The sequence below is a fragment of the Leptolyngbya sp. GB1-A1 genome, assembly GCF_039962475.1.
Classification (GTDB): domain Bacteria; phylum Cyanobacteriota; class Cyanobacteriia; order Elainellales; family Elainellaceae; genus Leptolyngbya_A.
In genome coordinates this window covers 1-55,906 of the sequence record NZ_JAMPLI010000030.1, presented here as the reverse complement: position 1 = coordinate 55,906, position 55,906 = coordinate 1, and the positions used below count along the sequence as shown (strand labels likewise).

Sequence of the window (55,906 nt, the reverse complement as noted above, 5' to 3'; positions counted from 1 at the left end):
TGATCACCTTATGCTAACCGCAGCAGGATTATGGAACTTCTACCTGACTGCGGCATAGGAAGAACTTGAAAGGTCGCATTGGCTAGCTCTGTTCTTATTTCCCGACAACTCTAATAAATTGCCAACAAAATCATCGCCGTTGCCGCCTCGCAGTTCATCATTGCCCTCGCTGTCGAGCAGTTGGTCGTTGCCGCTGCCGCCAAAATAAAAATCATCGCCTGCATCCAACCCAACTCGATAGGGGCTGTATTTGGTAGTACCAGCCCAGCACATCGTTACCCTGCCCGCCAAAGAGCCAATCTGTACCGTTGCCTCCGCTCAGACGATTGTTGCCATTTCCCCATCCATGAAATCGTCGCCTGCGTCCTGCCCAAGGATGCCGATGCTCGCTTCCATATAATCCCCAAGGACATCATTGCCATTTTCGCCCAGCAGAAAATCATGACCGTCGCCACCACTCAACCGATCGTTTCCCTCACCACCGATCAGAAAATTTTGGCTGGGATCACCATTCAGGTGATTATCTCCTTCACCGCTAATTAAAACATCTTTGCGCTCACTGCCCTCCCAAGAAGAACTACGCTCTGCGCGATTCTCTGCTTGATTAAAAACATCATTGTCTACGAGAAAGACTAGCCTGGGATCATAAATAAACTTAAACAACACGTCATTTTCTAGTAATTCGTAGGAGGCAATCCGATTGACAAGATTTGAATCGCGGTCAGAAATATTATTTAATTTTTTATCAATAATTTGGTTTTTCATTGGAGTATTTTGAGTAACTTAATAGCAAACAAAATAAGACAAAGTTAACATTTGCTTTAATCATAAAAGTTGTTTGATCCACGAAATAAAGCTGTAAAAATAAGTTATTAAAACTGGCCGAATTCAACTTGCCTGACTGCTCTGTGGGGCGATCGCTTTTTGCAGAAGTCCTACGTTAAGAACCCGCCACTTTTGCTGCCGCCAGAATTGACAGCACCCAGCAAGGAGATTAACTAGAAATATGACCAGAGACAATCTTATGCAGCAGCAGTCTTGCTTAGCGTTTACTGCGCTGGGGTTTAATGCAGAACTTTCCAGAAGACATCACTGAAGAGAATGACGAAGCAAAGTTTATTGATCCGCTAGCATTGCCGATTCTATCAGTGGCTCTCTAGGGAAGTTTCTCTGGAAAAATTTAGGAGCTGTTTCTACTTCAAAAGAGATAGTTTGAAAATTATTTTTGTATTCGAGTAAAGTCGGCATCAATCAATGTTGAGGCTGATGAGACGATTTATTCATTCATAGATTACGTTATTTCAGCTAATTTCACTAAAACAAACTAACTTTATTGATAGCTACGCTTGCTAAATTTATACTTAGTTAAATTTATACCTAACTTAATAAAAGCCCTATCTAAAGTAGCTCACAATAGAATTTCTGTAAAACTGTCTCTTGGCAGGTGATGCTTGCTACTGAAATCTTAGACAATGGGACAGCAATACTTGACTATTTCAGGCAAAAAGCCAAGATAAGGAGCCAAAGGAACTGGAATAAAAGAACTGGAACAACGAAGACATCGAAAACATCGGTTAAATGAGCTAAATCGGAGCTAGGCTGGGCAAATCGCTATGGGTAAAGCCGATCGCAGAACAGAGGCAGAACTGGTTATGCCCAAGGTTAGACGACATTAGATGACAAAGTTACAAAGCGGCTGGCATTAAATCGAACACAGTTACCCTATTGCCTGGGTGTCACTCGATTGCCTCCGCTCTAAACCAGAACTTCAAATTCAAGTCCAATCTCCAAAGTTTCAGAGAACTTCCAGTGAAATCACTGGTTAGTCCCGTTCTTCTCCTTGTATATTTCTCAGTATTATTAACTAGTTCGCAGTCGTTCACTGCAAGACGTACAAACGAACAGTCATGGTTTTATCTGACGCTTTCAAAGATCTTTCCCACGAGCAGTTAATGCTTGCTGATGCCTGCGATTTGCTGAATCCGCAAGGGGTTCATCCCTCCGTGGATAGCATTGCAAAGCGTTGTCTGGACATTCTGGGTGCGCTGGTGGGATTAGGAATTACCGGGGCTGTTCTCATCCCGCTGGTCGTGGCAATGCAGATTGATAGCCCTGGCCCAATCTTTTATAGCCAGGTGCGTTGTGGGCTACACGGTCGTCCGTTTCGGATCTGGAAATTCCGCTCAATGGTGGTGGGAGCCGATCGCCTGAAGCATTTGGTCAACAACGAAGCCAAAGGCAATATCTTTAAAAACCGCAATGATCCCCGCGTTACGCGAGTTGGGCGATTTATTCGGCGCACTAGTCTGGACGAATTTCCTCAGTTCTGGAACGTACTGAAGGGCGAGATGAGCCTCGTTGGAACTCGACCCCCTACCGTTGACGAGGTGATGAAGTATGAACCACACCACTTTCAGCGATTGCTGGTGAAGCCGGGAATTACGGGCGAGTGGCAGGCAAACGGTCGCTCTCAGGTCGAAAACTTTGAAGAAATTGTGGAGATGGACATTGCCTATCAGCAAAAATGGTCTTTCCTCTATGATGTTAAGCTGATCTTCAAAACCATCCAGGCCGTCTTTAAGAAAGAAGGAGCGTATTGAGTAGACCGGCCTGGAGCGGGATGACTGCTCAGAAAAATGTGCTCATTCCGTCGCCCCGGTTAATCTGGGTTGTAGAAATGCCAGCGGCAACGGGAATCATCAGGCGGCTGAGAATTCGATCGTCTTCCAGGCGATACAGCTTACACTCGCCACCGAGCTGCTGCATTAAAGTCTGGCAAACGTAGAGGTGTAGTCCGGGTGGCTGATCGAGTGTCGAGGGAGCTAGCAAATCTGCCATTCTGCCTGCATCGAGTTCTTGGAGCAATCGCTGTTCGACCACGCCATGATCGGTAATCGACAGTTCGAGCCAGCGATCTTCCACCTGACGACACCAAACATCGAGCCGTCCACCCAGGGGCGATCGGTGACAGGCAGCACTTAGCATTTCATAAAGCACAAACTCGATTTTTGGGATATCGCCGCCGATGCTCAAACTCGCTTCGTTGTGAACCTGTGACCAGAGCTGACGCTGTTTAATAATCACATCAACTCGCTCTAGCGATCGTTTGAGTAGGCTTGCCAGCGGGATCGACTCATATTCTTGATGGAGCTGCCAGCGTTCATGTTTCAGAACGGGTGTGAGCGAGGTTAGTGTATTTCCAAGATGGCGCAAGGTTTGCTGATATCGCATTGAGGCAGTAGCATCCTTCTGGTTGCCTAATTCGTTGAGCCGCCGCAGGGCAATATTTAAGATGCGATAAACCTCGTCTAGCCGCCGCATTTTGTACCAGTTGATTTGGGAAAGCCGCTGACGCTGATTCACCAGGGTTTGGGTCAGGATCAGGTAACGGCGACACCAGGCAAACTGAGTCATCAGGGTTCCCAGGGCGGCCAGCTGGCTTCCTGCCAAATTAGGGGAAGTTTTCTCTCTGCCAATCAAGACGATCGCTGTAGGTTCGTGATCAGGAGCCGTTCGCAGCGTCAGCACCAGCAGTTGACCGATTTCTGGGCCGTTGAGCCAATGGCGGGTTTCGGGCGTGACTTCTTCGATCGTCAGGGGCAGGAGCCCGTCGGCCTGGAGGGCAGTCTGAACCAGCATATCGGTATAGATGGGGATCGGCAGCTCGGTAGCAACTCTGAACCCCGGCTTAGCAACAACTGCGGTAGAGATCTGAGCGACAGTGCGTCCGGGCTGCCAGCTAATGAGTGCCGTGAGCGGAGCCTGGAGCAACTGAGCAATGTTCTGCATCGCAGACTGTTCTAGAACGTCCAGTTCGGTTGCCTGCTGCATAGTGGTCAAGCCCCACTGCACCACCTGAACGTTTTTCTGAAGCTGCTCGGTCTGATGCTGAAGCTGAAACTGATGTAGCAGTAGCCCGATTTGCTGACTGACGACGCGGAGCAATTCCCGATCGGCACGGCTCCAGCTTCGGGGCGCTTCATGAGCCACTACTAATAGCCCTTCGATTGGCTTTCCGATCGCGCTACTACAGATCAGGAGCGATCGAACCTCCAAATCGAGAAATGGTTTTCGCCAGGTCATCAGCTTCAGGTCGTCTTCCAAATTTTCAATGCCGATCGCTTCGGTCGAGCGTTCTAGCATTTGCCAATCAACCGGATTTAGTGGAACCAGCGGAGCAACCAGCGGACGACGGTTTTTCGGCTGATGCTGAAAACAAATGTCAAACTGCTCCTGATCCCCGTTGTACAGCAAGACCAAAAATCGTTCTACGTTAAGCCGTTGGCATACCTGCTCAGCGCAGCGTTTTAGACTGTTGCGCCAGTCATCTTCGCTGTACAGGGCGCGGGAAACTTCAGCCGTCAATATTTGATCCTGTTTCACCTGCTGGATCGCGACTTCCATTTCTTCAAGCGGAGCGGTCAGGGCAATGAGCTGCGCCGCCCCCCGCATAAAGCTCTTGTCTTCCTCGGACCAGATTCTTGCCTCTGTGCCTTCGATCGCCAGAAAACCGCGTAGTTCTCCCTGAAACAAGATTGGAGCCGCAATCAGCGATCGAGTCTGGAGCTGCTGCATCAGTCGTCCGGTTGTATCAGCTTTAAAGGAACTGTTTGCCTCGCCAATACATACGAGCTGGTCAGCAGTGAGCGTCTGGTAGAGGCTGCCGATGTCCTGCACCAAAATTTTAGTTTCGGCTTCGCCTGGAGAAATTGCCCGGTTGCCTGTGCGTCGCCAGAAATAGCGGTGTTCCCGCTCGTACCAGTAAATATTGGTTCGGTATGAAGCAGATCCACCCTTGAGAGAATCGGGCACGATAAAGCGATGGGTTTCAGCCACGATCGCCTCGAGTCGCTTGGCCAGGGTAGGCAGCGATCCCAGCTTTGAAAGCAGCAGCAAGAGCGGTTCATCGGGGCGCTTGGTTTGCTGCCGCTGTGCCTCGGTTTCAATTTGAAACAGGGCTTCTGCGAATCCGCCGAGCACCATGCTTAAGCGGGCTTTTTCTTCGATGTGCGGAGATGTGCCCCACAGCAGTGCCCCCAGCATCACCACACCAAAACATTGCCCCTGATGCCGAATTGGAAAAATTGCGGTTCCTTGAATCCCCATTTTTTGAGCAACGGTACGCCACCCGCCTGCCCTGGATTCTTCTCGCAGATCGGGAACGGCGATCGGTCGCTGCTGCATAATGACCTGTTCGAGCAAGTCGCCCGGATTCAGGCTCACTTTCTGCTTTAGCAGCAATGAATCTCCTTTAGGTAGGCTGCCTCCCTTTCCAATCAGCTGCTGCTCCGCCCGGTCGTACAACCCGATCCAGACTAGACCGTAATCAAACTCTGCCTGAAAGTAGTCCAACCCAATTTTGACCAAGCCATCGATCGTTTTTTCCTCACGTAGTGCTTGCAGCGTTCGTCCCAGGGCAACGAGCTGTTTTTCATAGCTTGATGGCTCTTTCGGCAACCCCATTACTTCCTAACTCCGGTCGATGCAGGCGGCGCATAATTAACCTGGCTCAGTACAAATTCCACCGGGAAGTAGAATAACCAATGGGCAAATCCATTGAACACTTCCCACAATCGCTAGAGTTCCCTAAAAATTGGCTTTGCAATCTGGCGATCGAATTCGGTGCAATGGTCAGGTTGACGAGTAATCTGGAGAAAGAGACACCTGTTTCATTTCCCCACTCTCACAACATACACGCTTGAACGCTTCAGACTTTCATCCAGACCTTTATCAAGCCTTGCTGCGACCGCTCCTGTTTTCAGGAATGATCGGCGATCCAGAGCAGCTTCACCATCGGGCAATTGATTTATTGCAGTGGCTCGATCGCGATCGCGGTCTTGTCCAACCTCGACTGCGGCATTTTTTGCGCCAAACCTGCTGTTTCGAGAATGCAATGCTTCAACAAACGCTGTGGGGGCTAAATTTTGCGAACCCGATCGGTCTAGCAGCAGGCTTCGACAAAGACGGAGTTGCATCCGGCATCTGGTCGGTACTGGGGTTTGGCTTTGCGGAACTGGGAACCGTCACCGGTCATCCTCAGCCGGGAAATTCGCAGCCGCGCCTGTTTCGGCTACCGTACGATCAAGCAATTCTCAACCGCATGGGCTTCAACAATCAGGGGGCAGCGGCTCTAGCAGAACGGCTGCAATCAAGACAGGGTGCGGCTCGGTGTTCCTCGATCCCGTTGGGGATCAACCTGGGTAAATCAAAGGCGACCCCACTGGAAGAAGCGGCGGCTGATTATGGGGCAAGTTTTCGCCTCCTGCAAAATCTGGGAGACTATTTCGTGATCAATGTCTCTTCGCCCAACACCCCCGGACTTCGATCGCTTCAGGCAACTGAGCAGCTCGAGCCCATTCTGTCTGCACTGCAAGCTGAAAACCAATCTCAAAAACCTTTGCTGATCAAGATCGCGCCTGATCTGGAATGGGAAGCGATCGAGTCCGTGCTGGCTCTGGCACAGCAGCATCAATTAGCGGGAATCATCGCCACCAATACCACCATCCGTCGGGATCAGCTTCGAACCGAACGCCTGAGCGCAACCGGAAAACTGCTAACCGATGAGGCAGGCGGCATTAGCGGTAAACCTGTGCGCGATCGATCGACCGAAATCATCCGATTTATCTATCGTCAAACCCAGGGCAGCCTGCCTATTATCGGGGTGGGTGGCGTGTTCAGTGCAGCGGATGCCTGGGAAAAAATTACGGCAGGGGCGAGTCTGGTGCAGGTTTACACAGGCTGGGTGTATGAGGGACCGTGGATGGTAAAGCGAATTTTGACAGGGCTGGCTGAAAAACTGCAAACTGAAGGCATTGCTTCACTGAAAGAGGCGATCGGCGTTGCCGCTGAGGGTCAGTCTGTTCATTCTTCTGTTTCGTTCTTGATGTCAGAGAATGTTTAACCGTTATGATTCTTGGTCGAACCGCTCGCCTAGACCATGTTTTGCGAGCGCAGATCAGTGAGATACAGAGTCCGCTACGCCCCCTAAATTCCCCAACGAAGAACTTTGAGTGAATCAGAAGTTTCCTGGGATTGAGGGGTTAGAAGCTGCAACAATTTTTAAGAGATGCCCAGTCCTCTCATTCTGGAGGGAGCCAAGCCTGCTCAGAGTTTAAAATTCCCCTAAGTTGGAACCCAGACAGGAAAACAGCGGGGGCAGTGCAGGATCTCTGCAACTTTATCAAGCCATTTTTAACTCGATATTTCTACCCTTCTACTTTTTTCGTTATGCAGGTTGAATTCCGCGAATGCAATTTCTTTGATCTCTGGCTCTGGCTGGAGTTTGAGTCCGTTCCTTCCCTAATGGAGCAGCAATACGTTGAGGAAGTGTTCAACTCCTGGTTTTTGCTGGGCAAGTTGGGCGGCTTCAATGCCGAAAACCTCCAGGTACAAGAGGCAGGCAGCGATATTAGCTATCTGACCTATGACCCAGAGGCTGCGGATACAAGCTTTATGGCACTTATGCACAACATGAGCGAAGTCGAGTACGAGGGAACCTGGGGACGTTGCTGGTTTGACCTCGGCACAAGCGATGCCCTTGCGCTCGACGTTTTGATCAATGCGCTGGGGCAGCTCAGCAAAGATTATGTCGTGATTAAGCGACTCCTCATTGGCGGTGAAAACGAGGATTGGCAAATTCCCGGCAATCGCAGACCCTCCTTTGTCGAGGATACTGACGCCTAGACAAATCAATCTAATCAATTCAAGGAAATTTAGAATTCGTCGTCGGAGTAGCTTCCTCCTTCTCCGGCTTCGTTCTCCCGCTTAGAGCCAAGCAGCTCTAGCCGATCGACGCGGACGATGGGCTTCGAGCGATCGGCTCCAGTGCTACGGTCTTGCCAGTAGTCAAACTTTAGTGAACCAGAAACACCAATCAGGCTGCCTTTGCGAACATAGTTGGCAGCCGTCTCAGCAGGCTTGCCCCAAATCTCAATCTCAAACCAATCTGGCTCATCGCTATTGCGGCTCAGTCGTTTGACTGCCAGCGTGAACCGACAAACAACGCTGCCCGACTCAAAGTACTTCACTTCGGGGTCGCGCCCTGCCCGTCCTACCAGCGTTACGGTGTTTAAGCTCATCTTGCCCTCTCTTTAACTCTTAGCAATATTCTCAGCAGTATTTCTAGCCGTTGTCGTGCGGGTCTTATGCTGGTCTCGTGCTGGTTTTGCCCATGTCGATCGCAATCGATCAGGTTTGAACCGAATCAAGTTTTAGACCAACTTCTGAGCAACGGATTCAACCTAGTCTAGCGACTACAGACTGTGCTGACTAAAAGCACTCACTGAAAGTGGTACTTGCTAGAACCAAATTTAGTATGAATATGAATCAAAACGGCACAGCTCAGGGCGGTATGACTTTGGCTTTTAGTATCTCTGTACTAATTGTACTCCCTTGGGGCGGGTATAGGCAAGATCAAAAACAGCTCCTGGGAACAGGGCTTGGCTAGTGCAGCGGTAGGAGGAACACAAGATTGAACTGCCTTTTTAGCAAGCTTTCACTGTAGGGGTAGGTAATACAGGCATCGCTCAAACAGTATTTATCTCAACAATAATAATTAGTGACGATCGTTCGCCCGCAAAAGCGATCTAAAATTAATTTCTCGCTCGCGTATCCTTAGAGTATTAGTCTAAAGAGTACTGATCTAACTCGCTTCCAGAACCATTTGCAGAATCTACCTTTTTGGGAACGAGCTAGAAATGCGATCGTCATCAAAGATGATTGACTAGACTCTGTAATCAAAACGTAATAGAATCCTCCATGTAATTTGGTCAGACCGTCAACCCAGACCAAAGCCTCTGCACTAAACTTGGGAGCTTAGAGAATTAGTGGGTTTCTTCAATCGCTTCTCATTCTCGCGTGATATGGGTATCGACCTCGGTACTGCCAACACGCTTGTCTATGTCTCTGGTAAGGGCATTGTTCTGCAAGAGCCTTCGGTAGTCGCGATCGACTCGGAGCAAAAGCTGCCGCTGGCAGTCGGTGAAGATGCCAAGAAAATGTTGGGACGTACGCCTGGAAACGTGATTGCCCTCCGCCCGCTACGCGATGGGGTAATCGCCGACTTTGACACGGCTGAGCTGATGCTCAAACACTTCATTCGTCGGGTTCACGAAGGTCGCACCTTGGTTTCGCCCCGCATTGTGATTGGCATTCCCAGCGGCGTGACAGGCGTTGAACGACGAGCAGTCATGGAAGCGGCTTCCCAGGCTGGCGCAAGAGACGTTTATCTGATTGATGAACCCGTGGCGGCGGCGATTGGGGCAGGACTGCCTGTGCAAGAACCGACCGGAAACATGATTATCGACATTGGCGGCGGTACGACCGAGGTTGCGGTGCTCAGCTTGCAGGGCACGGTGCTGAGCGAATCTGTTCGGGTGGCGGGAGATGAACTCAGCGACTCGATTACCCAGTACATGAAAAAGGTGCATAACCTGGTAATCGGGGAACGGACTGCCGAGGAAATTAAAATCATGATCGGTTCTGCCTACCCAATGGATGACGATGATGATTCTTTGATGGAAGTGCGCGGTCTGCATTTGCTGTCGGGCTTGCCCCGAACAGTGACGGTGAAGGGACCAGAAATCCGCGAATCAATGGCTGAGCCTTTGTCGGTCATCATTGAGGCAGTCAAGCGGACGCTGGAGCGCACCCCTCCCGAATTAGCAGCCGACATTATCGATCGCGGCATTATGTTGGCAGGCGGTGGAGCACTGCTGCGTGGACTCGATACCCTGATCAGCCACGAGACGGGAATTGTCGTTCACGTTGCGGCAGATCCCCTGAGCTGTGTGGTGTTAGGAACCGGGCGCGTTTTGGAAAACTTTAAGCAGCTAGAGCGCGTCTTTAGCGGTCGTTCACGCAATTTCTAAATGTACGCAATTCGTCGCTGGTGGGACAAAAACGGAGTCAGAGTAGGCATCCTGTTACTGGCGGTTGGGGGAGTTTGGGTAATTCGTCAAACCCAGGGTTCACTGCTATTTGAACTTTATCGCGGTCTGTCGTTACCGTTTGCTCCTCAGGCAGCTCCGGCGGATCCAATTGCAGATGCCCGCGCCAGGGAGCTACAGCAAAAAATTATTGAACTCCAGAGCCAAAATCAGCAGTTGCAAGAGCTGCTGGGCTATGTGCAAAAGCGCAGTGGTGCGGGAATTGTTGCTCCGGTCATTGGGCGCAGTGCTGACCATTGGTGGCAGCAAATTATTGTTGGACGAGGCGGTCGTGACGGGGTAGCAGCGGGTGCCGTTGTTTCGGGCGAGGGTGGCGTGATTGGGCGCGTGGTGCAGGTGACCCCCAATACTAGCCGCGTCCTGCTAATTAGTGATCCAACGAGTCAGGTGGGGGTGGTAGTGAGCCGATCGCGCAGTATGGGCTATGTGCGCGGGCAGTCTGCCAACCGGGTCGTAATGGAATTTTTTGACAAAGTGCCCGATGTGCGTCCGGGCGATGTAGTGGCAACGTCTGCTTACAGCCAGCTTTTTCCGCCCGGATTGCCGCTGGGGGTAGTTGAATCAGTAAATCTCAACAAAAGCCCTGCTCCAGAAGCGGTTGTCGCGCTGTCTGCGCCTGTAAGCCATTTGGAATGGGTCACGCTGTCGCCCAATCCTAAGTCAGAGTCAAACAATGCACCGCCTGAGCTACAAAGCAGGGGGGAAAGCGATCGTGCATCCGTTAAGGCAGAATTGGCGAATGCTGAGGCGGGGGGGCAAGGCTTTTGACTCCTGATATTTTGCGATGGCATCCCTACGCACGTCAGGGGTTGAGTTGGGCTATCACGATAATTTCGGTGCTGATTTGTCTGCTGATTTTACCCACCCGTCTGCCCGGTATGGAACTGCTGTCGGTGGGTCCAAACTGGTTGCTGATCTGGGTTGTTGCCTGGAGCGTAAAGCGAACGGCTTTTCAAGGCGCACTGGCGGGGCTGCTGTTGGGAATGCTTCAAGATGCAATGACTGCTCCAGAACCAACCCATGCGTTGAGTCTGGCGATCGTCGGGTTTCTGACCGCCCGCCTGCAAAAGCAACGCTACGTTCAGGAAGAGTTTATTTCAATCGCCCTGATTGTCTTTGGTATGGCAGTCGTTGCTGAAACCGTTACCGCTCTGCAATTTACCTGGATAGGTATTACTCAGTCGGATCTTCCCCATCGATCGCTGTCCGAAATCTGGACTTATCATCAGCGAATTGCGCTTAGCTCTGCCATTCTCAGCAGTTTGTGGGCACCCGCAATTTACTATCCTTTGAATCGCTGGTGGGAATGGATGCAGAGATTTGAGCAGTCCTCAAGCTAACGTCCGGTAACCTTTAGGGTAGGCATTACTTACCTACCCACTTCTTAACCTGCTCTTTTACTGTGCTAACTCGATCGCTCGCTTCGCTAATCCTTCTGGAGTGATGCCATTAAATGCCATCAGCTCGCTGGCAGTTGCAGTCGTTTCGCCGCGCTTCCAAACGATCGTGTCCCGTTTAGCAGTACTACGAAGCATCATAGGTTCCAGCATTCCACTGGCTCCGCCTGTCACACCCAGAAGAACATCGCCGCCAAAGAAGCGATCGAATCCAGTCTCGTCGAGAAACTGACCGTCCGGCTCCGAGCAGGTCTCCCAGGACACATCTGAGGGGCGATAAAGCCGACGTGGACTGACGACGGAAACGATTCGCACTCCGTAGCCCTGCTGTTCAAGCTGAATCGCCGCTTCAAAGACGGGCAGCAAAATCATGTCGCCAATCACGGCAAAGACGATCGTTTTAGATCCACTGCTTTCTTGGAGGACGATCGCGCCTTCCTGCAAGCCCTGACGAGTTTGCTCTAGCGTGGTGTAAATCGGCAGCGGCGACTTACTAGCGGTAATCACAATCCCTTTATTTTGCGTGGTCAAGCCCCAGTCGTAGCAAACCTGGATACTGTTGGCATCCGGCGGAAACAACGGGAAGACATTACCATTTCGCATCATTGCCGCAAAATAGGCCTCGATTTCGGGGCGTTGGTGTGTCCAGCCATTGCGTCCCTGCTCTAGTGCGCCTGCGGTAAAGAGGGTCATTGTGGACGGCGTGGGGCGGCGCAGTTCTGCCATTGCCTGAGTTACCGTTTGCCAGATTGGTAAGCCGTTGATTGCAAACGATTCGTAGGAACACCAGAGCGTTCGTGCGCCCATCAGTGCCAATGCTGCCGCCAATCCTGCACAGGCATCTTCGCTCAGAGGTTCGTAGACCTGACCGTCGGGCTGCTGATTATAGAGCGGGTCAGTCGTTGGGTGGATAATCTTCAACGCCTGGTTGATATTAGCAATTCCAGAAGCTTCGTTGCCGTCTGCGTTGGTGACAAGATACTGGCGATCGATCTCCCCGACCTTTGCCACAAGCCGACCCATTGTCGTTGTTGCCACTTTCTTTTCGCCGCCGACTTCGTATTCTTCAAGCGGCAGTTGCCCCAGAGTGGGCAGGGGCAGAACCGATTCTGTCACCGCCACTTGGCTAGCAGGTCCACCCGCCGATCGCTCACAGTTGGTTCTCACCAGTTCCCAGGCGGCAGCAGGCAGAGCACGGGCTTTGAGCCCAGCCACGATATCCGGGTTGTCGAGCGTGTGATGAGCATAAAGGTTGTGGGATTTCGCGCCTCGCGCATGAACACCTGCCCCTTTAAGCTGCTTGATGATAAACACGGTGAGCTTTCCGCCTAGAGCCGATCGCGCCGCTTCGTTCACCCCATACAAAACAGACTTGGCAAAAGCAAGCCGCTGCTCCCACGAGAAAGCCGTGCTGTCTATAAACGTGCCAGACTGGTTTTGGTCGTCAAAATCTTTTGCGTCTACAAGAACGACTTCTTCAAACCCATTTCCATGCCAGTAGGCGATCATGCCTTCGTTACTTTGTAGCGACACCATGCTGTGATGTTCCTGCGAATAGCCGTTCCACACCAGCACAGGCAGGAAGTTGGTTACGCTCGGATACGCGGTGTGGAAGTGCGCTATGCTGCTCATCGGATACGGCTCACCCATCCCGCCATCGCCCAGCGTAAAGGGAAACAGCGTCTTCCGGTGGAGCAGTGCGGCTGCCATGGCAAAGTGCTGTCCCTGTCCGAGGGGACCCGCTGGAGCTAGAATGCCTGGAATGTAGCCGGAAAGGTGTCCTAATAGCCCATGCTTTTCGCGGAACCGATCGCGCAACTGCTGCACCGTGCCAATGCCCATTGCCTCCAGCGATCGATCGAGGAACATCGCGCTGTAAAATCCGGGTGCATGATGCCCCACTTCCGTCAGGATATTCTTGTGTCCCAGCATCACCAGCGCGGCATAAGCTTCTGCCTGGCTGGCAAACCCGCCCGGATGTCCCGATGCCTTGCTGCCCGTAACTTGCAGCGTCAGATAGCGCAGAGCATCTGCATAGAGCAGCGTCTGATACACTGCTGCCGGATCAGTGGGATCAGCGATCGATAAACTGCCCTCGGCAATGACAGGCGTTTTACCATAGGTGTCAAACCCCGGCAGCGAATCGCCGAAGTATTGGATTCCGTCACAAAAAGCAGGCACTTGGGTTACAGCAGCCATGAATTCAAATACCTCTCAAACCAGGAAGCGAGACGTTTACAAAAATATCAGCTCGTCGTGATTCGCTCATTAAGGCTGAGCGACAAGATCAATGCTGCGGTTAAACAATGTGGCATTCAACTTTAAACCATTGCCGGAAAACGTGCCCAGCGATCGGCTAAGCCATTCGCCAAATCATAAGGGTTTTCCAAACGTGCGATCGTCCGGTGACCCGTGGACTCTGTTCTACAGTAGGGTGATATTAGGACTGGCGTTTTGGATTCAACGTCTTTGGGTCGTGCAGCCGATCGATCGCGCGATTCATCAAACAGGCCGCCATGATGCAGCAAGACATACTGCTCACAGTTGCTGTTTCTGCCGCAGGATTACGGTCACCCTTAAGATCCTATCGCCTGATGGAATAAGAAAAAATAGTAATTGGCTGGATGAGCGATAAGAATTCATTGGGGGGAACGATTAGTCTGCTCCACGATTTGCAGCATTCGGTTAAGTGAACGGGTGACTAAACGATCGACCAAAGGTATGGAAAATTATCAGTCCGATTGGCACTGCTTTACCGTAGCTCTGGCAAGCCAGGTTCTGGAAAGCAATGTCGGTCAACTCTCCATTGGTCACTGGAAATGCTATGGGGCTTATCGATCGACCGTGACTGACGAAACCCTGAACATCACGATTACCGCACAAAACCCTGATATTGATGCCCATTTAATGTGGCTAAGTATCTTATAGGCTCTAGAGGCAATGGTCGCTCATCAAGCGCCACTCTTCGCGTTGCTGATTGAGTTACGAATTGATTTGTCTCTAGCCGCTTTTTCTGGACGATCGCGAGCTGCTTTTTCCCACAAACTCAGTCTACATTACGAGGAATGCTACCCGTAGATTTACGGCCAGATTTTCTCTATAAAACTTAATAAAAATGTGAAAGATCAGCCTTGAAACCAGGCTTTCAACTCAGAAATCCTATGTTAGTCTGATAGAGAAGAATTTCAAAATTCATTCAATAGTTCGGCCGAATCAACTGCTAAGGTTGGCTCTGTTTCGCTTCGCTGATGTACCCTCTGAAAGCTTGCCTGCTGATTTCTTTTAGAGATCAGGAAGGTCAGGGTTTTTGTTAGCTGAATTTAGTATTTGGGTTCTCCCAAAGATGGGCTATGCCCTCCGAGACTCGTGCTTAGAGAGTGCATTGAGCTAGATTCAGTGTCAGTTGAGCGCTGGGTTCCTATTGGTTTCAGTCTGCTTGTGCAAGTTGTATGAGCAGTATATTCTATCGGCTGTTTATCTCAGCGATCGCCTGTGAGTGGTAGCACTCCAGCTTATTTTTGCATTCTTAATTCTTACATTACCCGCCTTATGAATTACGATTCTATCCCCATCATTATTCCGGTTCTAGCGACAGGGTATCTACTCGCAGTCTATTTGCTGCTGCGGCTGGCACAGCGATCGCGTGCATAGGTCAATGCAGATCACTGTCTAGAGCTAGGGATGGGTGCAGGCGGGATATAGATTCAGCGTTCCCGCTAAGATCACTTTTATACCCCACCCTTTTTATCCCTGGCCCTGATGTCAGCTTGAACTCTTTCTGGCTGTGCTTTCTGGCTCTTACTTAATCTGCCATTTCAAGCGACATGAGCTGCTTTGCCAGGGATGCAATGTCAATGTGCTGCACGATCGGCATACAGCCCAACCACTGAACTGAGAGCGCAGCAAAGCTGTCGGCACAGCCGCTTACACAAAATTGAGTGGGCATTGCCGTGCGCGTACTTCGCAGACCCAGCATTTCAAGTTCTTTTGCCGCCGCTCTCACCAAATGAGCTGCCGGATCAATGAGCTGAATCGAGCGGGGCAGGATCGATTTCAACACGGGTGCAAGGTGCGGGTAATGGGTGCAGCCATACACCAGCGTATCGATCTGCTGCTCTACCAGGGGCGCGAGGTATGCCTTGGCAACCTGACGAGTATAGGGGTCATGAATCCGATTCTGCTCGATCAGCGGCACAAATTCGGGACAACCCTGCTGCCAGACTTCGACATCGGGATTAATTTCCTGAATAGCCCGTCGATAAGCATTACTTGCTGCGGTTGCCGGAGTTGAGATCACCCCAATCCGCCGCCCACGCTGAACAGCTGCTCTGGCTCCCGGCAAAATGACACCCAAAATCGGGATATTAAATTCAGCTTGCACTTGCTCCAGCACGAGAGCAGAACTGGTGTTGCAAGCCATAATCACCATCTTGACGCCTTGCTGCTGCATCCAGAGCATGATCTCCCGGACGAATTGCAGGATCTCAGCTTGAGTGCGAGTGCCATAGGGTAGCCGAGCCGTGTCGCCAAAATAAAGGATTGACTCGTTGGGCAACTGGCGATATAGCTCTCGTAAAACGGTTAAACCTCCTACGCCGCTATCGAAGACCCCTATCCGGGCACGTTGCCGATCGCTTGAGTGAGGAACAGGCTGGACGGAGGATTGCAGAGATGTCATAGGGTGGAATGGTATCGAGGAACCCTGAGCAAGCACTGGCTCAGTCTGATTAGTCTGAACGGAGTTTGTAATCGAAAGTTTCATCCAGGAGACTCGGAAACAAGAGGAGATTAAAGGTCATCAGCGTTAGCAGATCGGTGTGAGGAAGTTAAGACGGTTTATATAATAGACGCTATCCGTAGCAATGGAATAGAGACAAAACGTAACCTTATCCACCCATAGCGTTTTGAGCTGACCGCTAGCGAGGATCTTGAATTGACTCTTGGTTGGCTGCTTGTGCGATTGCCTTTTCACTCTCTGGAGCAGCAGATGGCATTTGAAAGGCGGATCGCAGCAGCGGCGGAGCTACAAAGGTCGTGAGAATCACCATTACAATAATGGCGGCATTGAGTGATTCTGAAAGAACACCCGTAGCAGATCCTACGCCAGCAAACACCAGTCCCACTTCCCCCCGTGGAATCATCCCAATGCCGATCGCCAGCCGATTAATTCCCGGTTGACCGAATACTGCCAGCCCCGTCACCAATTTGCCAATAATGGCAACCACAACCAGAAACGCGGCAATGATGAGCCCTTCTCGATTGCCCGGATCGAAGGGATTCAGCACACTAACATCGGTTCTTGCGCCCACCACAACAAAAAAGATTGGCACAAAGATATCGGCGATCGGAATTACTTGTTCGTTAATCTCGTGCTGTTTCTCGGTTTCTGCCAGAATCAGTCCGGCGGCAAAAGATCCTAAAATTGCTTCTAGCTGAATCGCTGCGCCCACATAAGCCAACACTAAGGCAAAGGCAAACGCAGGCAGAATCAGCTTGCCTCGCGTCTGGATCTTGTTGGTCAGCGCAACAAAGTAAGGGCTGAGCAAGCGTCCGAGAAAAATCGCGCCAACCAAAAAAACGCAGGCTCCTACGATGAGATAAATAACATTGCCAATCTGGATTTCACCCGTTTTTGCCAGACTTGCCACTACCGCCAGCACAATAATGCCCAGCACATCATCTAGCACGGCTGCACCAATAATAATCTGACCTTCTCTGGTACTAAGCTGCTGGATTTCGGCAAGCACTTTTGCAGTAATGCCAATACTGGTTGCTGTGAGCGCAGCCCCCGCAAAGACAGCAGGAACGGCAGGAACCCCAAAGAGTAGGCTCAACCCGGCAGTGCCGATCGCAAACGGAACCGCTACCCCAACGACGGCAACCGCGGCAGCCTGCGGACCGACTTTGATCAGTTCTTTAAGATTGGATTCTAGCCCAATCTCAAACAGCAAAATGATCACCCCCAACTCAGACAGCACCGAGATCACTTCGCTAATTCCAGAGGCGACAGCAGGCGTTTGGTCAGGGGTTAGCCCGGCTGTCGCTTGCAGAAAATCAAGCAGCAGCGAGTTCCAAGTTTGGTCGCCTGCCTGCGGAAAGACTAGCAAATTAAATGCTGAGATGCCAACGACCACGCCACCAACCAGCTCTCCGAGAACTGGAGGAAGATTGAGCCGGGCGCAAACTTCGCCAATTAGCTTAGATGCAAAATAAATCACAACCAGGCTCAGCAACACGCCTGCTAAAACCAGGGGTGAATTTTCTGCTTCCGCTGCCGTTGCCAGAACGGGAACCGAAAGCCTTGAAAGGTCAGAAATCGCCCAAGCCGCGTAATCAACCATGCCGTTGGCAGAACTCATCCAGTCTACTGTACATGGTTCTTCATATAATGCAAAACAGCGGAGGGATGGATATCAAGAAATATGAATAGCTGTATGAATAACTGTCATTTGTGAAGGGTCACCGGTTGTTTGGGACTAACTGGTTTGGAACTAATTGTTCGGGACTAATGATGAGCCAGATGATAGTCATCTGTGAAAGCTGCACTTCGCATCGCTATGAGCTGCAAAGGGTTGAACCAGCGATGAGCTAAGTAGGTCCGTGGGATTAAACGTCATCTTCGTGAAATGGATTGGCGCAGCGTAACGCATCATTATTGGAGCTTCATTAGAGCTTCTGGAAATTGATCCGTTACGGCTTTGCTAAACCTAATAGCATTGCTAAATGGAAATAGGATTCTCGAATAGGAGTTCTGCGCTAGAGGCGGCTTGCAACCACCCTTACAGAATTCATCCGTCGAATCAGCAACGCCAAATATCCTCCGGTTAATTACGCCTACCTTCATGAGTAAGCTGATCACAGATGACAAATGACTTTTTTACACAAACACTCGATGATTGAGAGCAGGCATTTGTCGCCGCACCTGTTCTAGGCGAGTAGGCTCGATCACCGCCAGGGCAATTCCCGGCTGATCGCCCGCATCAGACAGAATGATGCCCCAAGGATCGATAATGACAGCGTGCCCGTGGGACTGCCGCATTGCATTGTGTTTGCCCGTTTGAGCAGGCGCGATTACATAGCAGGTGTTTTCGATCGCCCTTGCCTGAAGCAGTACTTGCCAGTGGTCTTTTCCGGTGTAAGCTGTGAATGCTGCCGGAACAAACAGCACCTCTGCTCCCATTTGTGAAAGATGGCGATACAGTTCGGGAAAGCGGACATCATAGCAAACTGACAGTCCTAGATGCCCCAGTTCCTTAGAAGGGTAAACGGGCGGCAGTCGCATTCCGGCAAGCACAGTATTGGATTCCTGATAGGTATTGCCGTCGGGCAGGTTGACATCAAACAGATGCACCTTCTCGTAGCGGGACAGCTCTTCGCCACTGCTACCTACCAGCAAAGCGGTATTGTAAACCTTCCCTGTTTCGCTGGGAACCGGAAAGCCACCTCCCAGGAGTGTGATTTGATAGCGTTGTGCCATCGTTTTCAGGAATTTTTCGCTGCGCTGGGCGATCGTCTCAGCCTGGTCAATCTTGACTTGCTCATCTCCCAAAAACGAGAAATTTTCAGGCAAACAAATCAGTTCTGCGCCTTGCCGCACTGCCAGATCGATTAAATCTTCTGCCTGTGCCAGATTTTTTTCGACGTCTGGCTGACTGTTCATTTGCACTGCCGCAGCAAGATAAGACTTCATAGGAAAAAACCACTCGTAACGATGACAGTTGGGTGGGGATCGCCCGGATATCCTCAGTTTAATGGGTTTAAGGAACCGATCGACGGCTGTTGTAATGATTTCAAACGTTGGATAGATGTGCGGATACTTCGGAGTATCGCTGCTGGTCTAAACTCCGGCGAATTGTTCTTCTAACATACCCGCTAGACTACCCATTGCTTCACAAAGAATTGACGGGGAATGCCGCTGGGCAAAACAATTCTGAAAGGTTTATTTCAAGGGATTTATAGCCTCTGTAATCCTAGTGAACCCTGCGTGAAGCCCCAGTAAATTCTTGTAGGGAGCAACTTGCGAAACTGATTCGATCAGATTTAATCTTGTCAATATCCAGTTAAGTCAGGGTTAAGGATGCATCTTAACTGGACTTGTCCTGACGGTGTTTGGTTTTATCGTGTTTATCCTGCTCGTAATTCTCCCAAGATTTGGTAGCTAACAAGGGTGTACTGTAAACCCGTCATTAAACCAGTCAGTCATTAAGCAAGTTCAGCCTTCGTTTGTTCGGGTGCAGGTCTACTTCTAGATTTTTTCTTCATTTGCAGTCTAAGTCTGCACCTCAGTCAGGTTGTTGTAATTCCACAGCTTGTAATTTCGCATTATTAAATGCTGCGTGAAATTAGGTTGCGTGAACGTCCCGCTTGCATCAGCCGGATAGTTCACTACGCTGCTTTGAACCCACGACAAGCTCTGTTTCTCTGTTATCCCTTGAGTAGAACAGGGTGAATCAGGAAGCAGACTGAAACCGGCTGCCATCAGGAATGTGCGATCTGCGCCAGGAGCAATGGCTCTAACCCACGGTTGTACAGATTTTGAGCATGATGTCAAACCTGCCCCCTTCTACGGCTTCTTCTTCTAGCCCGCTTCACTTTCTTCAGCAGCATCCGCTTTTGCTCGATGCACTCCTGATGAACTGTAACTATGATCTTGATGAGGTGACGCGGCTGATTCAGCCTGCTCTGGCTGCCTCTGATCGCTGTCAGCGAACGCCCTACTATATCCAGGCAGTTGCTGTTGGCAATACACACTTTCTGATGACGAATGCAGCAACCGTTCAAGCCACCGAAATCACCCCCCAGCCTTCAACCTGGCTTGTGGGTCGTAGTCCTGCCTGCGCGATTACGATCGTCAATCGGCTCGTTTCTCGCTGCCATGCGGTGATTGGGTATCAGACAACCTACGGGTTCTATATTGCTGATTTAAGCAGCAGCAACGGTACACGGGTTAATCATCGGCGACTGGTTCCCTCAGAACGCTGTTCGCTTCAGGACGGTGATTTGTTGCAGTTGGGAGGACTCAAGCTAGAGTTCTTCCTGGTTTCGCAGGTGAGGCAGCTCGCGGCGATCGATGAAACGACCTGCTATTGAGTCGTGCTGAAGCGATCGATCGCACAAACCACTTGTACATCCCGCAAGATACAAAACAAGGGCACATCTGCTGTGCCCTCATCCTGCTATTACTGTCTCACCGTCTACTGTTTCACCATCAATGATGATTAGTGATGAATGATTAATGATGCTTTGTCAAGCCAGTTTGGCAAACACGATAACATCTCAGAGCCGCAGACTTTAGCGGAAGCGACGCTTGCGACGAGCCATGACTGCTTTACGCTTGCGCTTTTCGAGCGGAGTCTCAAAATGACGATGGCTCTTGACATCTGCCAGAATGCCCGCCTTGGAAACCTGTCGCTTGAACCGACGCAGCGCTGATTCAATTCCTTCGTTTTCTCCTAAGACCACTTGGGTCATTGCTTGCTGCTCCTTTTCTAAGATGTGAATGAGGTCAATCAAGAGAATTAAGGTTGGGGCGATCGAGTCATGATCAAGTAGGACTGGAGCAATCAAGACTGACAGAATAAAACCTGTGAAATCAGTCCGTGCCAATCGAACGACGACTGCTGCGATCGCTGCTAGACATTTTAAAAAGTCTGAATAGCTTCGGCAACTAACAGCGTTAAGGCGTATCAGATGCCAGACCAGTTATTTTACCCTGGTTTGTTTGGAAAAGTATAGAGGGTGGGGGATGCAGAGGAAGGTGAGGAGTGAAGGGGGTAGGAAACTGCGACGGATAGGCTACTGGACAAATTGGATGGTGGGAACTATGATTGCTGCTACTTTATCGAAGCAGTGTTCAGTAGGCTTAGCATGGTTAAGCATTTGCCGTTGGGTGAGTTGGTCGCGCTGTTGAAGGCAGTTCCGATTCGGATAGAGGCAGTTGAGCATCAGCGTCCGATGCGGATCAGTACCGATAGCCGCAGCTTGCAGTCTGGCGATCTGTTTATCGCGTTGCGGGGCGATCGGTTTGACGGCAATGATTATTTAGGAGTGGCTCAGCAGCAGGGGGCGATCGCTGCTGTTACGGACTGTCCTCCAGCCGATGCTGATTTGCCACTACTGGTTGTGAGGGACGCGCTTCAGGCTTATCAGACGATCGCTCACTGGTGGCGAAATCAGTTTGCAGTTCCCGTAATTGCGGTAACGGGTTCAGTGGGCAAAACAACGACCAAAGAGCTAATCACGGCAGTTTTGGCAACTCAGGGTAAGGTGCTCAAAACACAGGCGAACTACAACAACGAAATTGGTGTCCCCAAGACGCTGCTCGAACTCACCCCCGCTCATGATTTTGCAGTAATTGAAATGGGAATGCGGGCAGCCGGAGAGATTGCCCTGCTGACGCAAATTGCCCGTCCTACAGTAGCAGTCATTACGAATGTGGGAACAGCGCACATCGGCAGGCTCGGCTCAGAACAGGCGATCGCCGACGCAAAATGTGAACTTCTTGCAGAAATGGCTGCGGACGGAGTTGCAATTTTGAACTTTGACAATCCGCGCTTGATGCAAACCGCCGGTTGCTTTGCAGTTCCCGCAGGTGCAAATCGGCTCTGGGCAGGAAAGACAATTTCCTATGGGCTGACGGGTGGCGATGTTTTTGGGCAAATGATTGACCCATCGACTTTACAAGTTAACGAAATGACATTGCCGCTCCCGCTTCCGGGACAGCACAACGCGATGAATTATCTGGCAGCTCTGGCAGTTGCAAAAGCGTTAAACCTTTCCTGGGAGCCACTTCAGCAGGGCACTACGGTAGAACTACCGCAGGGACGGGCACGTCGCCTTACTTTGCCGCCGGATATTGTGATTTTGGACGAGACCTATAATGCAGGGCTGGAGTCAATGATTGCTGCACTGCATCTGCTGGCGCAAACGCCCGGAAGCCGACGGATTGCTGTTCTGGGCACTATGAAGGAGCTGGGCGATCGATCGCCTGAATTTCACCATCAGGTTGGAACCGTAGTGCGGCAGCTTGAACTGGATCATCTGCTGATTCTGGCTGACCTCGCAGAAAGCGAAGCTCTGGCAGCCGGGGCATTTCCCGTACCAACAGAGCAGTTTGATGGCGATGAAGCAGTAATCGATCGCCTCAAAGCCCTGATTCAGCCGGGCGATCGAATCCTGTTTAAGGCATCTCGTGCGGTAGGACTCGATCGCGTCGTAGAAGGATTGCGCCAGGCAGTTTTGTCAACGAATTGGGCTGAAGCTCAAACTGCCTGATTCTTTGCTAGTTGGCTGATGATCGAGCGCGTCCGTTTGCCTGAGCTAACTGAAGCGATTTCACAAACTGAGCTAAGGAATACTCCACAGCAGAACTTGCATCCATTGCTCTCCAGCCATCGGGAGTTCGCTTCAGATATTCAAAGTGCAGGTGCGGTCCGGTAGACATTCCGGTGCTGCCCACGCGCCCAATTACCTGTCCTTGCTGCACAGTTTCTCCGGGTTTGACAAACATCTCGGAAAGGTGAGCATAGAGCGTTTGCGTGTCTTCGGCGTGCTGAAGGACAATTGCTAAACCATAGCCGCCCATTTCGTCTGCTGCTTCAACCCGACCCGAAAACGCAGCCAGCACAGGGGTTCCCATGGGTGCGCCGAGGTCTGTGCCTGTGTGGAGGCGGCTCTGTCCGGTAACGGGGTGAACTCGCCAGCCAAACGCAGAGGTAATCACCGCCGGGATCGAGAGGGGAAAACGTAGATTGACATTGCCCAGCCGAAGCTGCATGGTAGGACGCACGTTCAGATTGTAGTATTCCCGTCCTGAAGGCGTAGTGCGACCGCCTGCACTGTAATCTAGACTGACCGAATTCCAGCCGCCGCTGACTGACCCACTCGAACTTGAAGCATACGAACTTGAAGCATAGCGGACATCTGAACTTGCAATCGGAGCCGGAGGACAAATACTTCCAGGAGCCGCCTGACCGGGTTGCAGCAATGCCTGGCAGCCGGTCGATCGCTCAGACAAAATTACATCTGGCTGGTCGGCGCGAGTTGCCCCCAGACTGTAAGCGGTCGTATCGATATAGTCTGCCTGCGGGTTAAAAGCGGCGGCAGCAGTGTCTGCCAGGTTGGGCGTTACCAGGACTGGAACCTGATAATCAGCAGAAGCAGAGCCGATTGAATCAATCGCTTCTCCGTCAGAAATTAGTGGTTCGACGGGCTCAGGAGCGGTCTGGGTAAGCCCACTTGAAACTTCAGGAGCCGCAACGAGGGCAGCAGGTTCAGGAGCCATCTCAACAGGCACAACCTCAGGAGCTGCATAAACCTCTGGTGCAGGAGCAGGCGGAGCTTCAATCGGTGCAGCAAGATCTGCCGCAGTTTGAGCAACGGCAAGGTTAGGACTAAGTAACCCCATACTGCTCAGACAAATTGCTCCGCTGAGCCAGAGCGAACGCTGATAAAAACGGCTGGTGTGGTGATTTTTTGTCATTCCAGATATCCCTTGCTGCAAACGGCGTTGAAACTGTCCTGCTGAGTGAAGGAAAATCGTGCAGCACTCCCGACACATCATAATCCAGATGTTTCAGAATGTCGCCTGTGTACCCAATCTACTCATGAGACACATTCACGTAAAACTCATTCACTGATGTGAAAGCGATCGTCGCTCTTTCGATAGAAATTGTTCCCAAGCTTCCCTTCCCTTCGCTACTCTCCTACCGGAACCTCATAGCCCAACGTAATGTCCCCTGGCTTCAAACAAACCTCGATCGCTCGATTGTTGCCCAGTTGCCCCCCAGGAGAATCGCTTTTGGGCTGAAGTAATACCCGCAGTTCTCCGGCTGGTGTGATTCCGAGCACTTGACCTGGCATGTTTTGATAATTGACCGACCGCCCGACGTTAATGAGCAGCGATTCGTAGGCAGGCAGAAAAGCGTTGATGTCGCGCTGTTGCCAGTAGGTGAGACTGGCAGGGATGCTTTGTAACACGATCGCTGCCAGGGTCTCCATTCGGTCGATCGGCGGGATAGGCGGGACATTCTGTTTCTGAAACACCCTTTGCAGCGAGATTCCAGGATGCGGCACTGGATTTTTCCAGTTGATGCCGATGCCAATTACTGCCTGATGAATTCGGCCCTGCTGAGTTCGGCTTTCAGTCAGGATGCCACCGAGCTTGCGCCCTTCAATGACCAGATCGTTGAGCCACTTAAGCTGTACCGGAATTTGTCGTTGTCGTAGCCCGATCGCAATTCCCCAGGCACTGGTCAGGGTCAGCAGAGCTGCATTTGCCGCAGGCAGATCCAGGTTCATTCCCAGAGAGAGATACAAGCCTCCGGGATCAGACTGCCACTGATGTCCGCGCTGCCCACGTCCGGCAGTTTGGGATTGGGCGATCACGGCGACAGGCTGCGAAGGGGTTTGTTGCAGGAGGTTCCAGGCGATCGTATTTGTGGAGTCAGCGGTGTCGAACAGGTGTAGTGCGAAATTGGGTAGATCTCCGGGTATGGGCAGGTTGATTTGATGCAGCTCTGCCTCTAGCAAGGCGCGATCGAAGGTCATGGTTCTCCATTAATTTTTGTGATTTTGGCGTAAGCTAGCCTCAAGGCGTTTCGCTGTCCAGCTCCTTTTCCCCGGAATTCCTATGCATACCTGGCACTGGCAAACCTGGCAAGACCTACCTTATTTGACCTGTAGCCTGCTGAAGGACTGGTCGCACGGTTTCTTTACACAGCAGTTTTGGGTTCATGCCCCCGAAGATTTAGCAGAAGTTTTACAGCCGACCGCTCAGGTTTATCGGGTTAAGCAAGTTCATAGCAATACTGTGCTGACAGCGGCAGAGATCGATCGCACCTTTTCAGACGATGCGCCCTTAGAAACCGTTGCCGCGTCTGATTCTGCCATGTTTCCCGAAGCGGATGGTATTGTCAGTGATGACGCCGATCAGGCGGTTTGGGTCTGTACGGCAGACTGTACTCCGGTGTTGATTGCCGATGCCGAGACTGGACAGGTTGCCGCGATTCATGCCGGATGGCGCGGGACTGCCACCCAAATTGTGCCCAGAGCGATCGAGCGACTTCAGCAGCAGGGCAGCCAGCTTCAAAATCTCAAAATTGCTCTCGGTCCTGCCATTGCCGGAGAAGTCTATCAAGTTTCGCTTCCGGTCGCTGCTCAGATTGGCAGCACGATCGTCTCTCCTGAAAGTTCTGCAGGCGAATTACCCGATGCTGAGGTCGAAAGCCTGCTCAATGCGCTGAGCCAAATTCCCGATTCTCCTTTGCTGCCCGACCCCCAACCCGGACGAGCCAGAATTGACGTACGGCGGACGATTGCGCTTCAGCTTGAGCAGCTCGGAATTGCCTCTGAGCAGGTGTCGATCGCCCCTTACTGCACGTATCAAACTCCCGAATATTTCTTTTCTTATCGGCGAGAACGGCTGAAGAGAGTTCAGTGGTCGGGGATTGTTTCAGCTTAGGGTGCGTCAAAGGTAAGTGCTTCTCCTCGGACATCTAGATTGAATTTGCCGCGATCGTACGCAATCTTGCCGCCTACGATCGTCATGACGGGAAATCCGGTGAGCTTCCAGCCTTCAAACGGGCTCCAGCCGCACTTGGTTTGAGTTCCTCGCGAAGGACGGGGCGATAGGTATCTAGATCGACCAGTACCAGATCGGCATCGTATCCGGGCTGAATCAGTCCTTTGTTGGGAATTTTGTATGCCCTGGCGACAGCCGTAGACATCCAATTTGCCACCTGGGGCACGGTGCAGCGTCTCTGCATTGCTGGGTCAGCATCAGCGGCAGAGAAGTTTCGACTCCGGGCATTCCTGAGGGCGTGTGGGGGTAGCCCTGCGCCTTTTCTTCGAGCGTGTGGGGGGCGTGGTCGGTGGCAATAAAGTCGAGAATGCCGTCTTTGAGTGCCTGCCGAGGACTTCGTTATCGTGGGGCGATCGAATGGGCGGATTCATTTGAACAAGCGTGCCAATTTCCCCATAGGCAGCCGTATTCAGCAGCAAGTGCTGGGGCGTGACTTCTGCCGTGACCCAGGCAGGTTTATCCTGGCGCAGCAGTTCGGCTTCTTCGGCGGTGGAGAGATGCAAAATGTGAAGCCGTCGCTGATATTTTTTGGAAAGAGAGAGGGCAAGCTGCGTGGCGAAAAGGGCTGCCTGATTGTCTTGAATTTGCGAGTGAATTGCCGGATCGGTGACGCCTGCAAACTGTTCGCGTCGCTATCGAATTCTTGCCTGATCTTCGGGATGAACCGCAATGAGGCGATCGCCATAAGCAAAAATCCGCTCTAGTGCCGCTTCTTGATCAACCAACAGCGCGCCGTGCATCGATCCCATAAAGATTTTGATGCCGCAGGCAGGGTTTGCCTCTAGCAGGTCGGGCGATGCTTCCGCCGTCGCACCGATAAAAAAGCCGTAGTTGACCAGGGATCTTTCTGATGCTTGCTTCAGCTTACCGTTCAAAGCCGCCTAAGTTGTGGTTAGCGGCTTTGTATTGGGCATCTCCAGAAACGAGGTACCCCCCCTTAGCACTGGCACGGCTGGCAGTAGACAGGTCTTCTTTGTATTCCAGCCCTGGTTCCCAGAAATGCACCTGCGGAGCAATCACGCCCGGCAATAGCGTTAGCCCCGATGCTTCAACGATCTGCACCGCTTCCCCCCGATCATCAGGGGAGATTTCACCGCCAACTTGGGCGATCGTCTTGCCGCGAACGTGGACATCTCCGGCGGTAAACGTGCCGTCTGGCAGAAGAATCCGGGCTTAGCGAATGAGCAGGGAACTAGGTTGCGAAGTCATAGGTCAATTCAGGGTGAACAATTTCAGGGTGTTATCAGGTTTTGGAAGGCGATCGTGCAGGATGGCGCAGAATGAGTCAGGCTATCCTCCAAGCGAACCTCCAAATAAACCAGCCAGATAAACCAAAAAGCCAAAGCAACTATTCTCACCGATTAGAATGGAAAACATGAAATAACCTTGCATTTTATTAAATTCTCCACTAAGCAGATGCAGGTCTTGGCAGCTTGTGAGCAGAAACCCCTGATACTTCAGTCGTTCACGCAGCTTATAGAGACAATTTGCAGAAGAGGGCTATCAGGTGCATCCCGTCCGGTTGATCCTTTTACAACTTTCATGGACTATGATACTTTTCGTCCGCTTTATGCCATAACTAGGGTTTAGTCTTAACGAAAGTTCAGTCTTAGGCTCCAAGCTTGATTTTCTGCTTGAAACCTCTGCTTTAATATTGTGTTTTTAATATTGTGCTGAATTTCAGGCTGCATTGAACTGCTTTCTGCTCTGCATCGGATCACTTTTATCTCAGCATCCATGTCTCATCCTGATCCTAATCTTCCGCCTCATCTTCATTCCACCTCGCCTGATGATTCGGGTATTAGCCCCGCTTCAGATGCTTCGGAGCCGCTCAAAATGTCGTACAAGTCGAATCGCGCCGTACCGCCTCAAACTGAAAATGCCTGGGTGGAAGCCGCTAAAACGATCGGTCTTAGCTTAGTGCTGGCGTTAGGAATTCGGCATTTTGTCGCAGAGGCACGCTACATTCCCTCCGAATCAATGATTCCGACGCTGGAAGTTAACGATCGCCTGATCGTAGAGAAGATTAGCTACCGCTTTAATCCGCCTGGACGGGAAGACATTATCGTCTTTTGGCCCAACGATCGGCTACGGCAGCAAAACCCGGAACTTAAAGATGCCTTTATTAAGCGTGTGATTGGTTTGCCGGGAGAAAAGGTTGAAGTTAAGAACGGCACGGTTTTTATCAACGACCAGCCCCTCAAAGAAGAATATATTGCCGCAAAACCGGATTATCAGTGGGGTCCAGAAGTGGTGCCGCCAGATTCGTATTTGGTGCTGGGTGATAACCGCAACAACAGCTTTGATAGCCATTTCTGGGGCTATGTACCGCGTGAGAATATTATTGGTCGGGCAGTCTTTCGCTTCTGGCCCCCCAATCGGCTTGGCGATATTGACTCCGCACCGTATTATCAACCGGGGCAGGATCAGCCCTCTCCAAATCAACCTTCCCAAGATCAGCCCTCGGAACAGCCTGTTACCCCCTAGATCTTTCAAGCAAGGATCAAGGCAATGAAGCTTTTTAGCAATCCGGTCGGGAGGCTACTGTCTCGCTGAACCGATCCGCTATAGGATGGATCTGGTTTTAATCTTATTGAATAGAGCGAATCGGTGAGACAAATTCTTATGTTCCGCTATCGGTCATTAATTGCCCTTATTCTGGTTGCGATTACCAGCCTGCTCGTGAGCTGTGGCAACCCAACGCCAACGGCAAAAGCTCCGACTTATACTTCTGATCAAATTGCCCAGATTCAGCAGTACGCCACTCGGCTGCAAACCTTCCGCGATCGAATGCTAGAGCTGCCGCCCCTGGTTCAGCAAAAGCGATGGAACGATGTCGAATCGCTAATTCACGGTCCTCTGGGCGAAATCCGAGCTACGATGCTCCGTTTATCGCGCAATCTGCTGCCTTCTGAGCAGAAACAAGCAGAAGCAGCCGCCAAGGAAACGTTTGAACATCTAATTTTGATTGACGAAGCGGCTCAGGCACAGGACGGGATTAAAGCCTTGCGAAACTACAATGAGCTGTTGAAAGATTTTGACGCTTTTGTAGAGCGGATTCCTTCTTAGGAAGAGACGAGGCGATAGGGAGATGGGGAGCTAAGAGAATAAGATGTCGGGAGTGCAGCAGTGAAAGCAGGAAGAAGAGGCAAGGGTGAGGCGTGAGAACGTGAGCAGCTTTGAAATAAATTTGGAATCAGTAATTCGAGCGTTGCTTAAACTAAAAACTTCCTCAAACCTCCTTTGCCCTTTTGCCCCTGATCTCTTCACCCTTCCCTCATCTCCCTATCCCCTGATCTCCTCATTCTCCGGTAAAAATGCACATCGCGATCGTTGGCTGTGGCGTGATCGGGGCGATGACTGCCTACGAACTCAGCGGCAATTCAGAATTCAGAATTACGGTGATCGATCGCCAGTTCCCGGTTCAAGGGGCGACGCAAGCTGCGCTGGGTGTGCTGATGGGGGCAATCAGTCAAAAAGTGAAAGGGCGTGCCTGGAATTTGCGGGAGGCCAGCCTGAAGCGATACGAAACGCTGGTTCCTGAATTAGAGGCAGCGACGGGTACAATAATTCCATTCAACCGTAAGGGCATTGTCAAGCTGTGTTTAGCCGATGAGGAGCAGCCTGACTGGGATAGCCTGATTGAAACGCGCCGATCGCAGGGGTGGCGGCTGGAGCGATGGGATTTAACCAAACTGCGGCAGCACTGTCCTCAGGTGACCAGCCCGCGTGTCGTGGGAGCAATTTATTCGCCGGACGATCGCCAGCTCGACCCCAAGACACTTACCCTGATGCTGATTGAAGCAGCTCAGCGGCGCGGCGTTCAGTTTTATTTTGAGACTCAGATTACAGGGTTTGCCTCGGATCAAACTTCATCGGGACTGTGTGCTTGCCACGCGATCGACACTCAGCAGGGCAGATTTGCAGTGGATGCGATCGTTGTCACGGCAGGATTAGGGTCAACGCCTGTTTTGCAGTCTCTCCAGCAGGTTCGATCGCCAGAAGTCGCGGGAGAGAAAGTGGTTGAAGTGCGCCCGGTGCTGGGGCAGGCGGTGCGAATGCGTTTGGCAGAGCCATTGGGAAATCCAAACTTTCAGCCCGTTGTTACCGGAAACGATATCCATTTGGTTCCGTTGGGCGATCGAGAATATTGGGTGGGTGCGACGGTTGAATTTTCCGCAGGTGCGAGTGAAATTTTGCCCGATGCCGATCGCCTGCAAAGGGTGCTAAGCGGGGCGATCGAGTTTTGTCCTGCCCTGGCAGTGGGCGTAACGGTGGAGCAGTGGTCGGGCTTGCGTCCGCGTCCCCATCAGCGTCCTGCTCCGGTGATTGAGCCAATGCCCGGCTACCAGAATGTGATTGTGGCAACCGGGCACTATCGCAATGGAGTTTTGCTGGCTCCGGCAACGGCTCAGAGTGTGCGATCGATGGTTGAAACAATTCGAGCTGTTGCCTCTTAAGGACGATACTCGACCCGTGCAGACAAACGCCGATTGCGAAGCTGATCGACCACCGCTTCAGCTCTTTCTCGATCCTCGTAGCCGCCTGCATTGATGAACGAACCTCTCCTGGAGCTTTGAACAGTTGCTGCTGCCTGCACCTGTCGAGCCGTTGCCAAATTGCTAGGGTCATCACCCGGAATCACTGCCACAAAAGGACCAACGGGCAAGCCGGAAGTGGGCGGCTGAACCGGGATAAAGGGTGGCTGAATGGGAACGAACCCGGAACAGGTTCCCGAAGCAAGGGCATTGTTCGTTTGAGGTCCGGCAATGCCATCCACAATCAGACCGCAACTGCGCTGAAACTGAGTCACGGCACTCACGGTTTCCGGTCCATAAACTCCGTCGACGCTAACGAAAAAGCCTTCTGACCTCAGTGCCTGCTGCAAAGTAAATACTCTTGCACCTTGCTCACCGGGAAACAGGGTGTTGTTAGGTAGCAGGGTTTGGGCGATCGATTGGGAAGAAGCTCCAACTACCGCAGTGAGTACCGCGATCGACAGCAATCCCTGACGTAGAAAGCTTGACATTCGCCGGGGGAGCCTCTTAAATTGCTTCAGTTTAGAAGATACGTTTGGGTCTTGATCAAAGGGAATCGAATGAGTCGTGAATCGCGGTTTCATAGGTTCCTCACTCACTGTTGATACGTGTTGTTGATAAGTAGGGTTGAGACGGTCGTTAAGAAGGTGGGTTGAAATAGATTGAGACTCAAGCGAGTCTGGCAAAGGTTCGATCTGATCCATCGAGCCTTGCCTTTTTTCAATCATTTTTCCAGTTGGTTGAACAGAATCCCTATTTCTCAAGTGAAGTAGCGATCGTTTCAACCCTGGCTTAGAGCTTGCTGGAATCCGATCGGAAAAGGACAATTGCGAACCAGGAAAAACGGAAGTCAAGTGCGATTCGGATACCTTCAAGCATTGTTATATATTCTTTATCTTTACTCGAAATTTCGGTTACGACTAGCTGCTAAAGTGGAAGTTTGTGATAGTAAAAAACTTGCTTCTTCTAGATATGGTGTTTAAGTAGCCCTAAATACTGGGTAATTTACTCTACAAGTAGCGTTATTTATTTTTCTAAAAATTTCCTAATTTTGTCCTGACGATCGAGAGCGAAATTTCTAATCTTGCGATCGATTTGGTAGTGAGGCGAAATTGTCAGATTAAACTCTCTAAAAGTCCTATTGCTGAGTCGCCGCGATTGTTGCTGCTTTGCCTAATACCCATTTTGCCTGTCTGGGGGTGAAATCTCCTGGGCGTGAAATCAGAGCGGTTTGCACAAGTTAGAGACTCTTTTCAGAAGAAAGCCTTTTGCGAATCTCCTCAAACAAAGCAATCTATCCCCTACCATCCTTTGGCCCTTAAATAAGCACCCGCAAGGGTACTCTTGATTTCCCGGAATCTGTTTGTTTTACCTTGTTGCATTGTTGTGGAACAGCGACCGATTCAAACGTAATCCACTTCAACAATCACAAAGGTCATTCAAAATGAATACGATTTCCACTCAATATCCAACGCTGCAAATGGGTGCTCAAGGTGCGGCTGTAAAAACCCTTCAGCAGTTGCTTAATCAGCGAGTCAGCCGTGATTATATGGTTTCTGTAGACGGCATTTTTGGAGCGAAAACTGAGTCAGCCGTTAAAGCTTTTCAATATAGCAAGCTGCTTCGCAAGGATGGAATTGTTGGACCAAAAACCTGGCAAGCTCTGCAAACCAATATGCCTCCTGCAATGCCTGTAATTCGCCGGAGCAGCAAAGGTGAAGCGGTTGCGATCGCCCAAGTGCTGCTGAGGGAAGCCGGAATCTATAAAGGTGTAGTTGACAGCAACTTTGGACCTCAAACCGAAGTGGCAGTCCGGGCATTTCAAACGGCTCAGAGCCTCATCGTTGATGGCGTGATCGGCAACAAAACCTGGGCAGCCTTCAGTGGTCTTGCTGCTTATCTTGCCTTTGACTAATGCCAATTCATGCCTCATTTTTTATCTGAATCAACACCACCCAATTTGAATTAAAGGAATCTCATCATGACAACACTTCGCAGCACCGTTCTCCTTAAAAAAGGCTCTCAAGGCTCTGGTGTAAAACAGCTTCAGGCAATGCTGAATGTTTGGCTTGAAAGCAGCGAAATTTTTCCAGGGGCACTCCTAGTCGAAGACGGCATCTTTGGTTTGGCGACAGAAGGGATTATTAAATTTTTTCAGTGCCGTCATTTTCTGGAAATGGATGGCATTGTGGGCACTCAGATGATGGCATGCTTAAACCAGGGTGTATCCGGCTTGCCACTCCTGAAGCAGGGCAGCACGGGGGCGATCGTTCGCCGACTGCAACAGGTTCTGACGCTCTATGGCATCAACCTCGGTTCTGTAGATGGCATTTATGGCACAAAAACGCGGGCAGCCGTGACCCACTTCCAGAATGACCACCATATTTTTGACGTAAACGGTCGTGCAACGGGTGAAGTCAACCTCAACACCTGGCGAAAATTGGCAGAAGAGCCTGTTGGCATGGCGTGCGGTCCACTTCGATCGTTTTCGTAATGTAAATTTCGTGTTGGGAATTGTGGCGTAATTTGATGGAATTTTCGTTCTTCCATCGGTCACCTGGGTTTATTGATCAAGTCTGCCTTTCAGGTTTACGGAACGTTCTGCTAATTTTTTTAGTCAGTACAAACCTAATTTATTCCCTCTTGCAAAAATCAGCATAAAAACAATGAGTTCTAGCATCAATACCCGCATCGGTTACATTGCCACCGTTCGTACTCAGGGAGATACGCTGCGCGTTCGATCGACTCCTAACGGTGAAATTGTGGATTATCTTTCCAATGGTTATCTGACCTATACCACAGGAGAAGCGATCGCCGCCGCAGGACGCACCTGGGTTTCCTTGGGGGCAAAGCAGTGGGTTGCGTCTGATTTTCTGGTTCCCGCTCCTAATGCAAACGGCAAGGCAAAAGTAATCGCCATGCGGACATCAACGACCATGAGCGGCGGCTTAAGAATTTATCAGACTCATCTAGTTGACGGCAAAAATCAAATTATCAAAACGGTGCGTGCGGTTTCTGGTCGCGCCAATAAGCAAACTCCCTCTGATACGGCTGGCTCTCAAGCTCCGTTGCCCTTTGGTGTTTACACCTTTGATAAACCGGGAAGCGTTGAGTTTGCGCCCGGCGAGTTTGGTGGGGTGTGGTCTGCAGTGACTCCGACCTTTCAGACTCAGCGATCGGGCTTAGGAATTCATTATGATCCTTCGGCACTGAAGCAGGATGCTAACACGGGAACCGCAGGCTGTTTTGCAACGCCTACAATTGAAGAACGAGAAACCATGTCTCAATTTATTCGGACTTACAAACCCACTCATTTTGTTGTGTTTGAGGGGTAATAGGGCAATCTAAAACTTTGACCCAGGGCTTTCATCTCTCACGCATGACTTTTGCTCAGGACTCTCACTCAAGACTTTTGCTGCGGTAATTTCTCTGCGGTTAAATTCTCTATTTAGCTTTGCGATCGCACTCTTTATACCAGGCTGCGATCGTTTTGCTTTTTGCTGACTTTGCGCGGCGATTGTTACCGTTTTTGACAGCGATCGATCGGCTCAGCATGGATAGCAAAAACTTCGCTAATAACTCACAACTAACGACCAATGGCTCCTAACCAATAACCGATGATCAATCACTCGTGGCGATCGCATTCGGCATTCATATCATTCGGCCTCTGGATATTGGTGTTTCCCACTCAATACCTGCAATTTTTAAGACTTGTAATTTTTTAAGACTTGTATTTTAAAACTTGTAATAGATAGAGATGCTCCAGGAATCTGAATGGCAGGAGGATCAGGTTTGGGAATATTCAGGGCAGAACGCTGAGCTGAATTATCAGTTTTTGTCCAGCCCACAATTCTGCGGTTGCTCATTCATGCTAAATACGGTCAAAGCGATTTCTAACTCTAGGTTATTCCTTCCTCATAAAAATTCTTGTTTCTGGAAAACAGGACTGATGGAAGTGCACATTGCTGCCGATGTCCTGATTGTCCTGGCTTACTTCTTGATCTCGATCGCCCTTTTTCACTTTGTTCGGCAGCGAAAAGATTTGCCTTTCAAACGGATATTCCTTCTGTTTGGGGCGTTTATTATCTTGTCTGGCACGACTCACTTTCTGGGAGTATGGACGCTGTGGCATCCGGCTTACTGGCTTTCTGGTTGCGTTAAGGCAATCGCGGCATTAGTTTCGGTACTGACTGCGATCGAACTTGTTTTCTTGATGCCGAAAGTGCTTGCCTTGCCCAGCCCCGCTAAACTTCAGCAGTTAAACGTAGAGCTACAGATTTCTCAGGCTCGATTTGCAGGCATTCTTGAGATTGCCAGCGATGCCATTATTTCGATCGATGCGAATCAGCGAATTACGCTGTTTAATCGAGCAGCCGAAAAGCTGTTTGGCTACACAGCAGCCGAAGCGTTAGGGCAACCACTGGATCTGCTGCTTCCCGATCGATTTGTAGCTTCGCACCATCAGCACATTAGCAGCTTTGAGAAACAAAATGGCACGACCCGATGCATAGGCGAACGCAGCGATATTTTGGGTCGTCGCAAAGATGGCAGTGAGTTTCCAGCAGAGGCTTCAATCTCTCAGTTAGAAGTGGCAGGAGAACAGGTTTTTACGGCATTTTTGCGCGACATTACCGCTGCCAAGCACCTCGAAGCGAGTCGCCTCCAATCCGAAGCAGAGTTACGAGAGAGTGAAGAACGCTGGAGATATGCGATCGAAGGCAATGGGGATGGACTTTGGGATTGGAACGCGCAAACCGATAAAGTCTTCTTTTCACGTCAATGGAAAATCATGCTGGGTTTCGCTGAGAACGAAATCGGCAACGATTTGAGTGAGTGGAACAGGCGATTGCACCCCGATGATAAGGCACAGGTATATGCTGCCTTTGAGAAGTATTTTTCGGGTGAAGTGCCGCAATACAGCAGCGAATATCGCGTTTTGTGCAAAGACGGTTCCTATAAATGGATTCTCGCTCGCGGCATGGTGATGAGCCGAGATCAGGCAGGAAAGCCGCTGCGAGTGATGGGAACCTACACCGATATTGGTGAACGAAAGCGAATTGAAGTTGCGCTCAAAGAAAGCGAACAATTTTTGCAGGACATTATTAATTCTGCGGCTGAAGCGATCTGGGTGGTTGAGCAATTAGAGGATGGAGGATATCAGCTCATTAGTATGAATCCATCGATCGAGACAGCCACGGGTATCCCGTCGCATCAATGGATAGGCAAACGAATCGATGAACTGTGGGACAGCAAAATAGCCGCCCAAATCTACTCTCGCTACCGTAAATGTATTCAGCAGAACGCAACCATTACCTATGAAGAAGAACTGCCCTTTGCGGATCGTCCTCGCTGGTTTTTGACTACCCTAACGCCCCTGCACAACCGAGGTTCAGGCCTACGGCTACTAGGAACCAGCATGGATATTAGCGATCGCAAACTGGCAGAAGTGGAACAAAAAGCACAGCAAGCTTTCCTGCGACAAGTCATTGATGCCGTTCCCAATAACATCTTTGTTAAAAACCGGGGAGGACGCATTTTAATTGTGAATCAGGCATCCGCAGATATCCACGGAACCACCGTTGAAGCGATGCTGGGCAAACGAGAAACCGACTTCAATCCCAATTTTTCAGTAGAACAGCTCAAAGAAATCCTGGCGGTGAATCATCAGGTGATGCAAACTCGGCAACCCTACACTTATCTTTCGCAGTCGATCGTGAATGCGAGGGGTGAAGCTTGCTGGCATCAAACGGTCATTAATCCTTTGGTAAATGTACACGGACGGGTGATAGGAATTGTGGGAGCTACCACAGATGTCACTGCCCGTAAACTCACTGAGCAAGCTCTGCAACAGGCAAAAGAAGCCGCAGAAGCCGCAAACAAAGCCAAGAGTGCCTTTCTGGCAAACATGAGCCACGAGCTGCGGACTCCACTCAATGTGATTTTGGGTTTTGCTCAGGTGATGTCTTTTGATGAGCGTCTCACCGCAGAACAACGCGAAAACCTGGGGCTAATTCGGCGGAGCGGCGATCATTTACTCAGTTTGATTAATGATGTTCTAGATTTGTCAAAAATTGAAGCTGGACACATCACGCTTAACGAAGACAGCGTTGACTTAATTGATTTACTGCAATCCCTCAAGGAAATGCTTCGCCAGCGGGCAGAAACGAAAGGATTGGGGCTGTACCTTGAACTCGCTTCAAACTTGCCTCGATATGGGACGATCGACGCAAACAAGCTGCGGCAAGTGCTGATCAATCTTTTGGGAAATGCGATCAAGTTCACAACGCAGGGTCATGTGACCTTACGAGTCACCGTTAAGGAGCGCAGAAATGACTCCCATCTGTCGATTGCTTCGCAGTTCCCCAACGAGGTAATTGTGCTTCAGTTTGAAGTCGTTGATACAGGCATTGGCATTGCTGATGATGATCTAGAGCAAATTTTCAGTGCTTTTGTGCAGACGCAAGCCGGAAGGACTTCGCCCGATGGAACAGGATTAGGATTGACCATCAGCCGCAAGTTTGTACAAATTATGGGCGGAGAGATCACCGTGCAAAGCACTGTGGGACAGGGCAGCACGTTTGTCTTTTCGCTTCCTGTTACTGTAGCGCGATCGGCTGATGTGCCAGTAGCGGCTTTCACAGGTCGCGTGAGCCGATTAGCTCCCAATCAACCTGTGTACCGTATCCTTGTGGTTGATGACCAACCAGAAAACCGAATATTGCTAGTCAGGATACTTACTCAGATTGGGTTAGAAGTTCGAGAAGCTTCTAATGGACAAGAAGCTGTGGCTCAGTGGCAGCAATGGCATCCCCACTTAATCTATATGGACGTCCGAATGCCGCTACTCAACGGCTACGAAGCAACTCAGCAAATCCGCGCTACCCCAGGCGGTGAAGTTCCAGTGATTATTGCGCTGACGGCTCAGGCATCCAGAGGCGATCGCACCTTAGCTTTAGCTGCGGGTTGTAATGATTATTTGACAAAGCCATTTCAGGAAGAGGCGCTATTTCGCAAAATGGCAGAATATTTGGGAGTGAAATATGTTTATGCAAACAGTGAAGTAGCCGCATCGGGTGAGGAATTGCTCAATCCTTCTATCAATTTGCAGGCGTCTGACCTGCTAGCGATGCCACCTATATGGATTACAGTCCTTCGTCAAGCAGCCCGCCTCTGCGACGACAGTGCAATAGAGCAGCTCATTCAACAAATTCCGGCGGAACAGGAATTTCTAATTCAGGGATTGCGTCAGCTGGCGCAAAACTACAGCTTTAAACAAATTGTTGTTTTAACTTCGCCAGAAACTTCAAATGACCATGCTTAGAGTACGCACATCGGAAGAAAGCAATACGACTCAAGTCAGGACTCACCCTGCCACGCTCCTGATTGTGGATGACCATCTTGATAATGTGCGTTCTCTTGCCCTGTTACTGAGTGAATCAGGATATTCTGTCAGGAAAGCTACGAGTGGCGAAATGGCACTGGAAACGATCGGGGTTGCTCCTCCTGATTTAGTGCTTTTAGATATCCGTATGTCGGAAATGAACGGCTACGAAGTGTGTGAACGACTCAAAGCCAATTCCGCAACCGACAGCATTCCAGTCATTTTCTTGAGCGCTTCAAACGATACAGAGGATAAAGTTCGTGCCTTTGCCGTAGGTGGGGCCGACTATGTGACTAAACCGTTTCAAGCCGAAGAAGTATTAGCGCGAGTTCAGCATCAAATTACGATCCTGCGGCAACGGCAGTTGCTCGTTGAGCAAAATCATCAACTGCGACAAACTGAAGCTGCCCTCCAGCAGGTCAACCTGGAACTGAAACGCATTGCCAACATCGACAGTCTCACCCAGATTGCCAATCGCCGCTGCTTTGATGAAATGCTTGACCAAGAGTGGAAACGGCTCAGACGCGAACAGCAGCCTCTGGCACTGGTTCTTTGCGATATTGATCATTTCAAACTTTATAACGATCGCTATGGGCATCTCGCAGGGGATGCCTGTCTACAGCAGGTCGCAAAGGTAATTTCTGATTGTATTAAGCGTCCTGCGGATATCGCTGCTCGCTACGGCGGCGAAGAGTTTGCCGTGATCTTGCCTAATACGAGTGAAGAGGGAGCGGTCAAAGTTGTGAATGCTATTCAAGATAGCCTGCAACGTTTACAGATTCCTCATGCGGCTTCGGCGATCGCTCACTATGTAACGCTGAGTGCCGGGGTTGTATGCTCGACTCCGTCGCGCAATTTATCAACCCAAAAGCTCATTGCAGAAGCGGATGCTGCACTGTATCAGGCAAAACAAAGGCGCAATACCTGGTCACTATCCGTTATCTGAACCTTTTTTGTCGGCTCAGTTTTTTTAATCAGAGAAATTGAGTTTTTTGAAAAATTTGGTAATATTGCGGCGGCCTGCCTCTACCGTTGGGCAGAATAGGAATTGTAGAGAGGGCTACATTTTGCTCTGTTAGAAGGCTAAAGTTAGAGAGCTGAAGTTAGCCCAACCATTCTCCTCAAAAACGCTTCCGATTCCTTTATTTCTTCTAATATCTCTTCCAGAGTAAGGCGGGCAATTAAGATGGTTCAAAGTATTAATCCTGTAAGCTTGAGCGCGATCGATCTCGATCGACTGGCAGAAGACCTGAATCGAGACGGAGTTTGCGTTATTCGCGGATTGTTCGATCGAAGCTTGATTGAAACCTGGGCAGCGGCGTTTGATGCGCTATTTCAAGAGCGGCAGCAGCGAGTGGACGGGTTAGCTCCCCGAGGAAAATCGCGCTGGTACACGACATTGCCTTGGGTGGCTCCCTTTGCTGACCCTAAGGTATTCGCCAATCCGACGATTTTGGGTGTACTCAACCGCGTGTTTTTTCAGGAATACAGGCTGGTTCAGCTTGCGGCAGACATTCCCTTTCAAGGAGCAGAGTATCAGGACATTCACCGCGATTTTAATCCGCTGTTTACTGATCAAATCGTCACGCCCCTTTATGCCCTGGCAGTCAATTTTCCCCTGGTGGAAGTGACGGCAGAAAATGGTCCGTTTGAGATGGCGCGGGGTACGCACCGGATGTCGCGGGAAGAGGGACTGGTCAAGGTGCGGGCGGGCGAAATTCCAATGGAGCAATTTTATATGCAGCCCGGTGATGTGATGATTCGATCGCCCTTGGCTCTGCACCGGGGCACACCCAACATCACGCCGCAGCCGCGTCCGCTGATTGTCATGGGCTATGTGATGCACTGGCTTCACACCCACAAGGTAGATTTAACGCTGCAAACGGATTACTACAATAGTCTTTCACCTGAGCTTCGGCAGTTGCTCCGCTGTCAAACGGTCGAAAAGCTGCCCGCTCAGGCAACCGAGACTTATGTGAAATTCGAGTATTAAATGGCAGCGCAAACTTACACAAATCCCGTTTATCCTGATTATTTTGCTGATCCGTTTGTTTGGCAGCATCAGGGGGTCTACTACGCAATCGGCACGGGTCCGGCAGAAGCGGCAGGGCAGGTGGAGGACCGTCATCAACGACGCGTTTTTCCCCTGCTGCGATCGCATGACTTGATTCGCTGGGAGTTTGCCGGAAATGCGTTGCAGCGTCCAGACCCAGCACTGGGGGATAATTTCTGGGCCCCGGAAGTTGCATACTGCGATGGCACGTTTTACCTGTATTACTCAGTGGGGCATGAGGACAAACGCCATCAGTTGCGCGTAGCGACCAGTTCTAACCCGCTGGGTCCATATCAGGATGCAGGTCAGCCGCTAGTTGATCCAGAAGCCTGTGCATTTGCGATCGATCCCAGCCCGTTTCAGGACGATGATGGGCAATGGTATTTGTTCTACGCTCAAGATTTTCTGGATACAGAAGATGGTGTTCGGGCGGGAACCGCTCTGGTTGTCGATCGCCTGATCAGCATGACTCAACTGGCCGGGGAAGCAAAGGTGGTGCTGCGTGCCCGTCAGGACTGGCAGCGATTTTTAGCCGATCGCCCGATGTATGGCGGCATTTATGATTGGCACACGCTGGAAGGCCCGTGCGTTCGTAAATACGGCGGTCAATACTACTGCTTTTACAGCGGCGGACGGTGGGAAACAGACAGCTACGGAGTCGATTATGGCGTTGCCGAGCAGGTGATGGGGCCCTACTCGGATGTGGGCAATGCAGCAGGACCGCGAGTGCTGCGATCGGTTCCGGGGTCAGTGCTGGGTCCAGGTCATAACTCGATCGCCGTCAGCCCAGACGGTCAGGCAGACTACATTGTCTACCATGCCTGGGATACGAAGATGGAAGCGCGTCGGATGTGTATTGATCTGCTGCACTGGACGCCGGACGGTCCGCGCTGTCAGGGTCCGACCTGGACTCCCCAAAGCCTTTAAACCGATTGCCCTCCTTCTTACTCCAGAAACCGAATCACCCGCACCTGGAGATCTGGCTGTTCGGTCTGCTGATAATGAGCCGCCTGCTGCTCGATCTGCTGAAGTTGTCGCAGTGCTAGACTACAGGGCATTCCATATTTTGCCTGTACCCGATCGCTGGCAATTTTTAGAGCGGTGCGCGATCGTTCGACAAACTCCTCCAGGCGGTAAGATTGGGCAGGAATAAAGTAGTCTTTGACGATCAGCGAAGGCGAGTAGCAAACTTCATGAGTGCCATCGGGCCATTGGACTTCAAAGCGAATTTCAGGCATGGGAGTTTCCTTATCAGGTTTCAACGTTCCGCAGCATTGGGGAATTTAGGGGGCAGTGTAGAATCTCTGTTGCTGCTCAAACATCTTCAGTCAATTAAAACTAGCAGAACGCGTGATTGAACTCAGTAACGCTTGATAATGATCTAAGTGCATCATCGCAGATGTTTTCCAGGAATAGGTCTCAACCACCGATCGGCTATTTTGCCTCAGTGCTTGAGAAACATCGGGCTGAATACTTTTAAGCATTGCTTGAGCGATCGAGGCTGGATGCTCAGGAGTGACGAAAAGAGTTTGCTGAGAATTGAGAAATTCAGTGAAGGGGGCATGATCGGAAACGATCGTTGGTAAGCCGCTTGCTAAAGCTTCGAGAACGACAAGTCCCCAACCTTCTTTAACAGACGGAAAGACAAACGCATCAGCACAGCGATAAAGGCAGGGAAGATGCTCGTCTGCAATCACACCCGGCAGTAGAATCGATCGATCGAGTTCAAGCTCCAGTTCGTGAACCAGTGCGAAAAACTCGTCTCGGTAGGACTGGTAATCAAATAACGTTGCGCCGCCTGCAATCACAAGCTGTGCTTTGGGAAGCGATTTCTGAACCCGGGCAAAGGCTTTAACGAGTTGCAGCGTATTCTTGCGTGGTTCAATGCCGCCGACTGTCAGGAATACCGGATGTCCGGTGATTTGAAGCTGTTGCTTAAGCTGAAGATCCTGAGCCGAGGATACCGGGGTGAATCGATCGCAGTTTACGCCGTTGATCACTCTGGGCGCGTGAATTCCATACTGCTGGAGAAGCTGCTGCTGCCAGTAATCGCTCACGCAAAGACACAAATCCGGTTCACGAATCGATCGTTCCTGGCAATGCTGAAGATAAGGACTGTTGTAATCTTCGATATGGTGAACAGTACGCACAAACGAATGCACAAACCCACATTGGCGTAACGCTGCTAAGGCATTTGCGCTAATGCAATCCTGAGCATGAAAAATGTCGTAATTCTCAGACTGAAGATGATGCTCCAGGAAATCAACAAACTCCTGAATCCGCTGCTGTATCAGGCGATCGATCTCCGGCGGGGCGGTTCCTGCTGGAACAGGCTGATAGCGGCAAGCCAGCGATCGAGGCGACGCAGTTCCTCCTACAAAGTAATCAAAACCCCGCCCGTCTTTATCCAGCGCATATACGCAAAGCTGATGCCCTTGCTGATGCAGTGCTTCTGCCAGTTCGAGCGTGTGAATCACGCTGCCTCTGGGCTTGGTGGAATAGGTGAACAGGGCAATTCGCATTGTGGATCAGGCAGGAACGTGGATTAAGCAGGAACAGCAGGGGTGAAACCTGTGAGCGGCTGCTTCTGCAAATTCCAGAAACAGATGGAATCTTGCTGCAATCGAAGCACCAGCTCGGACGTGCAGTTCACTTCGCCAATCGGTTCACAGATGAGCTGACGATCGCGAAACATTGCCTGAACCGTTGCGACATGATCAGAATCAATGCTCAACAGAAAGCCGTAGCTGGGAAACGCCGTTAGCCATTGATCGAGCGAGACACCTACTGGGCAGGGAATTGCGTCCAGGTTCAGAACTGCCCCACAAGCGGAAGTTTCGAGCAGCATGAGGGTTGTGCCAATCACGCCGCCCATACTAATGTCCTTTCCAGCACGGCAAAGCCTTTTCTCTGCCAGATCGGGCAACAGAGCCAGATCTTCCTGCAAGCGCACTGGATCAGCCTTGGTCGCGGCATTCCAGAAGGCAAATTCAGGGTGCATCTGCCCGTCGAAATTGACTGCCATTAAAAGCTGCTGACCGGGCTGAGCATCAAAGCTTGTCATCAGACGTTCTGCCCGTCCTAAAATCGAGACAGAAAGCGCATTATAAGGACTGTGGCAGTTGGTGTGTCCGCCCACGATCGGCACGTCATATGCTTGAGCGGCTGCCTGCATTCCTGCCCAGATTTGCTGCGATTGTTCAACCGACTGGCTCCAGAGCGCATCGACCAAGGCGATCGGCCGACCCCCCATCGCATAGATATCGCTCACGTTGACCATCACCGCAGACCAGCCCGCAAACCAGGGGTCCTGCTCGACAAAAAATGGCATCATTCCCTCGCTTGCCAGCAGCAAATAAGCTTCCCCATCAGGAATCGCGGCGCAGTCATCGCCCAGCAGCACCTCTGCATCAAGCCAGTTAGGGGTTTGACGCAGAAAGTGGGCGGCAGTCTGAATATCTTGCTTGTGCAAAACGCCGATCGATTCTTGTAGCTTGGTAACGAGGGTAGACAGCATCAGGACGCTTCTCTGGCTTGAAAGGGGAGGACGGGCCGGGGTTCGATTGCCGAGGAAAACTGCGAAGCAACCGTAGGAGGATAATAATTCAAATCCGCCTGCATCAGGTGATGGGGACGATCGCAAATTGTAATTTCTTCCAAGGATTCCCAGTGAAGCCGCTGGAAAAACCGCACGTTTTGAAGCTGAACCGTCGCCAGAAATCGCTCGCAACCCCAGGTGTTGGCTGTTGTGACTGCCTTGTGAATTAATCCTTTGCCGATCTGCCAGCCTTTGCGATAGTTGCAGTGTGTTCCCAGTCGTCCGCCGTACCAGAAGCCAGGTTGGGTTTCATAGATTCGCACCACCCCGACGATCGGATTCCGTTCATTTTCCAAGCTTTCCTGCAAATGCACAGCCACGATCGGATAGGCAGTCTGATCGATTTCATCCAGGTCGCTGTCCTGAAAAAGCCGCTGTTCGTCTACAAAAATCGAATGGCGCAGGGCAAAATAGGCTGCAATTTCATCAGGCGTTGTTGCAAGCTTGAACTGATATCGATTCATATTTGCTGAACCTGAAGTGATGCGTGATTTCGGGAAAACTTCAAACTCTTTAAGAGAAGGTACGTCTAAACCTCATACGTCGAAAGCGCAGAACAAGCCCCACACTTCGCACACCCCGCCTTCATTTCTGCCGAGCGCAGCCCGGATTGCTTCAGCATTGCGCCGACTCGCTCGTAAAGCGTCTGCATAAATTCACTTTGAGGAGCCGGATGATTTGCCAGAGGCGTTCCCGTAATTGGTACAAAAGGCACAACAAAGGGATAAACGCCGATCTGAATCAATCGATCGCACATCTCCAAAAGTGTCTCTAAGCTATCTCCCAAACCTGCTAGTAAATAAGTGCTAACCTGTCCCCAGCCAAATACCTGAACCGCTGTCCCAAACGCATCAAAATAATGGGCTAAAGGCACAGATGCTTTTCCCGGCATAATTCGCGATCGAATCTCTGGATCAGCGGCTTCCAGGTGCATTCCTAAATTTTCAACGCCTGCATTTTTGAGGCGATCGAACCAGGCAAAATCGTCGGGCGGCTCGCACTGGGCCTGGATCGGTAAGTTTACCCTGGCTTTGATGGCTCTGGCGCATTCAGTCAGGTAGGCTGCGCCGCGATCGGGCGTATTGGGCGTTCCAGTGGTCATTACCATTTGCTTGATACCGTCTAGCCGCACGGCTGCTTCTGCGACCTCTGCAAGCTGCGCTGGCGTTTTGCGAGCGATCGTTCTGCCTGCTTCGAGCGATTGCCCGATCGCACAAAATTGACAGGACGTTGCAGCATCGCTGTAGCGCATACAGGTTTGTAGCACGGTAGTTGCTAGCACATCTCGACTATGAAGCAGCGCAATCTTCCAGTAGGGAATGCCCTCTGCCGTGGTCAGACCATAGAACTGGGGCTGTTGCGGAAATTGAATCGGAGCGATCGGTTCTCCCTGGTGTTCTAACAGCATTTCGGCTACTTTGCCGTTTTCCGTCAGGGCAATTGTGCCATCCACTCTCACGCTGTAGGGTGACTGTGCTGCCGGACTGTTGAAGATTGGAACCATTACCGTTGTGCCATCCACCGTCACGGCTTTATGATCCGACGGGCCTGCCCCACCCTGACGACCCGATGCACCCACATCCGAATCGACTAGCTTCAGACCATAGGACTGAAGTTCAGTAATCAGCGTTTGCTTATTCATAGTGAGAATGATGAGTGAATGATCGGGCAAATCAGGTGTCGATTGCTAAAGGCGTTTCGGATGATGCCAAAGAAGACGGGAAAACCGATTGAGAAGATGAATCAGGAGATACTGCGTTTAACATTGTCCTTGCCTCAGGATTCATCTGCAATTGCAGAAAATCAGGACGGGCATAGTGACCGACCGAATCCATCATGCGCTTGCGTTTGGTGATCAGCGAGAAGTCGAGATCGGCAACGATCATGCCCTCGCCTTCGGTAATGGGCGGACAGAGATGATTGCCTTCGGGACCAATAATGGCAGTATTACAGCCGCCGCTTAGCACCCGCTGAAGCTTTTCATCAGTGGTAATTTGTCCGACCTGTTCCGGCGAGAGCCAACCTGTTGAATTAATCACAAAACAGCCTGACTCCAGCGCATGATGGCGAATCGTAACCTCAATCTGATCAGTAAAAATCTGCCCTACCAGGGAACCGGGAAACTGGGCGCAGTGAATCTGCTCATGCTGTGCCATCAGCGCGAAGCGAGCCAGGGGATTGTAATGCTCCCAGCAGGCAAGCGCGCCAATCCGCCCTACCGCAGAATCGATCGCCTTCAGCCCTGATCCATCTCCCTGCCCCCAAACCATGCGTTCGTGATAAGTCGGCGTGATCTTGCGTCGCTTAAGCAGCAGGGTTCCATCTGCATCGAAAATGAGCTGTGTGTTATAGAGGGAGCCATGATCGCGCTCATTCACACCCAGTACCACAACCATGCCATAGGAACGCGCCGCACGGCTTACGGCATCGGTGACAGGTCCGGGAACGGTTACAGCTTCTTCGTAGAGCCGCATGTGTTCCTTGCCCATTAGAACCGGGGGCTGCACAAACGAGAAGTAGGGATAGTAGGGAATGAACGTTTCTGGGAAAACGACAATCTGTGCTCCTTCTTTTGCAGCCTGGGCGATCGACTGCAACACTTTCTCAGTTGTACCATCCCGGTTAAACAGCACCGGACTGATCTGGACTGCTGCGGCGCGAACCGTGCGTGAGTAATCCATAGAATCACAAATTGCGGATGCAAACGGTGGGGAAATTTAGCCCAGTTTGTCCTGAATCCGAACTGGAGATTAAACCGTCCAGGTATCGAGGATAAAAGCGTTGTCTTTGCGGTGCATCAAAATGATGTCTAATACATCAAGCGGATTAATCGGGCGAATGCCGGGAATCAGTGAGGGTTCGCCGTGTCCGTACAGGGCTTGCAGCGCAAAACGGCAGGCATAGACTTTACCCCCTTCTGCCATGAACTTGCTGAGCTGATCGTTGAAATTTTGGTGTCCGGGGAAAGCAGAATCGCCCAACTTCGGGAAGCCGCGCTGCACACCGAGGGTCACGCCCGGGCCATAAAGCAGCACCGATGTTTCAAAGCCTTTTCGCAGCAGACGAGTTGCTTGCAGCAGATTCACGAACCCGATCGATCCTTCAAAGGCAACGGTGTGAAATGTTACCAGTGCTTTCTCACCCGGTTCTGCTTTGACATCAGGAAATACTTTCTCTTCATAATCGACAAAGAAATCACCAACTTGATGGGCGGGGGCTGTTACTTCAGGCATACCATTTTCCTTTGTGGATTGGTTTGTTGATTGGATCGACGTGTTGTCAGATTACGAGGTTGTTCACACAATATTTTGTATCTTTAACTACGGAGCGTCAAGATTTGGCGATAGGGTCAGGTGCGCGATCGAGGGTGGGGAAAGAATGCTGCGATCGGGGGTTAGAACCTGTTTAAATCGATAGGTCATTGAGATTGTGCGATTAAAACGAACTCTGTCTCCCCTCTACGAACCCAACAAAAACTCATTCACCACGCTCCAATCCTGCGCCACGACCACTCGTTTACGAGCCACCATATAGTCCGCTAAATACGTCGCATCTCGCGCAATTCCTGAAAATCGCCCAGAGCCCCAGGTATAAAGCCAGGGCAGCCCCAGAAAATACAGTCCCCAAATGCCAGTCACGCCGCGATCGTGTCCCGGATAGCCCTTTCCATCAAACACAGGCACTTCGATCCAGCTAAAGTCCGACTGATATCCTGTACACCAGATTATCGTGCGGATATTTTCTTGCTCGTAGTCGATCGCCAATGAATTCTCGATGGGTTCCCAAACCGGATGATAGGGAGGCTCGATCGGCGCATCGATTTGATTCTTTTCGATAAACGTATCAATTGTTTTTTTGATGCTTTCGGCGACGGCATCTGCCTGATCCAGATTGTGTTTCAGGTCGTTTTGAAACTGGAGCTGGGTTCCTTCAGCTGCTTTCAATTTACCGTGCAGTTTCATGCCTTCTCGCGCAAACTGGCGCAGGTCAATCTCGCGTCCGCCGTCTCTGCCTGTCACATAATGATTGGCTTTTGCCCGCACTTTCTCTTTTTGCGGATGCTGATCGATCGGCAAATCGTAATAACCCATTTGATCAAGCCAATCTACTACATCTTTGCCGCGATATCGACGAGGCGATCGAGGCGCACCGCCCACGCACAAATGCACCTGTCTCCCTGCAAGATGCAGATCCTCTGCAATTTGACAGCCCGATTGTCCAGTGCCCACCACCAGCACCGCTCCATCCGGCAAAGATTCGGAATTTCTGTACTCAGAAGAATGGATCTGATGCAGCGCAGGCAGACATTCGGCAAGACGCGGAATGCGAGGTACATGGTAGCCGCCGATCGCTACAACGACCTGATCTGCCGTAAAGTCTCCGATCGAAGTTGTGACTTCAAACTGTTGCGCTTCATTTCTGCAAAGTTTTAGCACTTCTACGCCTTCTTTGAGAGGTGGTTCAAATGAGGCGGCATAGCGTTCGATGTAGCACACAATTTCTTCTTTTTGCATGAAGCCCTGCGGGTCATTGCCGGGATAGGGAAAACCGGGAAGCTGGCACTGCCAGTTCGGAGTGACCAGGCAAAAACTGTCCCATCGCTTTTCGCGCCATGCGTAGCCAATCTGGTTTTTCTCAAAAACGATGTGGTCAATGCCGCGTTCTTTCAGGCAATAGCTCATCGACAGACCCGCCTGTCCGCCGCCGACAATAATAGCTGAGTAGTGATTGCTCATAGCTGCTGAGGTGGAATGGGTGATGGGGAAATGAATACAGCGTTTACAGTCTATTGATAAACAAAGGGATGGGAGGGCGAAGTTCCACACCGGGAAACCTCTGCATCCCATTTAAGTCCTTGAAGAAGTTGCTGTAGATAAACTTACTGTCAGCCTAGATTTTTTATCTATGAAGTCTTTGTATTCTCAGATACGAAATTCCCAAGTCTATTGATATTGGCAGGTGCAGTTCGACAAACTAAATCCATCCCTGCTCGATCGCTTTATAAACTGCCTGATAACGAGTCTTGGCTTTGAGCTTGGTAAGAACGTTGTTGAGATGAAATTTGACGGTGCTTTCGCTGATGACGAGCTGATCGGCAATATCTCGATCGCGGTGCCCCTGAGTCAGGAGCCGCAGGATTTCCAGTTCTCGATCGGACAAGGCAACTGCTGGAATCCCCCAAGTCTGTCCCTGCATAACGGCTTCAACCGCCTGCCGAAACTGCTCTGGCTGAAGAGAAAAATCAACCCTTGCCCGGATGTCGGGGGGATGCGATCGCGATCCGCTGACCCAAATTACTTTTCGAGTGGGGGAAACTGCCTGAATCTCATCGGTGAGGAGTGGCGCGTCCTGATCATCGCACAGTGTTAAACCTGCGGTGGTTGCCAGATGGGTGAATGCCAGTTGCAGCACAGGCGATGTACACAGCACTTGCAGTTTCAGCTCCGAGCGCGCCTGAGCATAAGGAATATTTAACGTAATTTGGGTGGCACGCTGATCAGAGGTAGGCTGGGTTTGCAGAATGCCGCCCAATCCGGTAACGAGAGGATGAATTTCGGCAAGGGCGATCGAAATCGAAATCTCAGGATCGGTGTCAGGGTCGGCGGGCACAGTAGGAATAGGAACAGGAATAGGAACGGTTGCTTCGCAGTTCCCTGAAGGGGTAATCGCTTCCAGGGCAACAGTGGTGTCACTGTAGATCAAACGAGCATAGGTACAGCGCAGATGGCTCAAAACCTCAGCCGTTTTTAACACTAGATAACTTCTGGAAGTGGATAGGGGCTGCTCGGTTCCCAGCAGCGTCAATCGGGAGTTTTTGAGGATTTCGGCTAGCTGATCAGACAGGGCAAGCGGACGCATCGGCTGAGCTGCTAACTGCCAGCGTTGCTTCTCTTTCTGGTACTGAATTGCAGTATCTAAGGCGATCGTCACGATCGTGCAGAGGGTTTGCAGCACTTCCAGAAACTCAGGTTCGAGTGGGTGATGACTGAACATTGCCAGCACCCCGATCACTCGATTGCCGATCGCGAGCGGATATCCAGCAAAGCCGCGAATTTGATTAGCAACCGCCCATTCCCGATTACCGACCCACGGCTCCGCAGGTAAATTGTTGCTCAGGAAGGACACTCGGTTTTGCGCGATCTTGCCAACTTTGTAGGCTCCCATTGGAACTCGCCCAAAAAAGCCATCGGTGCGCGTGTACATTCCTGCTGATGCCACCAGTCGCAGCATGGTTTGATCGGGTTCCAGCAGCCAGATTCGTGCAAAGGCACAGCGAAACCGATCGACTAATCCCTGAGCCACACAACAGGCGATCGGCTCTGGCTCCAGGCATCCAGAAAAGGACTGAGCAATTTCGTTGGCTTGCTGCAAGTCCAACAGAACTCGTGTGGAGTCCAGCAGACCGCCTGATAGGCTTGCCATAGTGTGAAAAGCAAGTAGTGAACCCATCATCTCCCATTGAGGCGCAGTTTCCCGTCTACCTCTGTATCCGCGATCACAGAATGCCTGCTTCTGGCCGAAAACAATTCGCCCGTCTTTAGAGAGGTGATTCAGCCGCTCACCCATGCCTACGATGAAAGCTGCACTAGATCGCCAGGGAGCAACGATGCAAACTCAACCACATACCACCATGCCCACCCGACCGCTCGGTGACTCTGACCTTCATATTACCCCGATTGGCTATGGAGCTTGGGCGATCGGTGGTGGAGATTGGCAATTTGGCTGGGGTCATCAGGAAGACCAGGACTCGATCGCTGCAATTCATCGGGCACTCGATCTGGGCATGAACTGGATTGATACTGCCGCGATTTACGGCCTGGGACATTCTGAGGAAATTGTGGGGAAGGTGCTGAAAGAGCGATCCCGCAGGGCTGCGGGCATCGGTGCCCGGTCGGAGCGTCCCTATGTGTTCACCAAATGTTCGATGATCTGGAACGAAGCGCGTGAAATTAGCCGCAGCTTAAAAGCTGATTCCCTTCGCCGCGAATTGGAAGCTAGCCTGCGCCGCCTCCAGGTAGAAACGATCGATCTCTATCAGATTCACTGGCCCAATCCAGACTCAGACATCGAGGAAGGCTGGAGTACACTGGCAAAGTTTAAAGAAGAGGGAAAAGTCCGCTACATTGGCGTTTCAAACTTTAGTGTGGAACAGATGCACCGCGCTCAGGCGATCGCTCCCATTACCTCGCTTCAGCCGCCCTACTCGCTGGTAAAACCTGGTGTAGAGCAGGAAATTTTACCGTTCTGCCAGCAAAATAATATTGGCGTAATCGTTTATTCGCCGATGCAGTCTGGCTTGCTGACCGGAGCCATGACCTCAGAGCGCATCGCTAACCTGGCAGACGACGACTGGCGCAAGAGTAGCTCTGAATTTCAGGAACCGCGCCTGTCTCGTAACCTGAAACTGGTTGAACTTCTGCGGCAAGTCGGACAGTCCCACGGACGATCGCCCGGAGAAGTTGCCATCGCCTGGACGCTTCGCCACCCCGCTGTCACTGCTGCGATCGTGGGAGGACGGAGCGGAAAGCAGGTTGAGGGCATTATTGGCGCGGCTCAATTTCGCCTGACCGAGGAAGAACTCCGTCAAATTGATGGCTTTCTGCGGGAAAATCCTTAAGTTGATAGATTAATCATCTAGACCAATTGCTGAGTTCGTGCGGATAGCGATCGAGCCAGGCTTGTTGGATGCCTAAGGATTGCAGCAAATCAGCAGTAGAGAAGTATCCCTCCTGGAGAATGGCGCGAATCCTCCAGCGAGGGTTGAAGGCAATTTCTGGATTTTGAGAAATGAGTGCTCAGAATTCTTCTGATGATAAGAAACTTGTGCAAATCCATCAGAAAATTCAGATTTTATCGATTGAAATTGTGCCTCGAACTGCCTCTCTACCCCAACCGTGCTAAGGTTTAAGTTGATATCGGTTTTGATGGGGAGCAGCCATCGAACGTAAGGGGGAAAGTTTGGTTAAAATCCAACGCTGTCCCGCAACTGTGATGAGACGGTGATGCAATTAAGTGTCTCTGAGTCAGGATGCCCGCCGATCGACTTCATGACCCTATCTGCGAGGTACAGATTGTGTTTCAAACGTTTATGTTTCAAGAGTTTGTGTTTCAAGAATTCTCCTTTGGGCGAGAATGTCCCATTGCTTAAAGTAATCGCCCACAGGCTAACAGCAGACATTCTGAGGATATTTTGAGCAGCGGCTCAACAGATGCTTACCGGATACTTATCAAAGTGTCACGATGTTGATTCGCTATGAACCGATGCTGAGCCTGATTCTGTTGACTGTAGAGTTTCGATACAAACGATCTGTTTTATTTCCTTCAGTCCTATCCTGATGCTCAAGAATTCTGCATGAGTGTTTATACAATACGGCAACCAATGCGGCAACAGGCTGCGATCGTCCTGCTCTTGCAATAAGTGCTCACTGTAAGGAGATGTTTTGGGAACAAACCGTTGGGTAACAAGCCGGAAAAATACAGCTCTGGAAACAATGCAGATCTAGAACATCGAACGACGACTAACTTGAAAAATTGACCTGAAAATTATTCTTAATCATGATGCAAAACACTTTATTTGTCTGTGTTCTCTGCCGTTCTTCTCAATTAGAAACAAACCAATTAAGTCCAGGTCAAATCCTGTTCGATCGCTTAAAAGAAGAACTGGCAAATTGTGACTGGAACGAGGCAATTTGCCTTCAACCTGTACGCTGTATGGGGGCTTGCAGCCGTTCCTGTGTTGTGGCACTGGCTGCTCCCAATAAGCTCACTTTTATTTTGAGTGAACTGTCTGCGCTCGAATCTGTTGCTGAACTGCTGCAATTTAGCCAACAGTATTCAGATAGCGCAAGCGGTAAGGTTCCCTATCGAGAACGTCCGGCTGCTGTGAAGCAAGGTATTCATGCAGTTTTGCCGCCGCTGCCCGTTTTACCGCAAGCGATCGTAACCTCTTAGAAGCCTAACTTCTAAGAAGCCGTAGACCACTCAGGGTCACGAGAACAGTTGATCCTTCGTGTCCAATCACGCCCAATGGCAGTGTAATATCGCCGACAAAATTGGCGGTAATGAGCAGCAAAATGAATGCCAGCGCAAAGATGATATTTTGTTTTACTACGAATTGGGAACGCTTTCCCAGTCGAATCGCGGCTGCAATTTTTTCCAGGCGATCGGTCATCAAAACAATGTCTGCGGTTTCTAATGCGACATCACTGCCTGCGGTTCCCATTGCAATTCCGACTGTTGCCTGAGCGAGTGCAGGCGCATCATTAATTCCGTCACCCACCATGACCACCGTTTCATACTTTTGCTGGAGTTGCTGAATAATTTGAAGCTTCTCTTCTGGCAGCAGTTCGGCATATACCCGATCGATTCCAACCATCTGTGCCACACTATCTGCGGTTTGTTGATTATCTCCAGTCAACATCACGATCGCTTCGATTCCCATTCGTTTGAGCTGAGCAATTGCCCTGGCTGCCTCTGGCCGAACCGTGTCGGCGATCGCAATCAGTCCCAGCACCTCCGCTTCCTGAGCGACCCAAACGACTGTTTTTCCATCTTGTTCGAGCTGGTGACTGGCTGCTAGCAGATCTGCGGGAATTTGCTGAATCTTGGATCGCACAAAAGCCGCTTTGCCGACGCGAACCGAAATATTACCTTTTAACCCGGTGATCCCCTGTCCCGGCTGTGCTTGTACGAAGGTCAGCGATAGATTTTGGGATGAACTTCCGGTAGAAGTTATCCGCGCTGCCCGTTGACAAATTGCCTGCCCGATCGGATGTTCTGAATAAGTTTCTAGCGCGGCGGCAAGTTCCAGCACCTCTGCTTCCTGGTATCCCAATGCCGGAATCACTTTGCACACTTGGGGCTGTCCGGTGGTGAGCGTTCCGGTTTTGTCAAAGGCAATCGCCCTCACTCTTCCCATTAATTCCAACTGAGCCCCGCTCTTAAACAGAATTCCCTGTCTGGCTCCGTTTGCAATGCCTGAAAGCAGCGTCGGCATGATTGCAGCTACCAAGGCACAGGGAGAGGCAACCACCAGAAAAATCAATGCCCGGTAAATCGTCGTTTCCCAGCTCCAGCCCCACAAGAAAGGCGGTAAAATCGCCAGCAGCACACCCATCAGAACAACCACACGGGCATAGCCTCGCTCAAACCGTTCGATAAACTGCTGGGAAGGCGGCTTCTCGGTCTGTGCCTGTTCCACCACGCGGATGATTTTTTGCAGCAGGCTGCTTTCTGGCGGTTGATGCACGTTGAGCAGCAATGCTCCGTAGCCATTCAGGGTTCCGGCAAATACCTCATTCCCAGCGGTTTTCTCGATCGGCAGCGATTCTCCCGTGATAGCGGCTTCATTCAGAGCGGTCTCTCCCTCCAAAATGACTGCATCTGTTGGAATTAGTTCTCCTGGCTTGACTCGGATGCGATCGCCTACTCTTAGTTCTGCAATCGGCATCATGCGCTCTTGTCCATTGACGACCATGCGTGCAGTGTCTGGCGTGAGGCTCATCAGGCTGCGGATACTGCGTTCTGTATGCCGCATTGCATAACTCTCCAGTGCACCGCTAGTGGCAAAAATCAGGATCAGCATAGCTCCATCAACAATTAGATGGTATTCGTGCCGCCATAGTCCCAGAAAAGCGGCTCCCAGGGCTGCCACGATCATCAGCAGGTCAACATCTAACTCCCTTTCCTGAAACAATGTAGTCAAGCCTTCACGGGCACTTTCCCAGCCTCCAACCACATAGGCAATTGGCAGCAGCAGTAGTGCCAGTCCCAGCCAGTTCAAATGCAATGCAGTCCAGCCCAGAAACACCAGAACACCACACAGCAAGGCCGCGATCGCATCAGGATGATCTGTGGCAAGCCGAGGAAGACGAGTCGGATAAAGCATGGGCAGAGTCAGAAACACCTGCTCTCAGGCTAAACCCTGACACTGATGTTAATGTCAAGAATAAAGACTTTAACTCAGACAAGATGGCGCAGGTATTGACGATTAAAGAACTGACTGATGCAGTTGGGGGCGGAATCACACCCCGCATGGTGCGGCACTATCATCAGCTCGGGCTGCTGCCTCAACCTGCCCGCTCGCCTGGAAACTACCGCCTTTATACTGACTCAGATGTGCAGCGACTCAAGCAGATTGTTGCCCTCAAACAGCAGGGGTTTCAGCTTGCCCATATCCTAAAATTGCTGGCAGCAGACCCAAGTCACGATGCACCGGAAACATTGCTGTCTCAGCTTCAGCGACAATATCAGACCGTGATCGAGCAAATCACCCGGCTCCGGCAAACTGCATCTGCATTGGAGCATTTACTCGGACGCGATCGCTCCTGTCAAGCGGCCCAGGCAGAAGTGCTGGCGCACTTGAAACCGCTAGAGGCACAGACACAAACTCATCTGCATTGCTTTGAGGAACTGTGGAATCAAATAGATGCTGAGGTTCATACCCATCCCGAAGCGTTTGGGGAATCTCTGCAACGGCTCTTACCTGACCTAGGCGATCGTTCCGAGATTGAAGTGGATTTGATTGCCCGACTGGTGCTGGCTTGTGGGGATGTTAGCTTAGCTTCATTTGTGCGATTGGGGAAAGGAGCAACTACCGCAGAGCGTAACTGTGGAGCGATCGCTGCCAGCCGAGAGGCGTTAAAGGCAGGTTGTCTCGTTATTGCCGATGTGCCGATGGTAATGACAGCCCTAGATCAGCCTCGTCTGCGGCATTTAGGCTGCAAAACAGCGACGCTAATCGATGACCCACATATTACCAGCGCAACAGATGCAGAACAGTTGTTTTGGCAGCAGACTTGGAGAGAACGCTTAAGCAGTTGTCCAAACGGGTGCATTTTCGTGGTGGGCTATGCGCCCTCAGTTTTGCTAGCACTGTGTGAAGCAATTGCCCAGGGAACTATTCAACCCGCTTTGGTGATTGGGATGCCGATTGGCTTTAGCCATGCACCCATTGCTAAACAGCAATTAATGCAGTCGGGAGTTCCGTTTATTACGATCGAAGGTTCCACCGGTGGAGGACTGCTTGCCGCTATAGCACTCAATTCACTCGCAGAATCCCTCATTGCGAAGCCAGACTGTCATTGTTATCTCACTGGGCGCTAACAAGCACGCAGCGAACGAGGGGATGCATCTGATCGCGAAGCTAAACAAAGTGCAGCTTTCTCAATTCTCTGGCGAAAGATCTCTGGCGAAATAGATGCCTTGCCTGTTCGCTCCGCACAGGATACTTACCGAATACAGCAAATTTCATGTGAATAGACCACAGTGATTGAACCAACCAATGGCGTCATCTTCAGTAATGAACTGAACTGCTTCCGTCATCGCTTGGTCGAGGGCTTGATCGGTGCGAGCCGCTTTTGAGCGAAGAAACTGCTTGAGTTTCGACCAACAGAGTTCAATCGGAGATAG

General features: G+C 50.8%; 48 protein-coding genes, 1 pseudogene and 1 riboswitch. Of the genes and pseudogenes, 25 read left to right on the top strand and 24 right to left on the bottom strand.

The genetic code is table 11. The features are described 5' to 3' along the window. Positions 1-39: 39 nt before the first annotated feature. Entirely contained in the window at positions 40-273 is a 234-nt protein-coding gene (locus NDI45_RS21920; protein WP_348248707.1) for a hypothetical protein, read from the bottom strand. Between the two features lie 45 nt (positions 274-318). Further along, positions 319-765, bottom strand: coding sequence for a hypothetical protein (locus NDI45_RS21915; protein WP_348248705.1), 447 nt, complete (start codon positions 763-765; stop codon positions 319-321). A gap of 1,187 nt (positions 766-1,952) precedes the next feature. Between NDI45_RS21915 and NDI45_RS21910 the strand changes: the two genes are divergently transcribed. Next, positions 1,953-2,600: a sugar transferase gene (locus tag NDI45_RS21910; protein WP_206755024.1), complete on the top strand. Its 648-nt coding sequence runs from the start codon at positions 1,953-1,955 to the stop codon at positions 2,598-2,600. Positions 2,601-2,628: 28 nt separating this feature from the next. Here the strand turns inward: NDI45_RS21910 and NDI45_RS21905 are convergent, their stop codons facing one another. Next, entirely contained in the window at positions 2,629-5,463 is a 2,835-nt protein-coding gene (locus NDI45_RS21905) for a GAF domain-containing protein (protein WP_348248703.1), read from the bottom strand. Between the two features lie 235 nt (positions 5,464-5,698). Between NDI45_RS21905 and NDI45_RS21900 the strand changes: the two genes are divergently transcribed. Next, positions 5,699-6,901 carry a quinone-dependent dihydroorotate dehydrogenase gene (locus NDI45_RS21900; protein WP_348248701.1) on the top strand — a complete coding sequence of 401 codons (1,203 nt, stop codon included), beginning with the start codon at positions 5,699-5,701 and terminating at the stop codon, positions 6,899-6,901. Positions 6,902-7,227: 326 nt separating this feature from the next. After that, positions 7,228-7,683: a DUF3531 family protein gene (locus NDI45_RS21895; RefSeq protein ID WP_190790025.1), complete on the top strand. Its 456-nt coding sequence runs from the start codon at positions 7,228-7,230 to the stop codon at positions 7,681-7,683. A 29-nt stretch (positions 7,684-7,712) separates the two neighbouring features. Here the strand turns inward: NDI45_RS21895 and NDI45_RS21890 are convergent, their stop codons facing one another. After that, positions 7,713-8,078: a single-stranded DNA-binding protein gene (locus NDI45_RS21890; RefSeq protein WP_190790026.1), complete on the bottom strand. Its 366-nt coding sequence runs from the start codon at positions 8,076-8,078 to the stop codon at positions 7,713-7,715. 747 nt (positions 8,079-8,825) lie between these two features. Between NDI45_RS21890 and NDI45_RS21885 the strand changes: the two genes are divergently transcribed. The 3 genes from NDI45_RS21885 to mreD are packed head-to-tail and all read left to right on the top strand — an operon-like array spanning position 8,826 to position 11,287. Continuing rightward, positions 8,826-9,869 carry a rod shape-determining protein gene (locus NDI45_RS21885; RefSeq protein WP_347277815.1) on the top strand — a complete coding sequence of 348 codons (1,044 nt, stop codon included), beginning with the start codon at positions 8,826-8,828 and terminating at the stop codon, positions 9,867-9,869. Continuing rightward, positions 9,870-10,715 (top strand): rod shape-determining protein MreC, encoded by an 846-nt coding sequence (mreC, locus tag NDI45_RS21880; protein ID WP_348248699.1) that lies wholly within the window; start codon positions 9,870-9,872, stop codon positions 10,713-10,715. Then, positions 10,712-11,287: a rod shape-determining protein MreD gene (gene mreD / locus NDI45_RS21875; protein ID WP_190790029.1), complete on the top strand. Its 576-nt coding sequence runs from the start codon at positions 10,712-10,714 to the stop codon at positions 11,285-11,287. The genes mreC and mreD overlap by 4 nt, the downstream gene beginning before the upstream one ends. A gap of 57 nt (positions 11,288-11,344) precedes the next feature. On the opposite strand, the gene NDI45_RS21870 is transcribed toward mreD, so the two are convergent. Then, positions 11,345-13,543: a phosphoketolase gene (locus NDI45_RS21870; RefSeq protein ID WP_190790030.1), complete on the bottom strand. Its 2,199-nt coding sequence runs from the start codon at positions 13,541-13,543 to the stop codon at positions 11,345-11,347. Positions 13,544-13,634: 91 nt separating this feature from the next. Here NDI45_RS21870 and NDI45_RS21865 point away from each other — a divergent pair, with 91 nt between their 5' ends. Both NDI45_RS21865 and NDI45_RS21860 read left to right on the top strand, forming a co-directional pair. Next, positions 13,635-13,979 carry a hypothetical protein gene (locus NDI45_RS21865; protein ID WP_348248696.1) on the top strand — a complete coding sequence of 115 codons (345 nt, stop codon included), beginning with the start codon at positions 13,635-13,637 and terminating at the stop codon, positions 13,977-13,979. Positions 13,980-14,041: 62 nt separating this feature from the next. Further along, positions 14,042-14,272: a hypothetical protein gene (locus NDI45_RS21860; RefSeq protein WP_348248694.1), complete on the top strand. Its 231-nt coding sequence runs from the start codon at positions 14,042-14,044 to the stop codon at positions 14,270-14,272. 874 nt (positions 14,273-15,146) lie between these two features. On the opposite strand, the gene murI is transcribed toward NDI45_RS21860, so the two are convergent. The 3 genes from murI to NDI45_RS21845 all read right to left on the bottom strand — a co-directional run bounded on the left by murI (position 15,147) and on the right by NDI45_RS21845 (position 19,034). Next, entirely contained in the window at positions 15,147-16,022 is an 876-nt protein-coding gene (gene murI, locus NDI45_RS21855) for a glutamate racemase (RefSeq protein ID WP_190790033.1), read from the bottom strand. Positions 16,023-16,260: 238 nt separating this feature from the next. Beyond that, positions 16,261-17,685, bottom strand: coding sequence for a cation:proton antiporter (locus NDI45_RS21850; RefSeq protein WP_190790044.1), 1,425 nt, complete (start codon positions 17,683-17,685; stop codon positions 16,261-16,263). A gap of 536 nt (positions 17,686-18,221) precedes the next feature. Further along, the gene (locus NDI45_RS21845) at positions 18,222-19,034 is read right to left on the bottom strand and encodes a carbon-nitrogen hydrolase family protein (protein WP_190790034.1); all 813 of its coding nucleotides are present in this window, start codon (positions 19,032-19,034) and stop codon (positions 18,222-18,224) included. Between the two features lie 854 nt (positions 19,035-19,888). Here NDI45_RS21845 and NDI45_RS21840 point away from each other — a divergent pair. After that, on the top strand, positions 19,889-20,434 hold the full coding sequence (locus NDI45_RS21840; RefSeq protein ID WP_190790035.1) for an FHA domain-containing protein: 546 nt from the start codon (positions 19,889-19,891) through the stop codon (positions 20,432-20,434). Between the two features lie 201 nt (positions 20,435-20,635). Here NDI45_RS21840 and rpsU read toward each other — a convergent pair whose 3' ends face one another. Next, positions 20,636-20,815, bottom strand: coding sequence for a 30S ribosomal protein S21 (gene rpsU / locus NDI45_RS21835; protein WP_190504446.1), 180 nt, complete (start codon positions 20,813-20,815; stop codon positions 20,636-20,638). Between the two features lie 396 nt (positions 20,816-21,211). On the opposite strand from rpsU, the gene murF reads away from it, so the two are divergent. Next, positions 21,212-22,618, top strand: a complete 1,407-nt coding sequence (gene murF, locus NDI45_RS21830) for a UDP-N-acetylmuramoyl-tripeptide--D-alanyl-D-alanine ligase (protein ID WP_190790036.1) — start codon at positions 21,212-21,214, stop codon at positions 22,616-22,618. Between the two features lie 7 nt (positions 22,619-22,625). Here murF and NDI45_RS21825 read toward each other — a convergent pair whose 3' ends face one another. Together NDI45_RS21825 and NDI45_RS21820 are read right to left on the bottom strand one after the other, a co-directional pair. After that, on the bottom strand, positions 22,626-23,825 hold the full coding sequence (locus tag NDI45_RS21825; RefSeq protein ID WP_348248691.1) for a M23 family metallopeptidase: 1,200 nt from the start codon (positions 23,823-23,825) through the stop codon (positions 22,626-22,628). A gap of 215 nt (positions 23,826-24,040) precedes the next feature. Beyond that, positions 24,041-24,892 (bottom strand): biotin--[acetyl-CoA-carboxylase] ligase, encoded by an 852-nt coding sequence (locus NDI45_RS21820; RefSeq protein WP_348248689.1) that lies wholly within the window; start codon positions 24,890-24,892, stop codon positions 24,041-24,043. Positions 24,893-24,974: 82 nt separating this feature from the next. On the opposite strand from NDI45_RS21820, the gene pgeF reads away from it, so the two are divergent. Continuing rightward, positions 24,975-25,805 (top strand): peptidoglycan editing factor PgeF, encoded by an 831-nt coding sequence (gene pgeF / locus NDI45_RS21815; RefSeq protein WP_348248687.1) that lies wholly within the window; start codon positions 24,975-24,977, stop codon positions 25,803-25,805. Here the strand turns inward: pgeF and NDI45_RS21810 are convergent. Next, positions 25,802-27,092, bottom strand: a pseudogene (locus tag NDI45_RS21810) (dihydroorotase). The gene pgeF and the pseudogene NDI45_RS21810 overlap by 4 nt on opposite strands. Here NDI45_RS21810 and NDI45_RS21805 point away from each other — a divergent pair. The 4 genes from NDI45_RS21805 to NDI45_RS21790 all read left to right on the top strand — a co-directional run bounded on the left by NDI45_RS21805 (position 27,027) and on the right by NDI45_RS21790 (position 30,385). Continuing rightward, positions 27,027-27,209 (top strand): hypothetical protein, encoded by a 183-nt coding sequence (locus NDI45_RS21805; protein ID WP_348248685.1) that lies wholly within the window; start codon positions 27,027-27,029, stop codon positions 27,207-27,209. The pseudogene NDI45_RS21810 and the gene NDI45_RS21805 sit on opposite strands and share 66 nt — an antisense overlap. A gap of 552 nt (positions 27,210-27,761) precedes the next feature. Next, positions 27,762-28,412 (top strand): signal peptidase I, encoded by a 651-nt coding sequence (lepB, locus tag NDI45_RS21800; protein ID WP_348248713.1) that lies wholly within the window; start codon positions 27,762-27,764, stop codon positions 28,410-28,412. 123 nt (positions 28,413-28,535) lie between these two features. Then, positions 28,536-28,994 (top strand): photosystem II protein PsbQ, encoded by a 459-nt coding sequence (gene psbQ / locus NDI45_RS21795; protein ID WP_199296319.1) that lies wholly within the window; start codon positions 28,536-28,538, stop codon positions 28,992-28,994. A gap of 248 nt (positions 28,995-29,242) precedes the next feature. Next, positions 29,243-30,385, top strand: coding sequence for an FAD-dependent oxidoreductase (locus NDI45_RS21790; RefSeq protein WP_348248682.1), 1,143 nt, complete (start codon positions 29,243-29,245; stop codon positions 30,383-30,385). Here NDI45_RS21790 and NDI45_RS21785 read toward each other — a convergent pair. Beyond that, entirely contained in the window at positions 30,382-30,954 is a 573-nt protein-coding gene (locus NDI45_RS21785; RefSeq protein ID WP_190790042.1) for a peptidoglycan-binding protein, read from the bottom strand. The two genes, NDI45_RS21790 and NDI45_RS21785, sit on opposite strands and share 4 nt — an antisense overlap. A gap of 953 nt (positions 30,955-31,907) precedes the next feature. Between NDI45_RS21785 and NDI45_RS21780 the strand changes: the two genes are divergently transcribed. From NDI45_RS21780 to NDI45_RS21770, 3 genes are all read left to right on the top strand, one after another. Further along, positions 31,908-32,378, top strand: coding sequence for a peptidoglycan-binding protein (locus tag NDI45_RS21780; RefSeq protein WP_348248680.1), 471 nt, complete (start codon positions 31,908-31,910; stop codon positions 32,376-32,378). Positions 32,379-32,444: 66 nt separating this feature from the next. Continuing rightward, the gene (locus NDI45_RS21775; protein ID WP_348248678.1) at positions 32,445-32,957 is read left to right on the top strand and encodes a peptidoglycan-binding protein; all 513 of its coding nucleotides are present in this window, start codon (positions 32,445-32,447) and stop codon (positions 32,955-32,957) included. A gap of 172 nt (positions 32,958-33,129) precedes the next feature. Continuing rightward, positions 33,130-33,798 carry an SH3 domain-containing protein gene (locus NDI45_RS21770; protein WP_348248676.1) on the top strand — a complete coding sequence of 223 codons (669 nt, stop codon included), beginning with the start codon at positions 33,130-33,132 and terminating at the stop codon, positions 33,796-33,798. A 109-nt stretch (positions 33,799-33,907) separates the two neighbouring features. On the opposite strand, the gene NDI45_RS21765 is transcribed toward NDI45_RS21770, so the two are convergent. Beyond that, a complete protein-coding gene (locus NDI45_RS21765) occupies positions 33,908-34,060 on the bottom strand; it encodes a hypothetical protein (protein ID WP_348248674.1) in 153 nt (50 codons plus the stop codon). 352 nt (positions 34,061-34,412) lie between these two features. On the opposite strand from NDI45_RS21765, the gene NDI45_RS21760 reads away from it, so the two are divergent. The 4 genes from NDI45_RS21760 to NDI45_RS21745 all read left to right on the top strand — a co-directional run bounded on the left by NDI45_RS21760 (position 34,413) and on the right by NDI45_RS21745 (position 40,824). Further along, positions 34,413-37,784 (top strand): PAS domain S-box protein, encoded by a 3,372-nt coding sequence (locus NDI45_RS21760; protein ID WP_348248672.1) that lies wholly within the window; start codon positions 34,413-34,415, stop codon positions 37,782-37,784. After that, positions 37,777-38,790, top strand: a complete 1,014-nt coding sequence (locus tag NDI45_RS21755) for a diguanylate cyclase (protein WP_190790936.1) — start codon at positions 37,777-37,779, stop codon at positions 38,788-38,790. Before NDI45_RS21760 ends, NDI45_RS21755 begins: the two co-directional genes overlap by 8 nt. 240 nt (positions 38,791-39,030) lie before the next feature. Continuing rightward, positions 39,031-39,837, top strand: coding sequence for a phytanoyl-CoA dioxygenase family protein (locus NDI45_RS21750; protein ID WP_348248669.1), 807 nt, complete (start codon positions 39,031-39,033; stop codon positions 39,835-39,837). After that, complete coding sequence (locus NDI45_RS21745) at positions 39,838-40,824, top strand: glycoside hydrolase family 43 protein (RefSeq protein WP_348248667.1); 987 nt, start codon at positions 39,838-39,840, stop codon at positions 40,822-40,824. A gap of 17 nt (positions 40,825-40,841) precedes the next feature. Here the strand turns inward: NDI45_RS21745 and NDI45_RS21740 are convergent, their stop codons facing one another. The 9 genes from NDI45_RS21740 to NDI45_RS21700 form a co-directional block, all read right to left on the bottom strand. Then, positions 40,842-41,135, bottom strand: a complete 294-nt coding sequence (locus NDI45_RS21740) for an MSMEG_0570 family nitrogen starvation response protein (protein ID WP_348248666.1) — start codon at positions 41,133-41,135, stop codon at positions 40,842-40,844. A gap of 90 nt (positions 41,136-41,225) precedes the next feature. Further along, the gene (locus NDI45_RS21735) at positions 41,226-42,419 is read right to left on the bottom strand and encodes an MSMEG_0565 family glycosyltransferase (RefSeq protein ID WP_348248665.1); all 1,194 of its coding nucleotides are present in this window, start codon (positions 42,417-42,419) and stop codon (positions 41,226-41,228) included. Positions 42,420-42,442: 23 nt separating this feature from the next. Next, entirely contained in the window at positions 42,443-43,414 is a 972-nt protein-coding gene (locus tag NDI45_RS21730) for a sll0787 family AIR synthase-like protein (RefSeq protein WP_348248664.1), read from the bottom strand. Further along, a complete protein-coding gene (locus tag NDI45_RS21725; RefSeq protein WP_348248663.1) occupies positions 43,414-43,959 on the bottom strand; it encodes an MSMEG_0567/Sll0786 family nitrogen starvation N-acetyltransferase in 546 nt (181 codons plus the stop codon). Before NDI45_RS21725 ends, NDI45_RS21730 begins: the two co-directional genes overlap by 1 nt. Positions 43,960-44,024: 65 nt before the next feature. Further along, positions 44,025-45,137 carry an MSMEG_0568 family radical SAM protein gene (locus tag NDI45_RS21720; protein ID WP_348248662.1) on the bottom strand — a complete coding sequence of 371 codons (1,113 nt, stop codon included), beginning with the start codon at positions 45,135-45,137 and terminating at the stop codon, positions 44,025-44,027. Positions 45,138-45,168: 31 nt separating this feature from the next. Further along, on the bottom strand, positions 45,169-46,176 hold the full coding sequence (locus NDI45_RS21715; protein ID WP_348248661.1) for a Nit6803 family nitrilase: 1,008 nt from the start codon (positions 46,174-46,176) through the stop codon (positions 45,169-45,171). Positions 46,177-46,245: 69 nt separating this feature from the next. Beyond that, complete coding sequence (locus tag NDI45_RS21710) at positions 46,246-46,728, bottom strand: MSMEG_0572/Sll0783 family nitrogen starvation response protein (protein ID WP_190790158.1); 483 nt, start codon at positions 46,726-46,728, stop codon at positions 46,246-46,248. 225 nt (positions 46,729-46,953) lie between these two features. Further along, the gene (locus tag NDI45_RS21705) at positions 46,954-48,231 is read right to left on the bottom strand and encodes an MSMEG_0569 family flavin-dependent oxidoreductase (protein ID WP_348248660.1); all 1,278 of its coding nucleotides are present in this window, start codon (positions 48,229-48,231) and stop codon (positions 46,954-46,956) included. 238 nt (positions 48,232-48,469) lie between these two features. Further along, positions 48,470-49,918, bottom strand: coding sequence for a LuxR C-terminal-related transcriptional regulator (locus NDI45_RS21700; RefSeq protein ID WP_348248659.1), 1,449 nt, complete (start codon positions 49,916-49,918; stop codon positions 48,470-48,472). 208 nt (positions 49,919-50,126) lie between these two features. Here NDI45_RS21700 and NDI45_RS21695 point away from each other — a divergent pair, with 208 nt between their 5' ends. Both NDI45_RS21695 and NDI45_RS21690 read left to right on the top strand, forming a co-directional pair. Further along, positions 50,127-51,113, top strand: a complete 987-nt coding sequence (locus tag NDI45_RS21695) for an aldo/keto reductase (protein WP_348248711.1) — start codon at positions 50,127-50,129, stop codon at positions 51,111-51,113. 282 nt (positions 51,114-51,395) lie between these two features. Continuing rightward, positions 51,396-51,551: riboswitch (cobalamin riboswitch) on the top strand. A gap of 500 nt (positions 51,552-52,051) precedes the next feature. After that, the gene (locus NDI45_RS21690; protein WP_348248658.1) at positions 52,052-52,447 is read left to right on the top strand and encodes a DUF1636 domain-containing protein; all 396 of its coding nucleotides are present in this window, start codon (positions 52,052-52,054) and stop codon (positions 52,445-52,447) included. A gap of 4 nt (positions 52,448-52,451) precedes the next feature. Here the strand turns inward: NDI45_RS21690 and NDI45_RS21685 are convergent, their stop codons facing one another. Beyond that, on the bottom strand, positions 52,452-54,383 hold the full coding sequence (locus NDI45_RS21685; protein ID WP_348248709.1) for a heavy metal translocating P-type ATPase: 1,932 nt from the start codon (positions 54,381-54,383) through the stop codon (positions 52,452-52,454). A gap of 83 nt (positions 54,384-54,466) precedes the next feature. Between NDI45_RS21685 and NDI45_RS21680 the strand changes: the two genes are divergently transcribed. Continuing rightward, positions 54,467-55,600 (top strand): precorrin-8X methylmutase, encoded by a 1,134-nt coding sequence (locus tag NDI45_RS21680; RefSeq protein ID WP_190790110.1) that lies wholly within the window; start codon positions 54,467-54,469, stop codon positions 55,598-55,600. Positions 55,601-55,906 lie beyond the last annotated feature (306 nt).

What these genes read in the sequence shown, in the direction of transcription:
- NDI45_RS21920 (WP_348248707.1), bottom strand. Translation starts at nt 273, where the DNA reads ATGTGCTGGGCTGGTACTACCAAATACAGCCCCTATCGAGTTGGGTTG.
- NDI45_RS21915 (WP_348248705.1), bottom strand. Translation starts at nt 765, where the DNA reads ATGAAAAACCAAATTATTGATAAAAAATTAAATAATATTTCTGACCGC.
- NDI45_RS21910 (WP_206755024.1), top strand. Translation starts at nt 1,953, where the DNA reads ATGCTTGCTGATGCCTGCGATTTGCTGAATCCGCAAGGGGTTCATCCC.
- NDI45_RS21905 (WP_348248703.1), bottom strand. Translation starts at nt 5,463, where the DNA reads ATGGGGTTGCCGAAAGAGCCATCAAGCTATGAAAAACAGCTCGTTGCC.
- NDI45_RS21895 (WP_190790025.1), top strand. Translation starts at nt 7,228, where the DNA reads ATGCAGGTTGAATTCCGCGAATGCAATTTCTTTGATCTCTGGCTCTGG.
- NDI45_RS21890 (WP_190790026.1), bottom strand. Translation starts at nt 8,078, where the DNA reads ATGAGCTTAAACACCGTAACGCTGGTAGGACGGGCAGGGCGCGACCCC.
- mreC (WP_348248699.1), top strand. Translation starts at nt 9,870, where the DNA reads ATGTACGCAATTCGTCGCTGGTGGGACAAAAACGGAGTCAGAGTAGGC.
- NDI45_RS21870 (WP_190790030.1), bottom strand. Translation starts at nt 13,543, where the DNA reads ATGGCTGCTGTAACCCAAGTGCCTGCTTTTTGTGACGGAATCCAATAC.
- NDI45_RS21865 (WP_348248696.1), top strand. Translation starts at nt 13,635, where the DNA reads ATGCTGCGGTTAAACAATGTGGCATTCAACTTTAAACCATTGCCGGAA.
- murI (WP_190790033.1), bottom strand. Translation starts at nt 16,022, where the DNA reads ATGACATCTCTGCAATCCTCCGTCCAGCCTGTTCCTCACTCAAGCGAT.
- NDI45_RS21850 (WP_190790044.1), bottom strand. Translation starts at nt 17,685, where the DNA reads ATGGTTGATTACGCGGCTTGGGCGATTTCTGACCTTTCAAGGCTTTCG.
- NDI45_RS21845 (WP_190790034.1), bottom strand. Translation starts at nt 19,034, where the DNA reads ATGAAGTCTTATCTTGCTGCGGCAGTGCAAATGAACAGTCAGCCAGAC.
- NDI45_RS21840 (WP_190790035.1), top strand. Translation starts at nt 19,889, where the DNA reads ATGTCAAACCTGCCCCCTTCTACGGCTTCTTCTTCTAGCCCGCTTCAC.
- rpsU (WP_190504446.1), bottom strand. Translation starts at nt 20,815, where the DNA reads ATGACCCAAGTGGTCTTAGGAGAAAACGAAGGAATTGAATCAGCGCTG.
- murF (WP_190790036.1), top strand. Translation starts at nt 21,212, where the DNA reads ATGGTTAAGCATTTGCCGTTGGGTGAGTTGGTCGCGCTGTTGAAGGCA.
- NDI45_RS21825 (WP_348248691.1), bottom strand. Translation starts at nt 23,825, where the DNA reads ATGACAAAAAATCACCACACCAGCCGTTTTTATCAGCGTTCGCTCTGG.
- NDI45_RS21820 (WP_348248689.1), bottom strand. Translation starts at nt 24,892, where the DNA reads ATGACCTTCGATCGCGCCTTGCTAGAGGCAGAGCTGCATCAAATCAAC.
- pgeF (WP_348248687.1), top strand. Translation starts at nt 24,975, where the DNA reads ATGCATACCTGGCACTGGCAAACCTGGCAAGACCTACCTTATTTGACC.
- lepB (WP_348248713.1), top strand. Translation starts at nt 27,762, where the DNA reads ATGTCGTACAAGTCGAATCGCGCCGTACCGCCTCAAACTGAAAATGCC.
- NDI45_RS21790 (WP_348248682.1), top strand. Translation starts at nt 29,243, where the DNA reads ATGCACATCGCGATCGTTGGCTGTGGCGTGATCGGGGCGATGACTGCC.
- NDI45_RS21785 (WP_190790042.1), bottom strand. Translation starts at nt 30,954, where the DNA reads ATGTCAAGCTTTCTACGTCAGGGATTGCTGTCGATCGCGGTACTCACT.
- NDI45_RS21780 (WP_348248680.1), top strand. Translation starts at nt 31,908, where the DNA reads ATGAATACGATTTCCACTCAATATCCAACGCTGCAAATGGGTGCTCAA.
- NDI45_RS21775 (WP_348248678.1), top strand. Translation starts at nt 32,445, where the DNA reads ATGACAACACTTCGCAGCACCGTTCTCCTTAAAAAAGGCTCTCAAGGC.
- NDI45_RS21770 (WP_348248676.1), top strand. Translation starts at nt 33,130, where the DNA reads ATGAGTTCTAGCATCAATACCCGCATCGGTTACATTGCCACCGTTCGT.
- NDI45_RS21760 (WP_348248672.1), top strand. Translation starts at nt 34,413, where the DNA reads ATGGAAGTGCACATTGCTGCCGATGTCCTGATTGTCCTGGCTTACTTC.
- NDI45_RS21755 (WP_190790936.1), top strand. Translation starts at nt 37,777, where the DNA reads ATGCTTAGAGTACGCACATCGGAAGAAAGCAATACGACTCAAGTCAGG.
- NDI45_RS21750 (WP_348248669.1), top strand. Translation starts at nt 39,031, where the DNA reads ATGGTTCAAAGTATTAATCCTGTAAGCTTGAGCGCGATCGATCTCGAT.
- NDI45_RS21745 (WP_348248667.1), top strand. Translation starts at nt 39,838, where the DNA reads ATGGCAGCGCAAACTTACACAAATCCCGTTTATCCTGATTATTTTGCT.
- NDI45_RS21740 (WP_348248666.1), bottom strand. Translation starts at nt 41,135, where the DNA reads ATGCCTGAAATTCGCTTTGAAGTCCAATGGCCCGATGGCACTCATGAA.
- NDI45_RS21735 (WP_348248665.1), bottom strand. Translation starts at nt 42,419, where the DNA reads ATGCGAATTGCCCTGTTCACCTATTCCACCAAGCCCAGAGGCAGCGTG.
- NDI45_RS21730 (WP_348248664.1), bottom strand. Translation starts at nt 43,414, where the DNA reads ATGCTGTCTACCCTCGTTACCAAGCTACAAGAATCGATCGGCGTTTTG.
- NDI45_RS21725 (WP_348248663.1), bottom strand. Translation starts at nt 43,959, where the DNA reads ATGAATCGATATCAGTTCAAGCTTGCAACAACGCCTGATGAAATTGCA.
- NDI45_RS21720 (WP_348248662.1), bottom strand. Translation starts at nt 45,137, where the DNA reads ATGAATAAGCAAACGCTGATTACTGAACTTCAGTCCTATGGTCTGAAG.
- NDI45_RS21715 (WP_348248661.1), bottom strand. Translation starts at nt 46,176, where the DNA reads ATGGATTACTCACGCACGGTTCGCGCCGCAGCAGTCCAGATCAGTCCG.
- NDI45_RS21710 (WP_190790158.1), bottom strand. Translation starts at nt 46,728, where the DNA reads ATGCCTGAAGTAACAGCCCCCGCCCATCAAGTTGGTGATTTCTTTGTC.
- NDI45_RS21705 (WP_348248660.1), bottom strand. Translation starts at nt 48,231, where the DNA reads ATGAGCAATCACTACTCAGCTATTATTGTCGGCGGCGGACAGGCGGGT.
- NDI45_RS21700 (WP_348248659.1), bottom strand. Translation starts at nt 49,918, where the DNA reads ATGGCAAGCCTATCAGGCGGTCTGCTGGACTCCACACGAGTTCTGTTG.
- NDI45_RS21695 (WP_348248711.1), top strand. Translation starts at nt 50,127, where the DNA reads ATGCCCACCCGACCGCTCGGTGACTCTGACCTTCATATTACCCCGATT.
- NDI45_RS21690 (WP_348248658.1), top strand. Translation starts at nt 52,052, where the DNA reads ATGATGCAAAACACTTTATTTGTCTGTGTTCTCTGCCGTTCTTCTCAA.
- NDI45_RS21685 (WP_348248709.1), bottom strand. Translation starts at nt 54,383, where the DNA reads ATGCTTTATCCGACTCGTCTTCCTCGGCTTGCCACAGATCATCCTGAT.
- NDI45_RS21680 (WP_190790110.1), top strand. Translation starts at nt 54,467, where the DNA reads ATGGCGCAGGTATTGACGATTAAAGAACTGACTGATGCAGTTGGGGGC.